This is a genomic window from Tannerella sp. (genome assembly GCF_052170195.1).
Taxonomy (GTDB): Bacteria; Bacteroidota; Bacteroidia; order Bacteroidales; family Tannerellaceae; genus Tannerella.
In genome coordinates, this window is the sequence record NZ_JBQNAZ010000023.1 from 1 (window position 1) to 46,272 (window position 46,272).

Below are 46,272 nucleotides of genomic sequence, written 5' to 3' on the forward strand. Positions count from 1 at the left end.
GAGAATACTACCTGCAATGAAATGGAAGTGTGGAGATTGTCGTCTAAATGGCTTGTCTCCCCGATCTTTTTTGTCCGTAGAAGCCCGAAACTACCTTTGTCACTGACAACGAACAACCGAGCCCGACATGATATACGGGCATAAGTGGAGGATGTGCAGGGAGAGAAGTAGGATAAAAACAAAAAACACAGTCTTTAAGGACTCATTTTATCATAGGAAGAGGAGAATACACGGAAAACAGAAAGCCGCCCCAACGGACGGCTTTACGAGAATAACTCGGAGAAAATTCTTTTTTCTCACGATATACCCTTATCTTTGCAACAAACAAAGTGGTTCTTTGAAATGGCAAAATAAGGTAGAGTATAGAAGATCACTGGTTTCCTTATCGTTACCTATCTTTATCGACAATCATTTTAATCTATTGATTATTTGATTTTTATGCAATTTCCGATATCTTGCCATGTGAAATGTCAAATCTTTGTTGATACCACATAGAGTTCCTATTTCTTTTAGATAGGCATTCATTTTCTGATTGCTCAAAACCGGCAATATCCTGTTGTCGGGCAATCTGCCCTCATACTTCTCCAATATTTTTCTGGGTATATCAAGTAACGGGATAGAAAACGACACATCTGTTTTTTCTCTCTTCCCGATTATCCATAAGTTGCCATCAAATGAAGTGCGGATATTCTCTTTTCTTAAATTTTTCACGTCAATATATGCTAAACCGCAGAAACAAGAGAAAATGAAGATATCACGTACCTGCTCCAAGCGCTTGGTAGAGAATTTTTTCATTGCTATGGCGGTAACCTCTTCCTGAGAGAGGTAACCTCTATCCACCTTTTTCAAGCGTATCTTATAGTTTGCGAAAGGATCTGCGTTAATCCATCCGTTGTTTTTGGCTATAATGATTATGCGTTTAAAAAACTGCATGAATTTGGCGGTAGTATTCGGATTACATCCGCAAGAAGTCAATAAATAGACCTCGAAATCCATCAGGAAAAGATGATTGATTTCTTTGAGGGCAATGTCATTCAAATGGTATTTCTCTTTGACGAAGTTGCTAAGATGTTTTCTTGTCACCTCATATTTCTGGTAAGTAGCCTTGGATTTGCTTATACCAACAAGCTTGGCTACATCTTCATTATGTTTCTTGAACATTTCCAGAAGCATTTGTTGCTTGAGTTCAACTCCAAAGAAAATGTTTTTAATACGATCCGGTGTAACGGAACTTTCACGCTCCCGAAGTTCTCGATAGATTTTTGTCATAGTAGCCTTAATGCTATCAAGGATGGCATTAAGTTCTATTACTTCTTGTGTTCTTCCGACAGCCTTGCCCGCTTTGGTATCCCAAATCTCGGGGGTGACCTCTACTTTTGCTCCGAACTGTACAGCTTGTCCATTGACTGTAATTCGTCCCATAATGGGCATTTTCCCATTTGCTTTAACAGCACTCCTTTTGCCATAGAAAAGGATGTTGAATGTACTTTTCCTCATAACTCAAAATTTAATTTCAAAATTAGTTTCAATAATCAAATTATGAGATATATAAGGGCTGCCTATTCCAGACACAACACGGCCAAATTCAGACAATTCGTAACCTATTTTGCTTTTTGAGGAGTAGGTTACGAATTGGTTACGGAATCATGTCCTTTTTTGGCTTATCAGTGACTTTAAGCGGAACCCTTGCTACATGAAAAAAGTCCCACAAATCAATGATTTGTAGGACTTGTCTTGCTTTTGACCTTTTTTGTCTAAGTCTTCCAGCGGAGAGAGAGGGATTCGAACCCCCGGAACCTCGCAGTTCAACGGTTTTCAAGACCGCCGCAATCGACCACTCTGCCATCTCTCCAAGTGGTTTGGATTTTCTAAAAGTCGTGCAAAGATAGTTGTTTTTCTGTAATTCCCTACAGACAAAATCATTTTTACACATTGAACGATTCAACCTGTATCCACAACTCTATCTTTGACAACGGAATAAAAACGTAGAAGAGACGATAAAATACCATCTTTTTCCAGATCGGCCAACCTAATATGGAGGTGGTACAAACGAAAAAAGTGACAACGACACAGATTTATGCGTCCTTTTGTGACCTTTTATCCCTTCTCATATTAAGAAATTCGAGCAACATACCGCAAATTCGGAGGGACGGAAGCGCAATTTTCAGCCAATTCGCGTTTATCGTCATCAGGTTCTACGGCAATGATTTGAAGTTTCTTTTTTACTAAAGCCAGTAAGAGAGCAAATTCTCCGTAGCCCGTATTTTCGATCGTCACTTCACCTTCGTCGGGCAGGGCGGCGATCTCTGCGACGTAATTATGGTGTTTTCGCAGGTTGGCACACACCTCACGCTCTACCGCGGGGCCTTTATAGATATAGTTATGCTTCACCAGATCGGCGTAATAATCCGGTGTTTCGTATTTACGGCAGACTGCCTCATATTCGCGTCGGTAAAATTGGCGTACTTCTTTCGCTCGCTGGGAGTAGTTAGGGCTGAACCGGACATCGTCGGGGGTTATGCGGGGCATGACCTGAATCCGTATCTCTCCTTTGCGAAGCATAAACTCCTGCTTGGGCAATACATGCCCCACGCCGTGAATCATCACCGGAATGATATCTATTTGCAACTGCTCGGCGAGGTAGAATGCTCCGCGATGAAAGCGGAGGATAGAGCAATCGGCCGATCGTGTGCCTTCGGGGAAGATCACGATGGAATAACCGCGGTCGACGGCGTCGCGCAAACGGTCGATCATCTGCTCGATACCGTTCGAGACGGGATAAAAGTCGGCATATCGGATCAATCGTCCGTAAAACGGCGAATTCCACACCCAATCGTTCGTCAGAATAATGAGTTTGGGCGTGAGCATCATGATACACATCAGATCAAGGTGTGATTGGTGGTTACAGATAATCACTCCCGGACGCTCGAACGTTTCGCCGGACAAGTTGCTAAACGTTGTTTTCACTTGCGGAATGCGATAAATCACAAAACGGGCGATGCGATGCAGCAACCGATGGTACGCCATCTTCTTCTTTTCCGTCGTGCGTCCGAAGGTTGCCATTCCCCACCCCGCCAGCGTGATAAAAGGACTGGCGACAAGAAAAACGAGGAAGGCGTATGCCGTACTGAGCAGGTTCTTCAGCGTTACGGGCATCAGACGCTTGCGTCCTTTTCGCATCGTCAGGAGCCCGAACAGGAACGGCGGAAAAACGTATGCCATCACTACGACCGAGAGCATCCCGACTACGGTTACTTCGCCCAGTGAACGCAATGCCGGGTGTTTGGCAAAGATCAGCATCCCCATCCCGACGAACATAATCGCAGCCGAAAGGGCAATACTGTTCTTGTACGACGATAACGTTTTGCGCCGGTACGTATATTCATACATCAGTCCTTCCGTCATGAAAATCGTATAGTCATCTCCTTGCCCGAAAATGAATGTAGCCAAAATGATATTGACAATATTAAATTTGATATCGAATAAACCCATCAGTCCGAGAATCCACACCCAGCTCAGCGCCAATGGCGTGAAGGCGATAAGCGTCAGTTCGAGGCGTCCCAGCGAAAAGAGGAGAAAGACGAAGACAATCAGTCCGCAGATATAGAGAACATAGTTAAAATTATCAGAAAGCGAGGCGATCATACGGCGAGTGATCGAGCCGGCATCGAAAGCGATGGACAACGACGCGTTTTTCTGTCCGTTCAGTTTTTCTTCGACCGACCGCGCTTTGTCCGCATCGAGGTAAAGTAGGTTTACGATCATCGTTTTACCGTCATTTTCGAGAACGTAGTTTCGCGCCAACGTTTCTTTGATCGGATCGAAGTGCGACAATGCCGTTTTTTCCCACGTGCGACCGATTATTTCCTCGAAGAGATGGAATGCGTCGGCACGAAAACCGAGTTTTTCTCCCTCTTCGGCGAGATAGGTCCGGACGCTGTCGCGATGTCGCTCCCAGAAATCGTTCCAACGCTTCACCTGTGCGGTTTGTCGCACGGGCGAAGGTAAAAAATGGCCGATGCCACCGATTTTCGATATCTCTCCTGCGGTCAGCAGCTCCTGTAATCCGGCCAAGCTCTCTTCGTTTACCGTCAGTGCAGCCTCGGGAGTATCTCCTTCGGTCACGTAATAAAGCACATGATGATGGTCGTTGAGTAAACCTCTCATCCGCTCGTATTCCTGCTGCTGCGTATCGGTCATGTAGTTGATTTTTCGCATATCGGCTTCGAAGTGCGATTCATCGCCCGAAAAGGCAAGCAAAACAGTAACGACGATGATCGTCGCGACAAGCCAGCGATTCTTTTCAAAGGGGCGGTCAACGAATTGTCCGAAAGGCGCATGCGAAGATGCCGGCTTCCGACCGCGATGAGATAACAGATGAGGCAAAAACAGCAACACGAACAGGATTGTACCGACAAGCAGCAGGGACGCGAACCAGCCGAGATCGCACATGGCATCCGAGCCGATGAATATAAGACTCATGAAAGCGCCTACGGTCGTGATGTTACCGATCGTGAGCGGTTGGATAATGTCTTTGATCACGAACCGCGAGTCGGGTACACTTCCATGATGACCGATGAAATGCAGCGGATAATTGATGGCTATACCGAACATGATGGAGCTGATGCCGACGGCGATAATGGAGACTTCGCCTCGGATAAGGTGCATCAGTCCGAGAGCAAACAGCCCGCCGAAGGTGACGGATGCGAAGATCAGCCCGATTTTCAGCCCGTCGCGAAAAGTAAAGATCAGGAGCGCGAGCACGATTACTACGGCGAAGAGGCTTGAAAGGAGCGTATCGCGCTGAATTTGTCCGGCATTGGTCAAGGCGATCTCTGCGGCGCCGAAACTGTGAAACGAGATGCCGTCGAAGGCTTTCTCCGTCTCCCTCATGCAAGCATTCAGCGTTTTGAGGAAATACTTGTTGGCCGATGTTTCACTGGCGGGGATCGCGCAGTCTACGACGATCAGCGCTTGGCTATCGTCCGAGAAGATATAATCCTGATACAGATCGAATCGTCCGCCGGCCTGAAAGTCACGGAGCTTACGCATGAGGTTCGCGGTCAGTTGGAGAGGGTCTACGAGGAGATGCTGACGCACCATCATGCCGGCCGACGAGGTCAGGATGTTTCGATCAATCTCTAATTGCCGCGCCAATGCCTCGCGTGTTACGAGCGTATCCATCCGGCGATAATCATCGTCGTCAAGGTAATAAGGCATGTTCTCTACGACGAACAGGGCGACGGACATCATCTCGGCCGGGTCTATTTTGTAGAGGATATGCTTCACTTGGGTGGTGTCGGTGGCCGTTTGCAGCCGTTCGACGAACGCATCGACGGCTCGCATCTGCTGTTCGCGGTCGGTCGAATCCGTCGCGGCGCAGTAAATCGTGATTTTGTTTGAAGAGGTGACATAACGGTAGGCTCGGTTGATACGTTCGTTCGTTTTATCCGCGGGCAGAAACCGCGAGATGTCTTCCGTAAAACGCACCTGCGAAGCCAGTCCCAGAAAGACCGCGATCAGCACGAGCAGAAGAGTAAAAAGTAAACTTTTGCGCGATGAAAAATAATCGTAGACGGAAAGAAAGAACCTTGTCATGGTTTCGGACTGCGTTTAAAGAGGTAATGATAGAGCATGGAAGGGTATCCGTAGACAATCGCGGCGATCACGAGGAGGGTATTAAGGATGCTGATGCGCAGAAAATCCCTTCCCGGCCGGAAATGCGTCACCCGCTCCTCTTCGGGCGCGTAATAGACGCGTGTGGGCACGGAAACGATGCGTATGCCTTTCCATCGGCAGCGTACAAGCAGTTCCAGCTCGGCCTCGTAGCGCGACGAGAAGGGTCGCATCCCCTTCATGGCACGCAGCGGATAGAGACGGAAGCCGTTTTGCGTATCGCGCAGGCGTCGGGCAGTCTGTACGGCGAACCAGAAGTTCGAGAACTTGTTGGCGAACGAGTTTTTGGGAGGCATATTTCCCTCGACGATGCGTTGGCCGATGATCAGCGCGTCGGGATAGCGATTCAGGGCATCCGTAAAACGCGCGATGTCGGTCGCGACGTGCTGTCCGTCCGAGTCCATCGTGATGGCACAGGAATAGCCGAGTTTTTCGGCGCGGTCGAATCCGTTTTTGAGCGCGTGCCCCTTGCCTCTGTTCGGTTGATACGAAATTATTTCGACGCGACCGGCGAAATCTTTCAGAACAGCGGCCGTTTCGTCGGTCGAACCGTCGTTTACGACAATCACCGGAAGGATTTGTTGCAACGCATCCTCCAATACTTCGCGCAACGTCTTGGCGTTGTTGTATGTCGGGATGATTATGCAGACGGATAATGCTTCCGTTCCCGGTCGTATGTCCGTATCGCAGTCCGGCATCATTTTACCTCTTCGAATATCAGGTTTATTTTTGAGAAAATGGTGTCGCCTTCGCCGACGATGCCCGAAACGACGGTCATCCCGTCGTCCTGCGTCGTTACGTTGAGCGCGAAGGTGAGCTCGCCGACGATTCGCGGGTCGATGACTTTCATGAATTTGACATTCTTTATCGTTCGGAGAAGAAACGTCGTGTCGCGGTATGCTTCGACGAGTTCTTTGATCATCTGGATGATGCATACGCCGGGCGTAACGGGATTGCCGGGGAAGTGAGCTTCGTAAATGACGTGCGAGGCGTTGAGCGACACACGGTAGTCGACGCCTCCTTCCGTATCGGTACGCTTACGGATGGTGTAAAATGTATTATTCAGCATATTGTATCGTATTATCCGTCTTCGTTTCCGTTAATTTCCGCAGTTCATACGTCAGATGATGCCGTCGGTTGACGAGCCGCAGCGTGCCGTCCGGTAAAACGGTCAATTCTTTTTTCCCATGGCTCACCACAAGCATGTTATTTTGTTCGTACCGTACGATTTTGCCGGCAAAGGGCGCTTGCGGATGATCGCACTCGATCAGGAAATGCAGATCCGACGCGATGGTGCGACGGATATACCATTTATCGAGCATCGACTGCACATCCTGCAATTCGCACCGGCTGTTTGTTGTCTGAAAATCGAACGCTTTAAAGCCGAATTCGTTCATCAGCGTGCCGCGCCATGTATCGCCGTTCTTCCGGAGGATACAAAGGCCCGACAGTTCGTTTTTCCGTGTCCGCAGCACGACCCGGTACGTGTTTCGTTCCGTTTCCGAACGTCGCGCAGGCGTCCAGACGAGAGCGTCGGAAGGTTGGGCATCGACCGGACGTCGTAGCGCCGGCACGGTAGCGCATCCGGCCAGCAGAAGCGACAGACTAATGAGCAAATACCGAATCATCGACAGGCGTGTTGAGTTGTATGTTTTTTAGTGTGATGATTGTCTTGTCGCCGCTTTTCTCGATCAGTTCCACACGACGGATACGGCTGTCCGAACGGTCTACGTAGAGCTGTATCGACGAGAATAAGTCTTTCACTTCTTTCTTTCGCGGCGTCAGCATGATTTTACAGTCGCTTTTACCGACCATAAACTGCGTCGTAAAGTCCGGCGAATCGATTAGCCCGGCTCCGCTGACGCCTCCTATCATCACCCGGCTGATTTCGGTAAAGAGTTTGCTCCCTTTCACCGGGATTTTGTTCGTTTTTCCGCCCGATGTCATACGCACATTATTCCCATCCATGGCAAAGACGTAAGCATAAGGCCGCGTATATTCCCAACGGATCTTATCGTCAGGCTTATAAAGCATTTTACCTTCCGATGTGACCTGATCTTTCATAAAAGAGAGCTCTTTGACCTGCGTAAAATCCGCTTTGAGCGTCTTTATTTCGCGCGCGACGCGTCTGATGTTGTCCGTAATCTCTTTTTTCTGTATCTCGGTTGCCTTTTGGTAGCTGTTTTGTGCCGAAAGGGTTACGATACACGGCAACAGAAGTAGCGATAGATATAGTTTATTCGTCGTTTTCATTTTTCTCTTAATGAATTGAGGGCAAAGATAGTCCACAAATCGCATAAAAGGAAGAAAACGGGAATGGATTTTTCAACCTTTCTTTTGATGATGCTCAATCTTTCATATCTCGATCATCGTTATTAATTCACGAAATAGCTATTGGACATTCATCTGTAATTGTTCCGCATCTAATATTACCTCTTATTTAAATCGCTATGATAGAACCGAAAACAATCATCCAATGATAAGCCGGGATATTTCGAACGGATATTTATCTTCTTGTAATCGGAATCGAGACTCCATTCCTCTGTATTAATGACATGGGTTATAAATGATAAATCAGATGTTGTATTTAATTTTCTGTTTACTCCCCGATAATTGGCAAATCGAACATAGAATCCTTTCATTTCAGCACGAGTTTTGCTGTCTCGGGTGCGATTCCAATCACCGCGACAGCTCCACTATTGAATTTTAAAAAGTCTGCTTCAATACCATCACTAAATATTACACCGTTCGTCGGCATAAGCGATTCTATGGTTAAGTTTTTTTGATTTTTAATTACTCCTGCCGTTATCCCTATCTGGGTTCTGATGCTTTTAAACGGCTCTCTAACGGCAAAAAGCAATTCATCGTCTTTCAATTTAGGCCTTTTAGGTTTCAAATTCTTCTCAAATAGGCTTGTTACTCCGTATGCCATATTGAAAATAGAGCTTAACCAACCGGTCGAACCTGCCGGAGTAGAAATAATCAGTCCACTGGACGAATGTTCTTCGGTTTTGCTATTGAACGTTATCTTATATCGAGCGGAGACATGAGAAGATACCCCGACAAACAGATCATTAAATGCTAAGAGTCTTTGCCCATCGTTTAATCTTGCTTCTGCGAACCGGACGATCTTTGCTTTATAACGATCTGTAATTACATGCTCAACACCTTGTGCGAAATTGGATATATCGAATGGAAGTAAAACTCCATCATATCTTTCTTTGTCGGGGTTTACAGCGATTATCGGACAATTGTTTGAATATTTGGCTGTGTTTGCAACGAGTCCATCTTGTCCGATTACAACAATCAAATTCTTCTCCGAAAAAATAAATGATGGTAGATACGTTCTCTCAACCATTTTATTTTTTATCTGCTTCGATAGCTGTGTTTGCAGAGATATTAATGCATTATGGAAGGTCTCATGTTCGATTTCGTAATCTTCAAAATTTCCTCCCAGTCGCTCAATATAAAATTTAGCTTGCGCCTTCGTATTAAAACGTTCAATCAAAGACTCAAGTCTCGTTTTGTTTTTTACAATAATGGCATATTCATATCTCATCTCTTTCCACTATGTTTATTTGGTAAGGATTGAATCCAAAAGATCTGGACTAATATTTAGATTTCCTATTTTATCGGCATTTTCCGCAAGTTGTCTGAAAGCAAGCGATATATTAAACTTCGGATCGGAATTGTTGTTAAGTGCAGTAAGAATTTTCCAATCTATTTCTTTGTAGGGTCTCAAAGTCGTTTCAATCACATAACCTTGTGTCTCCGCTTCTTTCTTGTCATTTTCCGTTTTCTGTTCGATAAACTGTTTTCTTTGGTTCTCTACAGCAATATCGGCAGCTAATTTCATTTCTCTGAGTTTCCGTTCATTCTCTGCCTTTTGAACTTCAGACTCCATCTTCTTCTCTGCGATCTGTTTTTGTTTTTCCTCAACAGCAATTTCTGTGTTTAATTCCGATTCTTTGATTTTTCTTTCTTGCTCTACTGCAAAATTTCTACGTTCGTAAATCGCTTGATCGGCCTCTTGTTGAAGTTTTTCTCTCGTTTCGGTTTCTAATGCTCTTGTCATTTCAGGTGTCGCTTGAATGGCTAAAATATTCGTGCCGAGAATTTCAATTCCAAGCATCCCCACTGTTTGAGAAGATTTCAAGCCGTCCAAAATTTTAGCCTCAATTGTTTTAGCGGAACGAATAGCATCTTTCAATTTGATTTCGTGAATGTATGACGAGGTCGCCGTTTGAGCTTCATTTATAATTCTCTGATTTAGCTTTTCCATGTCATTCTTTTTGTACTGCCTGTTATCGTCGACGGTGAAATCCAACACATCTGCGAGTATTTTAGGATTTGTAATTTTATAACTGATTTGACCTTGTATATGAACCGTCTGATAATCGTTTGTCGATTCCTGAAAAATAAAAGGGAGATCGTTACTTCCTATGGGAATAGCGACAATAGAACTGTTGGGTGAGAAATAGAAAAATGAAAGTCCCCGGCCTTCTCTTTTGATGTTCCCATTTTTATAATGAAAGATATAGGTCATCGAGTCGAATTTAATGTGTCTTACTCCAAACATAATTATCTAATTTATATAGTTTCAAATTTATCTGATGTATATCTTTAATTTATCTTGATTGATCATATTCTTTCTGTTTGAAAGAAAGATATTGTTTATGCTATAAATGTTTCGGATTGTCCGAATTCGCTATTGCTAAACAGCAACAAAGAAAAACATAAATTTTTTATTTGAACAGACATAAACGGTAAATTTTATGATTAATAACATGTTATTTCCACAATCAGCGGTTGACTTTCAATCGCCTGCCGTCGGATAAACTACAAGTCCCATAAGACTTTCACAAGTTTCATAAGTTTTCATTTGCGTTTATTCGCGTCGTTTGCGTCATTCGCGTTCGATTTATATCCGACAAACAACCAAACAAATAAAGCAAAAAACACTCTCGTGGAGTTTACAAGGGCTGAAAGCCCGTTCTATTTCAGCCCCATCCCGAAAGGGTGGGGTATTAATCCCCACCCTTGTTTTTTGAGGGCTGTAAGCCTGAATTAATTTGCTAGCATTCAGTTTTCAGACGTCAGCAATTAAATAAAGCAACTTTCATTCTTTACTATTTTGACTCCCCTGACTGCTTTACTACTTTAATTTGCGTTTTTTGCGTCTTTTTCGTTCGGATATACAACGAGCGTAATTCTTAATTTGTCATTCGTAATTGTTTTTATCCAACAATTCAACAAATCAACAACTCAACGAATCAACATTTAAACGCTCACAGGGCTTCACTTTCCGGTTTCCTCTTCCTCTTCTTCCGGCTCTTCTTCCTTCTGTTTGCGTCGTCCCAGATTCACGATGATGCGCGCATTCCGATACTCGGTATAAAGTTCGGACGGATCGAACAGCTTCATCAGACTGTCTAACAGATAAAATTGCTTGCGCAGTTCCCCTATCAGTTCGCCGAACAGTTCGTTTTTCGATTTCCGCTCCGCCGTCAACTCGCGAGGCTGCGTAATAATACCCGACAATTGTTCGACTAATGCTTTCGCTGCCTTCACATCTTCCTCCTTCACGCCATAATCGTTCAAATGACTCAAATACGGCTCTACTAACTGAATCAAATGCGTCAAACGCTGAACAAGTGACATGTCGCGTAGTTGAAGCAGCGACGCTTTACTTACGCTTAACTCATCGTGAAGCTTAATATCGTTCTTGTCGATCGCGTATACCGATACGGGCTTGCAAAGTTTAACCACCGAGGCTACGGCTTCCTGCACGATATCCGCTTTATTTTGCGTAGCACCCGTCGTTACGATCAACGCGCCTCGATACGCTTCATTCGCTTTATCGGTCGTCCCTTTAATGTCCGACATCACATTAACGATACGCGGAATATGGCTCCATTCCGCATTACGTCTGCTCATCACTTCCATGGTCGCATTCGCCATGGTCAAATAATTTTCATGATTTTTATTCATAACAACCTCCTCTGATAAATGTGATACTTTTTTTGCCAAAAATAATAATTTAAATTCGAAAGTCAAGGGTTTATATGTTAAAAAACAAGCTTCGGTATAAAATTATTTCGTGTCGTTATAAAGAGAAGTGTCTTGGCAAAGCTTAAAGTATTATACAACAATTGATTTATGCTTCTTTGATAAAATTCCGCACGCCTGAATCTTTAATCGCAACTTTTTCTGAAATAGCAAACTGTCTCTTTTTTGCCATTTTGAAGTCTGCGAAACGGTTTTAGTCATATCGTAAGTCAAAAATGATCCGAAGACAACGAGAAACGATGCATTTACACTTAAAAACGAAGTATTATCTATTCAATCCGTCATCTTTAAAACGAATTATGATATCTTCACAATGGATTAAGCTGTCTACGGAACGAATTATGCTGTCTTCAGAATCGATTTTTGCATCTTCAAAACGGTTTATTGCGCCTTCATAATTGATTATTGTGTCTTCAGAACGAATTAAGATGCCTTCGATATGAATTATTGTCAGTTCAAAGTGAATTACTGTCAGTCTCGCATGAATTATTGTCAGTTCAAAGTCAATTATGAGACCTTCAAAATGAATTATGATCCGTTCAAACTTAATTATGATGCCTCTTTAATCGAATATGGTATGTTGATGATAAAAAATGCTCCGTTTACCATCAAATATGATGCCTTCACAGTCAATTATGATACCTTTTGCATGAAATATTGTCAGTTCATAATGAAAAACGACATCTTCATCATCGAAAAAGTCATCTTCTACAAGTTTTCTTTGAGTTTCATCATGACAATGATCGGGTCGCTTTCGGCCGAGACCTCCCCTAACCCATCAACGTACACTTTTTCATCCGTATCATGAAAGTAAAGATCAGGAACGATAACATCGACTAAATAATCTTCATGCAAAACCTCGTGTACGCATCCGAAAAAATAAGAACTGATATAAAGCCGATCGGGAAAGGCAGAAAGATCGTTTTTTATTCTCTTCGCGTGATAGATTTTCTTGCTTTTCCCGAATTTTATGTATTGGCGAAAATCATTTTCTTTAAGCCATCGTTGCGTTTCGCTTTGTTTGAAATAGTATGAGAACGAAAAAATCCTGTCATCATAAATGTTCAATACCGGAAAAGCCGCCATACGATTCATATTTTGGATATATTCCATCTGTTCTTTCGTCGATTGCAGTCCTACGGACTCATTTATATGATATGTCCCGAAATCGATTTGGAACAGGGGAACGGCATCCCAGTTCTTTAGCTGATAAAATGTATTTCCGTACATGGGCGAGAAGAAAAGTTCTCCCTTGTTGTTTCTTGAGAAACATTCACTCGTCATAGAGAAGTAATGATGCTCCGTTTCGATCTTTTTATCAAACAAAACTTTGAAATTATCTTCATTATCGCAAACAATCAAGTCGCCATTGGTATCTTCACCGTTTATCTTGTTATCTATTTGTTGAGTTGCGAAATAGAATAAACCATTATGTCTCTTCACGGCATTCGCGCTGATATCCGGATAAGACGATGTGACACCCATAAAATCGAAAGACAGATTCTTATATCGTAAAATGGATTGTTTCCCGCCCGTATAATTCACAAATTCGATATACGATTCATCCTCGTCGATAAAAACAGGCCCTATACGTAAATATTCGCCTGGACCCTGTCCTTTTTTATTCAGTTTAGCTACCAGTCGGCCTTCCTTATCGAAAACAAATATTGCTTGGCTGCTGATATCTACGGCATAAATATGCTTTTTTTTGATGATAATCTCCCTTATTCGCCCCATTACGTCTCCCAAGTCGATTTGTAATTGGATGCATTTGATTGAGTCGGCGATTTCCGATAATGGAATAAACTCATCTGCTTCCATGGGATCGATTGGGATGATTTCCATCTCGGAAGCGTTCCGGTTATGGCGGTTATTGCATCCGTAAAACGGACAAATTAAGAGGAATAACGCGATTATTTTCTTTAATTTCATATTCATAGAAATAAAATGAAAAGTTTTTCAAACCCGCATGGATTTATTTATTCATTGAAACGCAATTATTTTACTTTTATTGTCAAAAAAAATCTTTGCGATTGCGATTATCATGCCTCTACAATCGAAACAGAACCGGTTTGAGCGAATTGCTATCCCGCTTATAACGAAAAGAATATTTGACATCCTGCCATTTCATACCGCCTATCCATATTCTTTCCACAAAAAATCTAAAAAAGAATATGGAGGTTAAACTATCCGGAAGGGGCTTCGTCTATCTCTCATATTAAAACGACAAACCAAGAAAAGAATTTTATGACACAACGAGGCAAACATTTTTTTCTGCTCGCCTTTCTTCTTTTTTCCATCTCCACCGCCGCTCAGGTCGACGTGAAAGGCACAATTATCGAAGAGCAGAGCAAAGAGGCCATCGAACAGGCGACTGTACGACTGCTCAACATGAAAGACAGTTCGATGGTAAACGGTACGGTGAGCAGCCGTAACGGAGCATTCATGCTCAGAAGCGTTAAAGAGGGGAATTATATCCTTCATGTCACTTTCGTGGGCTATGAACCCGTCTATCAACTGCTCAAAGTAACGAATCGAACGAATCCGATCGACGTCGGTACGATTACGATGCGCGACGAAAGCGTCATGCTCGGCGAAGCCGTCGTCACGGCCAAGGCCATTGAAGTTCAGGTCAAAAACGATACGATCGAATACAACGCCGATTCGTATAAAGTAGCCGAAGGCTCGATGCTGGAAGACCTGCTCAAGAAAATGCCCGGTGTCGAAATCAGTGCGGAAGGAAAGGTTACGATCAACGGAAAAGAGATCAAGAAAGTGCTTGTCGACGGAAAAGAATTTTTCTCGGACGACCCGAAAGTCGCCACCAAAAACCTGCCTGCCAAGATGGTCGATAAGGTACAAACTTACGAACGACGCAGCAACATGGCACAGATGACCGGTTTCGACGACGGCGACGAGGAAGCCGTCATCAACCTCACCGTTAAACCCGGCATGAAACAGGGATGGTTCGGCAATATCATCGGCGGCTACGGCACCCGGCAGCGTTACGATGGTAACATGATGATTAATCGCTTCGTCGAAAACGATCAGTTCTCCCTCATGGGCGGATTGAACAATACGAATAACATGGGATTTACCGATTTTGCCGCCGCCATGTTCAGCGGTATGGGTGGCGGAGGGCCACGCTTCCGGGGCTTCGGAGCGGGCAACGGAATCACCTCGTCGGGCAACATCGGGACGAACTTCAGCAAAGAATTTAACCCGCGTTTCACGATAGGAGGTAATGTGCGATATGCTCATTCCGACAACGACGCCCTTTCGAAAAGCAACCGGCAGAATATCTTGCCGGGCGACAGCTCATCATACGACTACAGCCAAAGTTCCGCCCGTACACGCAACGATAATCTTGGCGTTAACCTCCGCATGGAATGGAAGCCGGACTCTTTGACCCAATTCATCTTCCAACCCGAGCTCTCCTATTATAAAACGTATAATGAAGGGCACGAAGACTCCCATACGCTAAGCGGCCGGCGCGACTCGGTCAACACTTCGCGCTCCCATTCCCTTTCCGACGGCGAAGGCTACGACGCTTCGGCACGACTCGAATTCAGTCGCAAGCTCAACAGCAAAGGACGCACCCTCAGCGGATCGCTTTCCGGCGGCATCAGCAACTCATACGGAAACGGAGAAAACCATTCCGCCACCCGATATCTGCTTTTCCCCGACTCGACCGGTGTTATCGACCAGCGCGTACGGTATGACAACAACGGATACAACTATCGCGCCTTCGTCTCGTGGGTAGAACCCATCGGACACAACAATTTCATACAGGCTACGTACCGAATCGGGCAAAACAAACGCGAATTGCTTAAAGACGCATACGTCGACGACGGCAGCGGAAACTATACCCAGCTCGACACGGCCTACAGCAAAAGCACCCGCAATAATGCCGTCGAGCAGCGTGTCAGCTTCGCCTTCAAAGCCGTAAGAGAAAAATATAACGTCACGATCGGGTTCAACGTCGATCCGTCGTACACCCGTACCGAAACCTTCGTAGGCGATCGTACGCTCTATTCCATGTCGCGCAATGTGATTAATTATTCTCCCACCGCGCAATTGCGCTACCGCTTCGATAAACGTACCGACCTGCGCATCGATTACGACGGACGCACCGGACAACCCGAGATGATGCAACTGCAACCCGTGGCCGACGTCTCCGATCCGCTTAATACCGTCATCGGAAATCCGAATCTGAGTCCGACATACACAAACAATCTCCGCGTTCGCTTCGGCAAATTCATCCCCGAGACTCAAACGGCTTACATGTTGATGGCCGACGGGAACTATATCGTCAACGATATTGTCAATAAGACAACCACCGAACAACGTACCGGCAAACGCACTACGACTTACGAGAATGTGGATGGAAATTTTAATGCCAGTCTTCGCGCCATCGTCAACCTGCCACTCAAAAACAATAAGTTTTCCGTCTTCGGAATGACGTTCGCACGCTATGCCAACGCCGGCGGATACATCGACGGTGAGAAGAATACGAGCAAAGCCCTGACACTGTCCGACCATGTCGGCCTCAACTACCGTTCCAACCTCTTCGATTTCAGTCTCAACGGGAATTTCCGCTATAATCGCACGCGCAACACCCTTCAGGGACAAAACGACCTGCATACGTTCAACTACGGCGGCGGAGCCTCCACAACGCTCTACCTTCCGTACAACTTTCAGATCGAAAGCGATATCAATTACTCAGCTAACGCGGGATATTCCGCCGGATACGAACAGAAAGAATGGCTTTGGAACGCTTCTATCTCCAAAACGTTCCTGAAGAACAACGCGGGCATACTTCGACTCAAAGTTTACGACATCCTGCAACAACGAAGTAACATTTCTTACAGCGCAACGGCCAGCGCCATCCGTTATACGGAATACAACACCCTGAACAGCTATGGCATGCTGTATTTCATCTACCGCTTCAGCATTTTCAAAGGCGGCGGAAAGGCTTCAGACATGCGCATGCCCGGTATGTTCGGTCACGGACACGAAAGGCCGCCCCATTAACACGATTTACAAAACTTTGGGGGAATGTTTCGACAAGTTGCGTATCGAAACAGTCCCCCGAAGTATTCTTCTAACGGCACGCGCAGCCGTTTTTCTTCGCGGGATCGCCGTTCCGATGCCGCGAAGAACAGAAAAATCAGTGACGAATCTATTTTTCGTTCCTCAACAACTCGTCGAAGTAGGCGATTGTCTTCTTTAATCCTTCTTCGAGCTTGACGGTGGGCAGCCAACCGTCTAATTTCTCAAACGCGAGCGAAATATCGGGCTTTCGCTGCTTCGGATCGTCCTGCGGTAAGGGCTCGAAGACAATTTTCGACTTCGATCCGGTGAGACGAATCACTTCATGCGCCAGTTCGAGCATCGAAAACTCGCCCGGGTTACCCAAATTGACAGGTCCGTTGAAGTCGTCGCTCGTATTCATCATGCGCAACATCCCCTCTACGAGGTCATCGATATATTGAAAGCTGCGTGTTTGCGTTCCGCTTCCGTAAATGGTGATGTCTTTTCCCGTCAGGGCCTGCACGATGAAGTTCGACACCACGCGACCGTCGTTTTTATCCATTCGCGGGCCATACGTGTTAAAAATACGGATGATTTTGACGCGTATCCCGTGCTGCCGACGATAATCCATGCAGAGTGTTTCGGCCGCGCGCTTCCCTTCGTCGTAGCATGAGCGAATACCGATCGGGTTGACGTTGCCCCAGTACGATTCGACCTGAGGATGCACCGTCGGGTCGCCATATACTTCGCTCGTCGAGGCATGAAGGATCTTCGCCCCCACGCGTTTGGCCAGTCCGAGCATGTTCAGCGCGCCGTATATCGAAGTTTTCAGCGTCTTGATCGGATTATACTGGTAATACACGGGCGATGCGGGACAGGCGAGGTTATATACTTTGTCTACCTCGGCGTAATAGGGCGTAGTCACATCGTGCCGCACAGCCTCGAAGCGGTCGTTGCCCAGCAGATGACGGATATTGTTCTTGTTTCCCGTAAAATAATTGTCGAGGCAAATCACATCGTTACCTTCTCTTACCAGTCGCTCGCACAAATGCGAACCGATAAACCCGGCACCCCCGGTCACTAAGATTCGTTCCATCTCTTTTGTCTTTTCTTCTGTTTTATGCCTGCAAAAGTACGGTATATTTTTAACTTGACGAGAAAAATATCGGTCGGGCATTGTCCGTTCTCAATTAATTTTATACCTTTGCGCCGCAAAACCAGATTGCGGGATGTAGCTCAGTCCGGTTAGAGTACTCGTCTGGGGGGCGAGTGGTCGCTGGTTCGAATCCAGTCATCCCGACAAAACGATTTAAAGACACCGATTCCTTTTTTCAAAAGATCGGTGTCTTTTTTCGTTCATTAAGCAGGATAACCTGTTTTCCCAATCCGATCTTTTTACTGCGAAAAACCATCCTTTCCCGTTCGCTTTAGTTACCGGGATGAATGCCTCCGTCGATATTCGGCATGCAGGTCGCATTTTCACGCATCACTCGCTTCACGTCATCCGTGCTTGCGTCTACCGGTCCGGAACGTTCGATTTTTAAGGTCGAGAGAGCGGCTGCGAAGTTTCCCGCCTCGTCGATGGTCGCTCCCTTAGCGCGTCGGTAAAGATACCCGGCCATATAGGTGTCGCCACATCCGGTAGGATCGACCACTTGGCGAGGAATATAGGCCGGTATGCGATAAAACGTTTGTCCGTCGTAAATAAGCGAGCCCATGCTCCCGAATGTAAGCAGTACTTCTTTTATCCCCCATTCACAGAGTTTTTTTGCAGCCCGAGAAGCGTCTTTGTAGCCCGTCAGCACCTCCATCTCCTGCTCGTTGGCTTTGAGGAAGTGAATCGATCGAAATGCTTCGTGTTTGTTCGTCCAATCGACAGCGTACACATGCGTATCGCGCACTTCACGCAGATATCCTTGCGAATCGACCGAAATCAGGCCCTTTCCGGCCAAATATCGGAGTGTATCGAGCGGAAAATCGTCCGCCAGCAATGCTCCGAGATGAAAAATCCCGGCATCTACCTCATGCAACGGTTCTACGGTAAACGGAGCCGCCTTAGCCAGCACACGCTGCGTACGATCGTCCGGATTGTCACCGTAAATATTTTCAAAATACACGGAATATGGGCTCGGCAGAACGGTTGTACGGATGCCCAGCGCCGTCAGTTCGTCCGTAACACCTCGTTCCGATGCCCCGACAGCGGTAACCAGCGCATAGTCGAGATCGTCGAAGCGTTTGAGTGCGTGCGAGACGTAGAAAGACGTTCCTCCGGGCATATAGACCGTGTTTCCGGGAGTAACGACCTTATCAAGGGTGATATGGCCGATGCAGCAAAGTTCGTGTTTCATCTTAGGTATCTGTTTGAAAAAAGGGTTCTTTACAGATCCGGATAATTCGGGGAAAACGTATCGCCATCGTCCGGATTGCCTGTTTGAATTCCTTTCTTCAACCAGCGCATGCGTTGCGCGGACGTACCATGATTAAAGGCATCGGGCACAGTGTATCCCTGCGCTTCCATTTGCAGACGGTCGTCACCGATTTGAGACGCGGCATTCAGTCCGTCAGCGATGTCTTTATCTTCAATGGATTGAAAACGTTTATTTTCATGATTCGCCCAAACGCCGGCATAGAAATCGGCCTGTAATTCGAGCCGTACGTTCAGTCGATTCCTCTCCACCTGATTCATCCGGCTTTGTTGGCGGTGTACCTGATCGAGCTTACCAAGCAGATACTGCACGTGATGCCCTACTTCGTGAGCAATCACGTAAGCATACGCAAAATCACCCCCTGCTTTGAGCTGAGTTTCCATCTGACTGAAAAACGATAAGTCGATATAAACCGTCTGATCGGCCGAGCAGTAAAACGGCCCTGTCGCCGATGACGCATTCCCGCATCCGGATGTCGTCTTCGAATGAAAAATAACGAGTTTCGGACTTTTATACGTCAGCCCGCGTTGCGCAAAGAGGTCGGTCCAGACATCTTCGGTGCTGGCAAAGATAATTTTTGAGAAGGTAAACAGTCGTTGCTCTTCTTCGGTTGGTACATATTCCGTTTCGGCTCCGTCCGAAAGTCCCATTCCACCGACTTGCTGCAAAACATCGAACGGATTACCGCCCATTATCCACATCAACAGCCCGACAACAATCATTCCTCCGATTCCTAACGAAGCCTTACGTCCGCCGGACTTTCCGCGGCGATCTTCCACATTTGTACTTTCTCTTCTCCCTTGCAGTTTCATATACTTAAATATACTTACGTGTTTATTTTCGTCATTTTTCCAACAAAAGTAACGAAAAAATCTATCGTGTAAAACGAAACATGTATATTTGCGCATGAATCAAAAAATAAAAACATCATGATGAAAAAATGGATAACATGTAGTATGGTACTGTTCGCATCGTTTTCGGCGATGTATGGACAAGAGGGACAGAAAGAAGAGGGCTATCAGTTTACCCCCGTCAAAGAATTGAAGATTACACCGGTAAAAAACCAAAATCGCACGGGAACATGCTGGTCGTTCTCGGGTGTGGGGCTGATTGAGGCCGAACTGTTACGAACGGGAAAAGGCGAATATAACCTTTCCGAGATGTTCATCGCCAACCATTCGTATAAAGATAAGGCCGATAAATTCGTACGGCTGCATGGTAAGCTGAACTTTGCACAGGGAGGTTCCTTTGCCGATGTGATTTACGTGTTTAAACACTACGGTGCTGTCCCCGGAGAGCTTTACAAAGGTCTGGAATACGGACAGGACAACCATGTGCATGGTGAATTGGCCGAGGTAGCTACGGCCTATGTAAATGCAGTCATCAAGAATCGGGACAAAAAACTGTCGACAGCATGGAAAAAAGGATTCGACAGTGTCATCGACACGTATCTGGGTAAACTCCCCGAAACATTTACATATCAAGGCAAGCAATATACTCCCAAGAGTTTTGGCGAATCGCTGGGGTTGAATTTCGATGATTACGTTTCATTGACCTCTTATACGCATCATCCGTTTTATTCTCAGTTCCCGCTCGAGATCGAAGATAACTGGCGCTGGGCGCAAAGCTATAACCTCCCGATCAATGAACTGATGGAAGTATTCGACCATGCCATAAATAACGGTTATGCGATTGCGTGGGGATCGGACGTGAGCGAAAAAGGCTTTACCCGCAATGGGATTGCCGTAGCTGCCGATATCGAAGCACTGGAATCGTCGGGTTCGGATCAGGCGCGTTGGGTTGGACTGAGTCAAATGGAGAAAGACGCCGAGATTAAGAAGCTGGTAGAAAAGCCTTGCAAAGAAATAGAGGTGACACAGGAGCTTCGCCAGCAGGCATACGATAATTATCAAACGACCGACGATCACGGTATGCTGATCTACGGTATCGCGAAAGACCAGACCGGCAAGAAATTCTACATGGTGAAAAATTCGTGGGGAACGGAGAGCAAATACAAAGGGATCTGGTATGCGTCGGAAGCATTTGTCGCTTACAAAACCGTGAATATCGTTCTGCATAAAGACGCATTACCCAAAACCATCAAATCGAAACTGGGAATTAAATAATACAATATGGAATCGTTGGTAGATAAAGTAGAAAGAGTGGAGCAACGCCGGCGCAAATGGCGTAAAATACGTAATATCGCGTTGTTGATAATCGTAGCGGTTTTGCTGGCAGGTGGTTCGTTTTATTACTACTTTCCATTTGCCAAAGGTATCAAAACCGGTCGGTTGAATTACGTCGTTTACAAGGGAATTATATTTAAGACCTACGAAGGCCGACTGATTCAGCCGGGTATTCGCCCCGGTGCTGACGGAGGTATCCAGTCGAACGAGTTCATGTTCTCCGTTTCGGATGAAGCCGTGGCGGAAGAACTGATGAGCGCGGGAGGTCAGACAGTGGAGCTGCATTATATCGAGTATCTTGGTGCAGTTCCCTGGCGCGGTTACTCGCGTTATGTGGTCGATCGCATTGTGGATATCTCATCGGACAAAGAGGAAGCAAAAGAAATCGATATCCCATCGGAAGTGATGTAGGAGATATCGGAAAACACATCCGATTAAGGCGGAGGCTGCGTTGGCGGCTTCCGTCTTTTTTATGATTGTCAGACCATGGCGCTCGCGACAATTGTGTAGAGAATCTCAGAAGATACTAAAGTCTCTCGGCTTGATTACCACGCCGAGACGAACAACGCTTTTGAATCTGTCGTAATCCAACAGATTCTCACCGTATCCGTTATAATACTGGAGAAACAGATATTGGTTTTCGTTCTTATGTAATTTATAGCTAAGCTCCCATTGCGTATTGAAGCTAAAAGATCTGTTTCGCCACGTAGCAAGCATTCCGGCTTGAATTCGTCGGTTACTCGTACGGTAACTGAGTCCGAAGTGTCCCAAACCGTTATATCGGAGAATATCCCGGTTGTTCTCACCATCGATAATCGGTATCCAGGCTTTGAGTTGTAATTCCACATGCGGACTGACCATTAAACTTCCGCTAAGCGATACTTTGTTCCAGCTACGCGAGGCCTCCCCATCTTTTCCGTTCGATTCGTGTTCAAGCATCAGAAAAGCCTTTCCGACATACCTATTCTGATAAACAATCAGATGTCCGATTCCAATCCCCGGATTGAAGTTCATATCACGCATCGGCAGAGATTCTTCTAAGACATTCCAAACCGTCTTTTGCGTAAACTGAAGAAACAAATAGGTGTCGAACGGTAATTTGCTTTTTGTCAGACGCTGGATCACACTGATTTGAAATTTCACATTCGAGTTATCCGCTTTAATCTTCTGACCGACAGGGATACCACCGATAAAGTAATTATCCTTAAACACCCCGAAATACGGGCCATTTTCAATTATCGCACGCACACTGTCGGCATTATAATTCGTTCGTGTCGCCTCGATCCTTTCCCGGATGACCGTTCGGATGCTGTCGATACGGCTCAAAGCGTTCTCTCCCGCAGGCTGCTGCGCATAGAGAGAACAATAACTTAACGACAAAAAGACAAACGAATAAAAATATCTCATTTCCCAAACACTTTGTTCTTAGGAGTTGTTGCGATAAATTCTTTCAGGTAAAGCGGTTCAAAATATGCCGTGTCGACAAATCTCTTCTCAAGGAAAGCCGCCTCGGCCAGTGGTGCCATCGCAGTTGCCAACGGATAAATCCCGTCAAGAAAAACTGCATTCTCCGATGCGAAGACGGGCTGACACTTCGTCGCGCCATCGCCGAAGAAGCACACGCGTCGCGTCTCCAGCCATGAGGCGTAACTTTCGGGCGTAACGATCTCTGCCATTGTTTCACGCACGAGATGCAAACGGGCATCGTAAATCGCAGCATAGACTTCCATTCGTCGGGCGTCCATCATGGCACAATACAAACAATCGGAATCTCCGTGTTTCCGGACAGCTTCCGAAGCGAGCAACTCAAGCGTCGGCACGGCAATAAGCGGAACACCTGCTCCCACACATAATCCTTTGGCCAGCGAGACCCCAATGCGCAATCCGGTGTAAGAACCCGGGCCGGCACTGACGGCTACGGCATCAAGCGTTCCCTTTGCCACGGACATGGCTTCTTCGACAAACAGACCTGCCAAAGACGCATGCGAAGGCCCTTCAAACGATGCTTTCTCAAAAACAACGGTCCCTCCTTCGGATAAAGCGACGGAGCAAACCTTAGTCGATGTCTCGATATGTAATATTCTCATTGCTTGATCATGATTTTCGGACTACAAAGGTATCACAAAATCGAAGATTACACGCTTTAAAAAGAACATATACATACATGCTTAAAGAAAAAATGCCATTTTGTCACTATCCGCTTTATGGCATTTTATTTGTTGATTGTCTGAAAACGATGCATAGTCGAAAAATAATAGAAGGAGGACAAAGAAATGAACTTGAACAATTTTACAATCAAATCGCAGGAAGCGGTACAGAAGGCGGTCGAGCTGGTCAGGATGCAGAACCGGCAAAGTATCGAGGCCACAGACCTGCTAAAAGCCGTCATTCTGACAGGCGAAAGTATGATGCAGTTTCTGTTTCAGAAGCTGGGCATCCACGCCGCGGGCTTAAATCAGCTGTTAGATCGCAAACTCGAGTCGTATCCGAAAGTAACGGGAGGCGAGCCTTACCTGAGTCGTGAAGCCAACGCGGTACTGCAAAAAGCCATCGATTACTGCGGGAAGATGGGCGACCAGTATGTTTCGCTCGAACATATCGTATTGGCGCTGCTTACGGAACAAAGTGACGCATCGCAGATGCTCAAAGACGCCGGCATGACCGAGAAGGAGCTGCGTGTCGCTATCGAAGAGTTAAGGAAAGGCAACAAAGTGACGAGTCAATCGGCCGAAGACACCTACGATTCGCTGAGCAAATACGCCATCAACCTCAACGAACGGGCACGGTCGGGCAAGCTCGATCCGGTGATCGGGCGCGATGAAGAGATTCGCCGCGTGTTACAGATACTGAGTCGCCGAACGAAAAACAATCCGATCCTGATCGGTGAGCCGGGAGTCGGCAAGACGGCGATCGCCGAGGGATTGGCACACCGTATTGTGCGGGGCGACGTGCCGGAGAATCTGAAGAGCAAACAAATCTTTTCGCTCGACATGGGCGCTCTGATTGCAGGAGCGAAATACAAGGGAGAATTTGAAGAGCGTCTGAAAGCGGTAGTCAACGAAGTCAGCCGGTCGGACGGACAGATTATTCTGTTTATCGACGAGATTCACACGCTGGTCGGTGCCGGAAAAAGCGAAGGCGCGATGGACGCGGCCAATATCCTCAAACCGGCGTTGGCACGCGGAGAACTGCGTGCAATCGGTGCGACGACACTCGACGAGTACCAGAAATATTTCGAGAAAGACAAAGCGTTAGAACGTCGTTTCCAAACAGTGATGGTCGACGAGCCGGACGAGGCCGACACGATCTCAATCTTACGAGGCCTGAAGGAGAAATACGAGAATCATCATAAGATACGCATCAAGGACGATGCGATCATTGCTGCCGTGCAGCTTTCGAGCCGTTATATCACCGACCGTTTTCTGCCGGACAAGGCGATCGACCTGATGGACGAAGCGGCGGCACGTTTGCGGATGCAGGTCGATTCCGTACCCGAGTCGCTCGACGAAGTATCGCGTCGCATCGCTCAGCTCGAAATTGAGCGCGAAGCCATCAAACGCGAAGACGACAAAGCCAAGCTCGAGCAATTAAGCAAAGAAATCGCCGACCTGAAGGAAGACGAGAAAAAGCAACTGGCTCGCTGGCAAAGCGAAAAGAATCTGATCGACCGGATTCAGCAGAACAAGATCGACGTCGAGTCGCTGAAATATGAGGCCGAACGTGCCGAGCGTGAGGGCGATTACGGTAAGGTGGCCGAGATACGTTACGGAAAGATCAAAGCCAAGGAGGAGGAGAACGCAGCCATCCAGACTCAGCTCCATGAGATGCAGGGAAGCGCGGCAATGATTAAGGAGGAGGTCGACAGCGAGGATATCGCCGACGTTGTGTCGCGCTGGACGGGCATCCCCGTCAGCAAGATGATGCAGAGCGAGCGCGACAAACTGCTGCACCTCGAAGACGAGCTGCACCGGCGTGTCGTCGGGCAAGAGGAAGCGATCCGTGCCATTGCCGACGCCGTGCGTCGCAGCCGGGCAGGGCTGCAAGACCCGAAACGCCCCATCGGCTCGTTTATCTTTCTCGGTACCACAGGAGTCGGGAAAACCGAGTTAGCCAAAGCGCTGGCCGAGTATCTGTTCGACGACGAGAACATGATGACCCGCATCGACATGAGCGAATATCAGGAAAAATTCAGCGCCACCCGGCTGGTCGGAGCGCCTCCGGGATACGTCGGCTACGACGAAGGCGGACAACTGACCGAAGCCATCCGGCGCAAACCGTACTCGGTTGTGCTCTTCGACGAGATCGAGAAGGCGCACCCGGATGTGTTCAATGTGTTGCTTCAAGTACTCGACGATGGCCGACTGACCGACAACAAGGGACGAACCGTGAACTTCAAGAACACGATCATCATCATGACGAGCAATATGGGCTCGTCGCTGATACGTGAAAACTTCGAGCGGATGACGGCTGCCAACCGTCCGCAGGTAATTGCCGAAACAAAAACGCAGGTGCTCGACTTGCTGAAGAAAAGCATTCGTCCCGAGTTCTTGAACCGTATCGACGAGATCATTATGTTCACACCTCTGGACGAGTCGGAAATCCGTCAGATCGTCGATCTGCAACTGAAGAATGTGCAAGCGATGCTGGCCGCAAACGGCATCACCCTGCAATTTACCGACGAAGCTGTGACATATCTGGCCGAGAGAGGGTACGACCCGCAGTTCGGTGCGCGCCCCGTCAAACGGGTAATCCAAGACCTCGTGCTTAACGAGCTGTCGAAAGAAATCCTTGGCGGCAAGATCAATCGCGAGCGTCCGGTCGTAGTCGGATTCGACGGAAGTAAATTAAACTTTGAGAATTAGAAGTATCTCTGTCGTGGAAACTGATGTTTCAGTGATAGAAACTGAAGTTTCTGCGACAGAAACAAAAGTTTCCGCGGCAGAAACAAAAGTTTCCGTGATAGAAACAAACGTTTCCACGGCAGAAACAAAAGTTTCCGTGATAGAAACAAACGTTTCCGTGACAGAAACAAAAGTTTCCACGGCAGAAACAAAAGTTTCCACGGCGGAGATTGAAGTTTTGTTTCTTGTTACTCGAGACATTTAAATCCATCCCCAAACACGCGAAACCGTATATTTCGATTTTCCTACTGACTGCCCCATCCACGCTGCAACAATTGGGTTCTTCACAAAATTAAACATCTGCTAATTTAAGGAATCGTGCGAATGTACAACAGCCATAATCCTTTATCACGTATCGACTGAATAAGAACTATCGACAACAAACGATAAAAACATATTTCATTCCCGCTTTACACGGAACGGTTACCTTTGAGAATCTTTTACCATCCCCTTTTTTTAACATCTGAATATTGTTATTCTCTTAGAGATTGTTTATTTTTGACGCCGGTTTATTTTTTATAAAGAAATACCATGAATTAAGGTTATTAGGAAGAAAAAAATGACTTTACTTTTAACATATAACTAACAATTAAATCTTTTTGCCTATGTACATGGAATAATGAAATTCTCTTCGAACTCTGCCAGTCATGGCCGCAGAGAAAAAAACGGCCTGAAAACAGAACAATAATTATAACCTTATAAGAAGGAAAACATGAAACAGACTTTTAAGAAACAAACTAAATTTATTTATCGAAGCAACCGCTTCGCAGCTTTTTGGGCGATGTTACTCATCATGTTATGTTCGTCTACTGCTGTGTTTGCACAAGTTGCAATCAGAGGGACCGTGACGGATATCAATGGCGATCCGCTGATCGGTGTCAACGTCTCCATCAAGGGAACAACCATCGGAAATATCACGGACATGGAGGGTAACTATACGATGGAAGCTCCAAACAAGAATTCGGTTGTCGTATTCTCTTTTATCGGCTTCCGATCTCAGGAAATTACGATCGGGAATCAGTCCGTTATCAACGTTCAATTAATGGAAGATACGCAAAAGCTCGAAGAAGTTGTTGTCGTCGGGTACGGTACACAGAAAAAGGTGACGGTTACCGGTGCCGTAGCCAGTGTAACGGGCGAAGAGCTCCGGACTTCGCCGACAACCAACCTTTCCAACGGTATGCTCGGACGTATGCCCGGAGTTATCGGCTTTCAGCGATCCGATGAACCCGGAGGCGGGGCAACGACGATTCGCATCCGCGGAACCAATTCTATCGGAAACAAAGAACCGCTCGTCGTAATCGACGGTATCCCGGACCGTTCGGGAGGACTGAACCGCATCAATCCGGATGAGATCGAAAGCATGTCGGTATTGAAAGACGCCGCAGGAGCGATTTACGGTTCGCGGTCGGCCAACGGAGTCATTCTGATCACGACCAAACGAGGCAAAGAAGGAAAACCGATCGTGACATTCAACGGAAGCTACGGCTACTCCTCCCCTACGCAACTCCCCCAAATGTGTAACGCATTCGAATATGCTACGATGTTGAACGAAATTACGGCCGGTACGTATTCCGACGACGAACTGCGCAAATTTCAGGACGGAAGCGATCCGTGGGGATTCCCGAATACCGACTGGTACAAGACGGTGATCAAGTCCGCTTCACCGATTTACCGAAGCGACGTGGGCATCAGCGGTGGCACGGACAAGGTGAAGTATTATATCAACTTTGCCGCCAACGGCGAGGATGGCATTTATAAACACTCGGCCAACCGTTACGATCAGTTTAGCATCCGCGCCAACCTTGATTTCAAACTGAGTAAATACGTCTCCTTAACATACGGTAACACCTCGCGCTACGAATACACGCAATATCCCGCCAAATCGGCCGGGAGCATCTTCTCGGCTGTCCGCCGGAGCAAACCGACGCTGAACGCCTACTGGCCGAGCGGAGAGATTGGCCCCGATATCGAGTACGGTGACAACCCTGCCGCGACATCGACCGATGCAGCCGGATATAACCGACAGAAAAATTACTACATCCAGAACAATGCCACGCTGACCATTCAGTTTCCGTGGGTCGAAGGGCTGAAACTGACGGCTTCCGGCGCTTACGACAAACATTTCTACGGCGAAAAGAATTTCCGGAAGCCCGTACGCCTCTACTCATGGGACGGTGTGACCAGAAGCAGCGAAGGCCTCAAACCCTACAACGCATGGATCAGCGACCCGCAGCTCAATCAGATTCACAGGGATTACACCGACTGGCTGACGAACGCGGTGTTAAGTTACGACCGTATATTCGGTGATCATACGATCGGTCTGACCGTCGGTGTGGAAGGACAAAGCAAAGAGATGGATCAGTTACGGGCTTACCGGAGGTACTTCCTGTCTACAACGCTCGAAGAAATCAATGCCGGTAGTGTAAAGGATCAAGAAACGGAAGGCTATTCGTGGAAAGAGACCCGTCTGAATTATTTCGGACGTGTGTCGTATAATTATCTGGAACGTTACTTGTTTGAGTTCGTTTGGCGGTATGACGGCTCATATCGTTTCCCCAAAAACAAACGCTACGGATTCTTCCCCGGTGCCATGGTGGCATGGCGCATCTCCGAAGAGCCCTGGTGGAAAGAGCAGGTAACATTTATGAATTACCTCAAGCTCCGTGCTTCCGTTTCGCAAACAGGAAACGATGTCCTGACGGATAATGACGGTAATACCGACCGTTCCATCCAATACCTTAACTCGTTCGGATTTCAGACGAACGGTGTTATTTTCAATGGAAGCGAAGAGCGGCAGCTCTATCCTATCCGCACACCGAACAAAAACATCACCTGGGAGCGGGGGACGACGTGGGATATCGGAGCTGAAATGAAGTTCCTGAACAACCGTCTGAATATTGAGGGGGATTTATTCTACCACAAACGTACCGATATGTTGATTCCCCGTAACGCGTCACTGCCCGAAACGGCCGGCATCACCTTGCCGCTCGAGAATCTCGGTGAAATGGAGAACAAAGGATTCGACGCTTTGATCAGTTGGAACGATAAAATCGGTAAGGTAGAATACGAGCTGGGACTGAATATGTCGTATGCCCGCAATAAAATCCTTTTCTGGGACGAGACACCGGGTATCCCCGAATATCAGAAATCGACCGGAAAACCTGTACCCACAAGCGGAACATTAGCGAACCTGATCAATCGTGCCGGGTTGTATTACAAGACCGACGGCGTATTCAACACGCAAGAAGAACTGGATAATTATCCGCATTGGGCGGGAGCGCGACTGGGAGATATTAAATTCGTCGATTACAATAACGACGGTAAAATCAATGCCGACGACCGCGTCCGTTCCGATAAGAATCAGACGCCGCGCCTGGTGACAGGTTTCAACATCGGACTGAATTGGAACCATTTCGATCTGACGATGCTTTTCCAGGCTGCTTTCGGCGCCGAAACCTACGTACAAACATGGTCGGGAACGGTGGGGAACTTCCTCAAAGAATATTATGACCAACGATGGACTCCCCAAAACCCGACTTCCGAACATCCGCGTACCTACGAACGCGAACGGCAGTACTGGATTTCGAACGGCAACGATTATTTCCTTCGTTCGAGCGATTATCTGCGTCTGAAAAACATGGAAATCGGGTATACCATCCCCACGGACATGAGGCGTTACGGCATCTCGAAGATACGCATCTTCGCCAACGGACAAAATCTCTTTACCATCGACGGACTGCCCGGAGACCCGGAAAATACAAGGTCCAGTTTTGATTATTATCCGCAGCGGAAGTACTTCAACTGCGGCATTTCTGCAACTTTTTAAAACATGATTATTTATGAAGACAAGAAAGAATATCATCATTATCATGGCTGCATCTGCGTTATTCGCACTGCCCTCATGCTCCGATTTTATGGACCTCAAACCAACGACGGAGTATCTGGAAGAGCAGGTATTCGAAGATGCGGCAACGACACAGTCGCTGATCAATACGATTTATGACTACGTGATCGACGCAGCCAGAGAGCATACAACTAACGGTTTGACGGACGATGCTTATTTTACGCATAACTATGGGCAGATCGCTGTGAACGAGGCAACGTGCTCCGCCAGCGATTTGCAATGGTATGGCAGAGGCAACTGTCCGTTCAATTGGGCGCAGACGTACAAGGGCATTTATTACGCGAACCTCGTGTTGGAGAACATCGATAAGGTTCCGGAAAAGGCGGGTTTCGATCTGAAGCAAATGAAAGGCGAGACACGTTTTCTGCGCGCATACATGTATACGAACCTCGTGCGTGGTATCGGCGGAGTGCCGATTGTCGATAAAACCGTCGGCGATTATACGAAGACGGAAGAGATGCAGATAGCCCGCAGCAGCATCGGCGATTGCCTCGACTTTATCCTCAAAGATTTGGACGAAGCGATTGCGTCGTTACCGGCTACGGCTCCGCTCGGACGCGCCACGAAATGGGCGGCAGTAAGCCTCAAAGCACGGATCTGCCTCCATATCGCCAGCCCACTCTACGCCGACCGCATCATCAACAAGCTTGATGTGAACCAGTATCATGGCGATCGGGAAGCGCTCTACCGGAAAGCGCTGGAAGCGGCGAAGGAAGTGATCGACAGTAAGGCGTTCAAACTGATCGACTGTAACGCCCCGACTGTAGCCGAGATTGCAGACAAATATCACAAAATAACGACGACGAATAACGACGAGTTGATCTTTACCAAACAATTCGCTTCGTCGAAAATAACGAATCAGGTGAATCTGCAACACGGTCCTAACGGCTATCATAACTGGTCGGGAACAACACCGACGCAGGACTTCGTGATGCATTTCGAGATGGAAGACGGATCGCTTAATAACACCCTGACGAAGGTGGGCGACCATCAGGTAGGCAATCCGTACAACGGACGCGAACCGCGCTTTTATGCCTGCATCGGGTACGATGGCGCCGTCTGGGGGCGAAAGCGTGCGGCCGATGGATACGCCCTCGATCCCACGCCTCTGGGAAATCTGCAATGCGGAACCTATGAGCTGAACGACGGCACAGACGTTACGGTCAACCTGCCCGACGGAAAAGAAGTGAAATTCAAAGGGATTTACGGCTGTGACACACGTCAGGGACCGATCGAAGACTGGAACGGCTCATGGACGTCGTATTACGAAAAGAAGATGATCGATACCTCGATCGATGCCGCCAACTATCCGCAGCTCTGTCCTTATCCGTACATTCGTCTGGCAGAGATGTATCTCATTGCCGCCGAAGCCTGCACCGAGCTGAATCAACTGGATGAAGCGGCAGCCTTCCTCGACGTGCTCCGCGCCCGTACAGGTCGCCCCGACACCAAAGCGACGCTTAACGTACGTAAAAAAACCTTCGATCAAGCGGCGATGCGCGAGTTTGTCCGCCATGAACGACGCACGGAGCTTTTCATGGAAGATTCGCGGTACTATGACATACGCCGCTGGATGATCGGCGAAGAGTGCGGCAATAAAACACTGTGCGGTATGATCGTGTTCGCGCGTCTGAAGGACGGCAAAACGGCCAAACGCCCGTATATCTACAACGAAAGTACGTGGGATTACCATTATTACGTACGCGATCTTTCGTTCCGCGAGAAACGCAAATGGGATAACAAGATGTATTTTGCCCCCATCAAACGAGACGAAATAAACCGAAACGCCAAACTGGTACAAAACCCCGGACAAGGCTAATCCCCTGACCGAAACGCACGTTTTTTCCCTTTTGACATTGAGGAGAAAACGTGCGTTTCTCCCGTTAAACAATAAAAGAGAATTTCACAAGAAGCACGCGTGCTTTGTCAGAATCTTACAGCCGGGAAATGCAGGCTTGCATGGCAGTAAGGAAAACCGAATATACGGTTTCGCATATTCGGATATGGATTTAATTATCACGAGTAACAAAAAGCGAACCCCCTGTTTCCGTCATGGAAACCTCAGTTTCTGCCATGTTTAAGCAGAGCTGTACGCAAAAAATGATTGCACAGGAATCGGTAAAGACAAATTGGTAGTGAGTCGTGAATTGGAGCAGTAATGAGAAAAGGAAAATATTTGTATGATTACCAATTTTTATAAGGCTTTTTTATCCTGAACTTACATAGTCATTCTAAGAATCACATTAATATGCAATCTCCAGTCCGGCACGAAGGTTCATTACACCGTTTTCGCCGTAGACTTTTCTGATGGTACTTGCCCACGCTGGGTCGTGCCGGTCCATCTTTCGCCACGTGAAGTCATTCGTAAGCGTACGGCTCCAGGTTTGCTCCAAGGGAAAAGCGCCGGTACAGGATATTGTAGGACTTATCATACAATGCCGGTCGACAGGGAGTTGCGATGGGAGGATAAAGTCGATAACGATAAAAACACCCTCTGGCGGAAACGGTACCGGATGGAGTAGCACAACTGCCTCATGGCCAAGATAGCGCTTCTCAGTTGGATAGACGATCCGCTCTCCGAGCAGCGACACATCGCTAGGTCGGCCCTCTATATCAGGCAGCCTCAGGTCGAAACGAATCTTGCTTTTGACTACGGAATATGTATCGTTACCCTTTATATTATCGAGGTATGCAATAATGGAAGTGATGACGGGCAGCTGCTTCCATGCCGGATCATAGGGAATAAAGAGGGCGAAGTTGACATTCGGCGTCGGTATTACTCCGAAACTACCCTTCGGTTTTAACATCCCTACTTTTTTTCTCTTGGATGAGACATTCGAAACAACCACCTCAGCTAACTGATTGTGCGCAGGTGTCAGTAAGATGACGACAGGGTTACTTGCTTGATCTAGATCAACTTTTCGTGCATGATAAGCAATTTGCGAAACTAATACGCGACAGATTGAGTCAGGCAGCATAGCTTTTCCTTCTTCGTCGGCATAAAAGCCTCCACCTTGGTCGGTAAACTGTATCGCGGCAAAGGGCACCGGTTCGTGTGTAGCACTGTCTTTAATAAAAACGGTTTTATTCTGACCGGATGCAAGGAGCGCAATCATAAGAAGAACAAGAGTGACGAAAGCTTTCATATTTTCATCTTAAAAAGACGTTTTTAGAAAGACAAAAAAAGTGGTGTATCATCATCGGCAAACGGCTGTGTTGCTTGCGGAATGAAGATTGGAGTCCATCTGTTTATGTATTTTTTCTCGTTCCTCCTTAACAACTTGTATTTCATCCATTCTTACACCACTTAAAAGGGTGTACCAAAACATTTCGTTTAGATACACCCTTTTTGATCTGTTGCGGAGGCAAGATTCGAACTTACGACCTTTGGGTTATGAGCCCAACGAGCTACCACTGCTCCACTCCGCGATATATTATCTCAATTTGTCGTTTGAGACTGCAAAGATACAACTCTCTTTTGAAAAAACAAAATATTCCGTTTTTTTTCCCTGTGCATTGGTAAATCGCAACTTTTTTATCTATTTTTGCGCACAAATTAAACGAAAGTGTGCAGTTTATGTCCATAGCCGTCTCCAAAACGCGTGATACGTTAGTTGATGTCGCCCGTCAACTTTTTGCTCGCATGGGGTATCATCATACGACGATGAATGACATTGCACAGGCTTCGCAAAAGGGCAGACGTACACTATATACGTATTTCAAGAACAAAGATGATATCTTTTCGGCAGTCGTGGAAGCCGAGCTTAACAAGTTGCTTGAAATGCTACTCGAAGTCGCCGCGAAACAACTGCCGGCCGACGAGAAACTGATTTCCTTTATATATATACGTTTAGATGCCGTCAAAACGATTGTGTTCCGTAACGGTACATTACGGAATACGTTCTTCCGCGACATCTGGCGGGTCGAGAAAGCCCGCAAAAAGTTCGATCAGCGCGAAACGGAAATCATCTGCAATATTCTGGAAGATGGTGTCAAAGAAGACATCTTTCATGTTCCAGACATCCGGGTGACGGCGCTGATTATCCATCATGCACTGAAAGGACTGGAGGTTCCCTACATCCGCGGACATATCAGCGACTCGGAAAGAGACCGGATCATTGAGCGGCAGAACATGATGAATCTCATCTTCAATGGTATTAAAATCAAGAACAATGTATATTAACGCTACAGGATTTTATCTTCCTGAACTACGGATTCCCAATTCATTTTATACGGAAAAAGCAGGACTGACGGACGACTGGATCGTGCAGCGCACCGGCATAAAAACACGAGCGCGGGCGCAGGCCGACGAGAACATCAATACGATGGGGCTCGAAGCCGTACGAAACGCCTTGCCTTCGCTCCCATACGATATTAAAGATGTAGACCTCATCGTGGCTGCCACGTATTCACCGTACGACACCGTCGGCACAGCCGCTCATGTGGTACAGCACGCCTATGGAATTGAGGATGCCAAAGCATTCACCATCTCGTCGGCCTGCTCGTCGTTTGTGAACGCGCTTGAGATCGTCGAAGGATATTTTGCCTGTGGGAAGGCACGCAAAGCACTGATTATCGGAGGAGATAAAAACTCGGCATACAGCAATGACGACGATCCGAAAGCCGGCCACCTTTGGGGCGACACGGCCGTAGCTTTCTTTATTTCGAACGAACGCGTACATGAAATGGACTATGAAGTGCTGGAGATTTACACCGAGGCGCTCGGTACGCTCGGCAAAGGCCCTGAAGGCATCCAGCTGCGTCCGCGCGACGGAGGAATCCGTATGCCCGAAGGCAAAGACGTCTTCATACAAGCCTGCACGTACATGCCTAAAAATGCCAAACGCCTGCTGGAAAAGAGAGGTTATACGTTCGACGATCTCAGCTACTTCATCGGACATCAGGCTAACCTGCGCATCTTGAAAAACATCGCAAACAACCTCCGCATGCCCGACGAAAAAATCCTGAGTAACATCGAGGAACTGGGCAATACCGGCTCGGCCAGTTGTGCGCTCGTCTTCGCCCAGCATATCGACCGGTTCAAGAAGAATGACCTTGTGTGCATCAGCGTTTTCGGCGGCGGATATTCGGCCGGTGCCTGTCTCATCCGTATATAATTAATACACTATAAAGACTTTACGAATTATAAACCTTTAAAAATTCAATAAAAATGAAACTACTGGAAGGAAAGACAGCCTTGGTGACAGGTGCTGCACGAGGCATCGGGAAAGCGATTGCCCTGAAATTCGCTTCGGAAGGAGCAAACATTGCATTTACCGATCTGGTAATCGACGAAAACGCGCAGGCGACGGAAAAAGAAATCGCGGCCTTCGGCGTGAAAGTAAAAGGATATGCATCGAATGCGGCGAACTTTGACGAAACGCATCAGGTGGTCGAAGAGATTGTGAAGGACTTCGGCGGTGTGGATATCCTCGTCAACAACGCAGGCATCACGAAAGACGGCCTGATGTTGCGCATGAGCGAAGCACAATGGGATGCTGTCATCGCCGTCAACTTGAAATCGGCATTCAACTTCGTTCACGCTTGTCTGCCCGTCATGATGCGCCGGCGTAGCGGAAACATCATCAACATGGCTTCGGTCGTAGGTGTACACGGCAATGCCAGTCAGGCGAACTATGCTGCATCGAAGGCCGGCATGATTGCCATGGCCAAGTCCATCGCACAAGAGATGGGACCAAAAGGCATCCGCGCCAACGCCATCGCTCCGGGCTTTATCGAAACAGCCATGACGGCAGCGCTGCCCGAAAACATCCGCGAAGAATGGATCAAGAAAATTCCCTTACGCCGCGGAGGTACACCCGAAGATGTAGCCAACATCGCCGTGTTCCTTGCCTCTGACATGTCATCGTACGTTTCCGGACAGGTGCTTCAGGTCGATGGCGGAATGAATATGTAACGAGGGCGAAGCACACAAGCCTTCTCCCGAACAAAACCCGTATTATGAAACGGACAAACGATTTTCTTACGTGGTGGTTATGCCTTGCCCTGCTGTCTTTCTGCGTACCGATGAATGCGCGGTACTCCGCGCCCGCAGAAAGCAGCGGCATGGCTACCTCCGGTAAGTTCGAACACATTGATCCGTTGCCGCGTAACAAAGACGCCGCACGGAAGATGGACACCGTCATCGCGCGCTATCTGGAAGCCGTCCGTTCGGCCGGCCACGATTTGCACAGCGTTATGGTCGTGCAGCACGGCGAAGTAATTGCCGAACGTTGGTTAGGCGATCATGCTCCGAATCAGCTGCACATCCTTAACTCCGTCAGCAAAACGTTTACTTCGATGGCCGTAGGCTTTGCCGTAGCCGAAGAGCGTATCCGGACGACCGACAAAGTCGTCGATTTCTTCCCCGACAAACTACCCAAAAAGGTTAGTGAGAAGCTGAAAAAACTCGAAATACGCCATCTGCTCACCATGTCGTGCGGACACGACACCGATCCGACCTCCAACATCCGTCAGCATCACGACAAAGACTGGGTTGCCGAATTTCTGGCTGCTCCGCTCGCGCATGAACCGGGCCAGGTATTCGTTTACAACAGTCTGGCTACGTATATACTTGCAGCTATCGTGCAGAAAGTTACAGACGAGAAAACGGTCGATTACCTCCGCCCGCGTCTCTTCGATCCGCTCGGCATCGACACGGTGAGATGGGATGAAAGTCCGCAGGGCATCAACTGCGGCGGATGGGGGCTCTACGTCCGTACCGAGGATATGGCCAAGCTCGGACAACTCCTCCTGCAAAAAGGACAATGGAAAGGGCGCCAACTGCTTCCCGCCGCATGGATCGACGAAGCCAGCGCTTCGCACATTGCTTCGCTCCCCGCCGGAGCACGCCGTGAAACGCTCAAGACTCAGCCTGAGGACAGCGACTGGCTGCAAGGCTACGGCTATCAGATGTGGCGATGCCGACATAACGCCTTCCGTGCCGACGGCGCCAACGGACAGTTCATTGTCGTCTTGCCCGAGAAAGACGCTGTTATCGTCACTACGGCACACATCGGCGACATGCAAGCCGAACTGAACATGATTTGGGAACATCTGCTGCCCGCTCTGTAGTCGTGCAGCGGAACAAAGACACCTTTCTACGGATCAGAAACAAGATGCCACGGCATCTCCGACGACCACATGACGTCGGCCCGATGATCTGTATGAGACCCTAAAAAACAAAACGTATGGAAGTCATCTACGAAGACAATCATCTGATTGCGGTAAACAAAAACTGCCATGAGCTGGTGCAGGGCGACAAAACGGGCGATACCTCGCTGGCCGATCTGCTGAAGACGTGGCTGAAAGAGAAGTATGCCAAGCCCGGCAATGTGTTTGTGGGTGTCACGCATCGCCTTGACCGTCCGGTGACGGGCGTCGTCGTCTTTGCCAAAACGAGCAAAGCGCTTCCCCGAATGAACGAGTTATTTCGCACCGGGGAGATAAAGAAAACGTATTGGGCCATCGTACGCAATCGTCCTCCCGAAGTAGAGCAAGAGCTGACACACTGGCTCGTACGCAACGAGAAGCAGAACAAAAGCTACGTTTGTACTCCGTCACAAAAACGAGATGCGCGAAAAGCCGTATTACATTACCGCCTCCTCGCGCAATCCGAAAATTATTACCTCCTCGAAATCGACCTCCAAACGGGCCGGCATCATCAGATCCGCTGCCAGCTTGCGGCTATCGGTTGCCCCATCCGGGGAGATCTCAAATACGGCGCCGGTCGCTCCAATCCCGACGGGGGAATCAGCCTGCACGCCCGTCGCGTATCGTTTGTTCATCCGGTATCGAAACGACCGATTGATATCGTCGCGCCCGTACCGGACGAACCGCTTTGGAAAGCGCTGACGGAATAAGCTCGCGAAGCGCCCATCTCCGACGGCAGGAAAGGAGGAGCTATTCCTCCCTCCCATCCGATCTTATTTCTTAGCAAGCAGTTCTTCGAGTTTCTTATTTAACTCGTCACCCATCAGGTTGCGTGCCAGAATCGTGCCGTCCTTGTCGACGAGAACTGTGCACGGGATGCTGTTCACACCGTAAAGTGCCGCACCGCCGGACTTCCAGCCTTTCAAGTCGGAGAGATGAATCCAGTCCATCTTCTTCTCTTTGATCGTTTTCAGCCAAGCCTCTTCCTCCTTGTCGAGCGAAATGCCGACAATCTCGAAACCTTTCTTGCGATACGTCTTGTACGTTGCCGTCAGGTTCGGCATCTCATGCATGCACGGTCCACACCACGAGGCCCAGAAATCGATCAGCACGAACTTCTTACCTTGTCCGACGTAATCGGACAGCTTACGCATTTTTCCTTTCGGATCGGGCATCTCAAAGTCGACGAACGTCTTCCCCGGAGCAACACTTTTCAGCACTTCAAGGTGAGCAACCATCGGGCCGATACCGGGAAGACTCATAAACGTCGAATCGGCTTTGGCGAAGATGGCTTCCTGTTCTTCTTCATCGATATAGTAACGAAATTCGTGCAACAGCTTGGCTGCCGATAACTTCGTCGGATTCGCCTCGATATACGTTTTCACGGCATTCAACACATCCATATCAATCTGATACGCCTTCTTTTCCGCTTCCCGATCGCCTGCCCGGATGGCTTTCACCAAGTCGGCATATCCTTTGCGCGCACTTGCAATCGACTCGCGCACGGTCTTAAACGCATCGTTCTCCGGCGTCCCCGTCACATACGAAAACGTATCAAGCACGGCTTGCATTTTTCCGTCCTGCAAAACAAAAATGGTCGAGAATGCAGGAGATTCGCCCGGTCGTGCTGCCGCCTCTTCTTCAAAAGAAAGTTTGCAGAGCTCCCCCTGCGTTGCAGCACCCTCGAACGTAAACGCATTCTTCGAAATCAGTGCACTGTCAATCACCCCTCCTTCTTTTCCGAAAGAACTCAGATAAACGTATTTACCTTCCACATCCGTACGTGCCTCGGCAATCCGTCCCTCAATCACGTAACCGGCCTTTTGTCCGCCCTGGTTACAACCCGTTAATGCGGCTATTGAGACCGCAAGTACAAAAATCTTTTTCATAACAACGCTGTTTAATTTTCAATCGAATTTATCCATATTATTTTTATAACAATCACGGTGCACAATGGTTCGCTCCGATCTCTCCTTTTCTTTTCGGAAGTTCTCCTGCAAACGGAAGACAAAGATACGCAAATAAAAACCAAAATTTACAATTATCATCGGTTTTATATTATTCGTCCGATAAAAAAGTCTTTGTTTGAAATAGTCAATACCTGTTGATTGAATTATCTAAAACATTACGTAGCCATATACACATCTTTCATTTTTCTCTTTGTTTTTTTTATAAAAAAGACTTGTCATTCTAAAGAAATCATTTATTTTTGCACCGTAACTCAACCTATAACAGAAATGAGTCTATATCATCGGAATGAGACTACTCTTTCCTCGCTGAGTGTAACAGAGGCGAAAGATTCCCTACGTATTTTCCCGTCTCCGTTCCTCCCACAATCTGTGACGATCATACCGACAGACAAAACTTTTTCTATTATTAATCCTTAATGACAAAAAAATGAAACAAAAGTACAAATGGAATTATTCCCGTCATTTACCGGCTTTGCTCCGAGTACTCCTCATTTTCTTCTGCTTAGTCAGCACAATAGAGGCGGCACAGGCGCAAACGACTGTCAGAGTAGCTGACGGCTATCCGAAATTCACCGGCGGAAACCGATTGGTAGCCTACGGTGAACCGCTTACCATCGCCTATCGGTTTACTCCGCAAGGGGGACCCCTGACCGACGCCAAGGTACAGCTTCAATTGCCGAACGATGTCGAAGTAGAGAATCCTCAAGCGACCATAGGCGGCATCGGAATCACTAAAACGCAGGCCGGGCAGACAGTCACGCTGAGTTTTAACGGAGCCATACCGAAAGATCACGAAGTAGAAGTACAAGTCGATGTAAAAGCGACTGGCTGTATTACACCCGGTGTTGTCCAATTCACGGTAAAAGTGTTGAGCGGTACGGATTCCAAGGTGAGCGCTAATCTTACAGCCAATGCTGCACGGCCTGTTCTGCAGATCGGCTTGCCGGCAGGCGGCGACAATATCAATTTCAACGGTATCCCAACGACACCCAAGACTGTCACTACGTATTTGAGGACAGCATCAGCCGACAAAGCATCGTCGGCACAAGTGACATACACCGTCAGTACATCGGAAGTCACACTTTCCGAGTTTAAGCTCAACGGCAGCCCACTGACCCCCACCGAAACGAACCTGCCCGACGGGAAACGTACCTACACGCTTACTTTCGCTTCACCTGCAACTATGGGAGGCAGCATGATCGACAACACTAACAGCAAACAGATCACTTTCAAGGCTGTAGGTACGCCCGTCATCTGCGGCTACCAGAAGATTTCCGCCACGGCACGCTTTCCACATAACGGCGCCGCATGCCATACTTCGTCCGAGCAACAGATCATGCTTGCGATGGGCGGATCGGGCTCCACACCGGCATTTTCGGCTACCAGCTGTCAGTACGTAGCCGCAAACAACAGCAGCGCAGCACCTATAGCCCCTAAAGACGTCCCTAAAGACGGCTCGCTTACATGGGTCAGAACAGTGTTTACCAACAGCAGTACCGCCGCTATCCGCAAGTTCTCCGTGGATTGTAGAATTAATGGGGGCCTTAGTTATTACGGCTGCATCGACACATCCAAAATATTCGTCCAGAATGGCAACGGTCCTTTAAAAAAAATCTCTCCCCTTAAACGTTACACCTACGGCTTTAACGACAGAAAATTAAAATCGTCGTTTACGGGTATGATCGATAATTTCATCAACATGGAAGTCTATGAGATGATTCCGGCCGGTCAGACCGTGACCCTCTATGTAGCCACTCACAACGGCAATGTATTCGAGGAGCCGACAAACGAAAGGTTCCGGTGGACCGGTTACGGTACTCCAGACTGTCATAGCTTGGAAGTCTTCATACATTCCATAGAAGGCTTTTGTTCAAAGAATACAGGAAAGATAAAAACAGAAACGTTACCGAAAGTAATTCTCCCTATGTTTACCAATCAGGTAAGCATAAACAGTCAGACATGTAAAGGGGAACAAACCTTTAAACGAACGGTACCGATCACATTAGGCCAGATCGATGCAGCTCCTTCCGTGTTTACCGTAACAGCGCCGGCGTGGCTGAGTATCGAAGACTTAAAAATAACGCTCAATGAAAATGGGACAGGCTCTTTCCCTGCCACCGTAACTTTTACTCCGACCTCTCATTCGTCTAGCAAGCGTTCTTTCAAGATAACATCAAGCGCAAGCATTTCGGGCGCAACTCGAGGATATCTGCATGTTACCTTCAAGTCGCCTGCTTGTGTCGCACCATTAACGAATCGTTCGGATACTATTTATTATACGACCGACCAACTATGGGGCAGTACAACCCTGACGAAAGTAGGATACCTGAAGCAGGGGGTCAGTCATATCTGCAAGAGTGAGGGCATCGCCCTTGATACGTTCTACCTCAAGCGTCACGAGAATTCCGTTGGATATAAAGATACCGATAATGACGGTAACCCTGATAACGGCACTCAGAAACTGCCCGAGGCGGATGTCAACCACAAACGCTTTGCCAGCGAAGACGAAGGTTCATTCCATTGGAGGGGAAAAGTAGAAGGCTCGCCGGGAGATCCGGATCGTTACGAATACCTTTATCTGCCGATAGACGGTACGGCGGCCGTCGCGAGAAATACGGTATACGGATTTATCCCGAACCTTAGCAGCGGCCATGTCGAGATAAAAGTAAACGGTGCAAACAAGACCAATGATGCCACGGTTGACCACACGGTCATGACGGGGAATAAAAACTACTTCATGATCCGTTATCCGGACAAATTCAAACCTGGTGACAATATCGAAATCCGGATCGATTTTACCCCTGCTATCCGAGTGAATGGAATATATACAATTACGAATGCTACCTTGACAAGCTATTTCAAGGTGAGCGAAAACGCATTGACCAATCCGTTTACCGAAGGAAAAGGCAGCGACGATATACAGGTGAATGGCATAAATGCCCATTTAGTAAAGCCTTCATCAATATCGACATACGGCGGCAATCCTATTGTCGTATTCGAAAGCAGAATGCCCAAAACGAATCTGCTATTCGATTGGGAAGCGACCATGGTTTACCTTAATGGTAAGTTCGAAAATGAAGCGCGCTATTTTTATTACGTGAAAAAGGTAACCTACAAACTGCCGCCGGGTTATACGATGGAAGATCAGATCACCGTAAGCAAAAGAAACGATCCATCGCTCGGTACCAAAACACTGACTTCCGAACCGGGTTCTACGCCAAGCGAGAGAACCTACGACTTCTCCAAACTATTCCAAACCGACAATCCTGCCGGCACGCTAACCGGAGGCAAGTGGCGGCTCTGGAAAGACCAGTGGTACTTGGATCCGAAAGTAACATTGAAGATCAATCCGTCGTTGGTTCAGCACGACACTTCCAAAGTGGTTATTACACGCACTTTTCATAATCTCCGCACCGGACAGGACGAAGAATTGCATTCAACGTATTGGCCGCTCTTGATTTGGAATTCCAAAGCAAACTTCACCATCGATCAGCCGAATACCGATATCGTTTCCTATGGCCCTTATACCACCGGGCCACGACTGAAGTTGAGCAACAAGACCTCCGCTGCCTTGAATAACATATGGTTCTACTTCAAAGGAAAAGTAAAAGACGTTAAACTGATCGCCAACGGTATAGAGCATACGGGCATTAATGTCACCGGCACTGACGGCGGCTGCTGGGTAAACGTACCCAACCTGCCCGCAAATAACGACATGATCTATAACCCTGTTTATACCAGTTTAGTCACGGAATGCCCCCACAGCGAGGTAGCAGTATATGCCTGCTCGGCCTTCGGTTCGACATGGACTCCTACGACTACCGCTCCGCTGGATATCGACGACGAACATATCATTGATAAAAAAATCTTCCGTATCATACTTTCTTCTTCAGCGAAAATTGACGGCACGATTACCAGCAACCTCAATACCGTCAAAGCCAGCCCTAACGATGCATCCAACGCTTATACAGTCACGGCTGAACTAAGCTCCAACGCATCCGAAGGGATGGTGAAAAATGTGGAGATGGAATTCAAGGTACCCATAGGACAAGTCTATGTGCCAGGCAGTGCCGAAATCGAATACCCTATAGGCACAACGAATCCGTTACCGAGCGGTTCGACGTTAGAAAGCGTGTTAACTAACACGTTTGGACCCGCATCCGACGACAGCACTGCGCGTTCCGCACGCCTGAAACTGAATGATACCGGTCTTCCCGCATTGGGAAATAACGTAATTCTGCCCGGTGCATCAGGCAATCCGCCCGCTGTAGATACGGTAAAGCGCACGGCACGCATCCGAATGAAATTCAGAGCCTTGTGTTCAACTCAAATATTCGATCCCATCAAATATTCCGGCATTGTATATGGCAAAAATATCTGTGGAGGCAATGCAAACGGGGATGGAGTCTCGATTGTATCGCAGAATATCAAACCGGATATAAACTACGATTACGATTTCGAGATGCAAATAGCCCCCCAATCAGCGACATCCGACCATACATCCTTTGCCTTTAACGAAGGTTATACTCGAGACACGCTGAAGCTCACTATTAAGAGACACTACGGTTCGGCTCAAGATATGAAATCCGGAGACTATCTCGCCGTAGAACTGCCCAAGGAACTCGACATCGATAGTTTTTATATCCATTATAAAGGAGTATCGGGAAGCCTGAGTGGGCTAAATAAACGCGACTCCATTGTCGGCAATACCATTGTTGCAGGCGTACGTACACTCAAGCTGCCTTTCCCGATCAGCGAATATAACATAGACGCAACCAAGGGATACAACTCCGTAATCCATTGCTTCATCCCTGTTATCTATACACCTGACGGACAGACACGGGCAGGAAATCCCATCGATTCGATACGCAGTTCCATACGCAGTACGGTGACATTTAAAGGAGGCTGTCCCGATCTACCGATGAAACTTGGCCTTAAAACACAGAAAGTCGCTCTCTTCACGGCTGTCGAGTATCCTCATATCGCATGGATTGGTGACACGGCACGGTTCCAGATCACCAGCCACGGGTTCGACGGCAAATGGTACAAAGAAAAAACCGGTGGAATAGTTGCAAACACCGAGAATCCGTGGATCAATATTCCCACCGATACGGCGATGGTAGGCGATACGGTCTTCTATTTCACCCCTGTAATAAACAATACGGAATACGGGAATGGTAACCTCCGTCTGCCTTATCGTGTCCGGATATGGCTTCGTCCATGGTTTATCAAGAATCTGGATACGATGAAGTATATCTGTACCGATCACGATACGCTTCGTGTCAAGGCCGGCGGTATGGATGTAAGTTACAGATGGTACAAGGACGGCGATTCCATCGCCGGAGCAACCGATACGTTCTTCGTAGTTACTCAGCCGGGCAAGTATCATGTGATGGTCAAGGATACCGTTACACCGCCCAATATCATCAGTTCGGATACAATGAACGTATACTTCCGTGAGTTTCCCGTTATCACCAAAGACCTCAAAGCCCCCCGTCGAGACTGTGACAGGCTCAGCTACGTTTTGGAAGTGGGCACCCAAGGGCATCATCTGCTCTACCAATGGTACAGAAACGGATTGCCCATACCCGGAGCCCATCAAAGGAGTTATCGCGCTTTAGCCAAAGACTCTTCGGGATTCTATCGCGTTACGGTCAAAAACATCTGCGGCGACAGTATATCCAGCCGGCAATGTTACATCAGTTTCTGTGATGAGAAGATAAGCGGGATAGGAAGACGCATCGAACTGATCGTACCCAATACGGCCGAAACGACCCCTCCGGCAAACGGTTTGATCTATGTAAACAGTCGGCAGGATTTCGTATTCACCATAAAAGCCAGAAAAGGATACAGCGTAAAATATATGACAATCACCACCGACAGCCCGATATGGACAGAATTCAGTGGAGGTATTCAGCGAACAATGCTTTCCGACAGTGTAGTGCAAGTGCGCATACAAACGGTCACAAGAGACCTGAAAGTAACCGTATCGGGTATTACTCCGTTAGCCAATACGAACATCACGGAGCAACCTCAAAAGGCATGGGCGCATAAAGGCAAACTGTACGTAGAGACGGAGCGCAATGAAACGGTCTATATTTACACTGTGACGGGACAACTGTACAAACGCGAAGACGCACAGGCCGGTTTGAGTGTTTTTGACCTCGAAAGCGGATACTATATCATTCGATTTGCCGGCGGATATTCCGGTAAAGTCTTTATCGAATAAGTTTACCGTCCATTCAAAATAACGTTTATTCAAAAGGGTATCTGTCAAATCATATCGAAAGGATTACAGATACCCTTTGTACTTTTTTCTTATCGAATCATTTTTCCTAAGAATGCCATCCTACCGCTTTCTCCGAAGGCATCTGTACAACAAGTGACCCGTCATGATCGGATCAACCCAGATTACGCGATGGAAGAAATAAGAATGAGTTTAATTCAGGCCTTCAGCCCTCCGAACAAGGTCCGGATGTCGATACCCCACCCTTGCGGGATGGGGCTGAAATAATTCGGGCTTTCAGCCCTTTCGGACAATGGTTAATGGTTATGCGTGGTACACGCCGAATCATGTACCCGGCAAATAACCACTAATCATTGACAATTAACCATTGAAAAACAGCCCTGAAAGGGCGAGATAATTCAGCCCAATGCGAAGCGTTGGGGAAAAAGCAATATCCCCGTTGGGAGGGCTGTAAGCCTGACGTAACCATTGTCGTACATTCGCACATCCATTATTAATGGTAAACGCCGAACAATCTATCGCGTAATTTGGGATAAACCGTAGGGATAGGAACATAAAAAAGAGGCTGCGTTGCAAAAAAATGTTGACGCAGCCTCTTTTTTTTGTATTATTGCTGTCCGGTAAAACTCAAAAAGACAAAATCATCTTGCTCGAAGCCCTTTATAATAGGACTTCGGGGGTTCATTTTCAAAAAGCAAGCCCCC

The 46,272-nt window shown here is 47.5% G+C and carries 29 protein-coding genes, 3 tRNA genes and 1 pseudogene; 14 read left to right on the forward strand and 19 right to left on the reverse strand.

Annotation, left to right across the window (positions count from 1 at the left end; all coding sequences use genetic code 11):
- Nucleotides 1-408 precede the first annotated feature (408 nt).
- The 11 genes from ACTTKA_RS07505 to ACTTKA_RS07555 all read right to left on the reverse strand — a co-directional run bounded on the left by ACTTKA_RS07505 (nucleotide 409) and on the right by ACTTKA_RS07555 (nucleotide 13,683).
- Complete coding sequence (locus ACTTKA_RS07505) at nucleotides 409-1,497, reverse strand: site-specific integrase (RefSeq protein WP_442724553.1); 1,089 nt, start codon at nucleotides 1,495-1,497, stop codon at nucleotides 409-411.
- 270 nt (nucleotides 1,498-1,767) lie between these two features.
- Nucleotides 1,768-1,852 (reverse strand) — tRNA-Ser (locus tag ACTTKA_RS07510).
- Between the two features lie 260 nt (nucleotides 1,853-2,112).
- Nucleotides 2,113-5,598: a 1-acyl-sn-glycerol-3-phosphate acyltransferase gene (locus ACTTKA_RS07515; protein ID WP_442724554.1), complete on the reverse strand. Its 3,486-nt coding sequence runs from the start codon at nucleotides 5,596-5,598 to the stop codon at nucleotides 2,113-2,115.
- Nucleotides 5,595-6,377 carry a glycosyltransferase family 2 protein gene (locus ACTTKA_RS07520; RefSeq protein WP_442724555.1) on the reverse strand — a complete coding sequence of 261 codons (783 nt, stop codon included), beginning with the start codon at nucleotides 6,375-6,377 and terminating at the stop codon, nucleotides 5,595-5,597. Before ACTTKA_RS07520 ends, ACTTKA_RS07515 begins: the two co-directional genes overlap by 4 nt.
- On the reverse strand, nucleotides 6,374-6,745 hold the full coding sequence (locus ACTTKA_RS07525) for a hypothetical protein (protein WP_074452079.1): 372 nt from the start codon (nucleotides 6,743-6,745) through the stop codon (nucleotides 6,374-6,376). The genes ACTTKA_RS07520 and ACTTKA_RS07525 overlap by 4 nt, the downstream gene beginning before the upstream one ends.
- Nucleotides 6,735-7,304, reverse strand: a complete 570-nt coding sequence (locus ACTTKA_RS07530) for a hypothetical protein (RefSeq protein WP_442724556.1) — start codon at nucleotides 7,302-7,304, stop codon at nucleotides 6,735-6,737. Before ACTTKA_RS07530 ends, ACTTKA_RS07525 begins: the two co-directional genes overlap by 11 nt.
- The gene (locus tag ACTTKA_RS07535; RefSeq protein WP_060828146.1) at nucleotides 7,282-7,929 is read right to left on the reverse strand and encodes a LolA family protein; all 648 of its coding nucleotides are present in this window, start codon (nucleotides 7,927-7,929) and stop codon (nucleotides 7,282-7,284) included. The genes ACTTKA_RS07530 and ACTTKA_RS07535 overlap by 23 nt, the downstream gene beginning before the upstream one ends.
- A gap of 385 nt (nucleotides 7,930-8,314) precedes the next feature.
- Nucleotides 8,315-9,235: an NAD(+)/NADH kinase gene (locus ACTTKA_RS07540; RefSeq protein ID WP_124751137.1), complete on the reverse strand. Its 921-nt coding sequence runs from the start codon at nucleotides 9,233-9,235 to the stop codon at nucleotides 8,315-8,317.
- A gap of 15 nt (nucleotides 9,236-9,250) precedes the next feature.
- Nucleotides 9,251-10,222: an SPFH domain-containing protein gene (locus ACTTKA_RS07545; RefSeq protein WP_221620571.1), complete on the reverse strand. Its 972-nt coding sequence runs from the start codon at nucleotides 10,220-10,222 to the stop codon at nucleotides 9,251-9,253.
- Nucleotides 10,223-10,974: 752 nt separating this feature from the next.
- On the reverse strand, nucleotides 10,975-11,667 hold the full coding sequence (locus tag ACTTKA_RS07550; RefSeq protein WP_442714555.1) for a hypothetical protein: 693 nt from the start codon (nucleotides 11,665-11,667) through the stop codon (nucleotides 10,975-10,977).
- A 786-nt stretch (nucleotides 11,668-12,453) separates the two neighbouring features.
- Nucleotides 12,454-13,683, reverse strand: a complete 1,230-nt coding sequence (locus ACTTKA_RS07555) for a 6-bladed beta-propeller (protein WP_442724557.1) — start codon at nucleotides 13,681-13,683, stop codon at nucleotides 12,454-12,456.
- Between the two features lie 309 nt (nucleotides 13,684-13,992).
- Here ACTTKA_RS07555 and ACTTKA_RS07560 point away from each other — a divergent pair, with 309 nt between their 5' ends.
- Entirely contained in the window at nucleotides 13,993-16,779 is a 2,787-nt protein-coding gene (locus ACTTKA_RS07560) for an outer membrane beta-barrel protein (RefSeq protein WP_442724558.1), read from the forward strand.
- A gap of 148 nt (nucleotides 16,780-16,927) precedes the next feature.
- Here the strand turns inward: ACTTKA_RS07560 and ACTTKA_RS07565 are convergent, their stop codons facing one another.
- Nucleotides 16,928-17,875 carry a UDP-glucuronic acid decarboxylase family protein gene (locus tag ACTTKA_RS07565; RefSeq protein ID WP_442724559.1) on the reverse strand — a complete coding sequence of 316 codons (948 nt, stop codon included), beginning with the start codon at nucleotides 17,873-17,875 and terminating at the stop codon, nucleotides 16,928-16,930.
- A 129-nt stretch (nucleotides 17,876-18,004) separates the two neighbouring features.
- Between ACTTKA_RS07565 and ACTTKA_RS07570 the strand changes: the two genes are divergently transcribed.
- Nucleotides 18,005-18,079, forward strand: a tRNA-Pro gene (locus ACTTKA_RS07570).
- 127 nt (nucleotides 18,080-18,206) lie between these two features.
- Here the strand turns inward: ACTTKA_RS07570 and ACTTKA_RS07575 are convergent.
- Nucleotides 18,207-19,127, reverse strand: a complete 921-nt coding sequence (locus tag ACTTKA_RS07575) for a carbohydrate kinase family protein (protein ID WP_442724560.1) — start codon at nucleotides 19,125-19,127, stop codon at nucleotides 18,207-18,209.
- 29 nt (nucleotides 19,128-19,156) lie between these two features.
- Entirely contained in the window at nucleotides 19,157-20,017 is an 861-nt protein-coding gene (ypfJ, locus tag ACTTKA_RS07580; protein ID WP_442724561.1) for a KPN_02809 family neutral zinc metallopeptidase, read from the reverse strand.
- 117 nt (nucleotides 20,018-20,134) lie between these two features.
- On the opposite strand from ypfJ, the gene ACTTKA_RS07585 reads away from it, so the two are divergent.
- Both ACTTKA_RS07585 and ACTTKA_RS07590 read left to right on the forward strand, forming a co-directional pair.
- Nucleotides 20,135-21,331 carry an aminopeptidase C gene (locus ACTTKA_RS07585; protein WP_442724562.1) on the forward strand — a complete coding sequence of 399 codons (1,197 nt, stop codon included), beginning with the start codon at nucleotides 20,135-20,137 and terminating at the stop codon, nucleotides 21,329-21,331.
- Between the two features lie 6 nt (nucleotides 21,332-21,337).
- Complete coding sequence (locus ACTTKA_RS07590; protein WP_442724563.1) at nucleotides 21,338-21,802, forward strand: hypothetical protein; 465 nt, start codon at nucleotides 21,338-21,340, stop codon at nucleotides 21,800-21,802.
- Nucleotides 21,803-21,907: 105 nt separating this feature from the next.
- Here ACTTKA_RS07590 and ACTTKA_RS07595 read toward each other — a convergent pair whose 3' ends face one another.
- Both ACTTKA_RS07595 and tsaB read right to left on the reverse strand, forming a co-directional pair.
- Nucleotides 21,908-22,798 carry a phospholipase A gene (locus ACTTKA_RS07595; RefSeq protein ID WP_442724564.1) on the reverse strand — a complete coding sequence of 297 codons (891 nt, stop codon included), beginning with the start codon at nucleotides 22,796-22,798 and terminating at the stop codon, nucleotides 21,908-21,910.
- Nucleotides 22,795-23,478, reverse strand: a complete 684-nt coding sequence (tsaB, locus tag ACTTKA_RS07600; protein ID WP_442724565.1) for a tRNA (adenosine(37)-N6)-threonylcarbamoyltransferase complex dimerization subunit type 1 TsaB — start codon at nucleotides 23,476-23,478, stop codon at nucleotides 22,795-22,797. The genes ACTTKA_RS07595 and tsaB overlap by 4 nt, the downstream gene beginning before the upstream one ends.
- 186 nt (nucleotides 23,479-23,664) lie before the next feature.
- Between tsaB and clpB the strand changes: the two genes are divergently transcribed.
- From clpB to ACTTKA_RS07620, 4 genes are all read left to right on the forward strand, one after another.
- Nucleotides 23,665-26,253, forward strand: coding sequence for an ATP-dependent chaperone ClpB (gene clpB, locus ACTTKA_RS07605; protein ID WP_442724566.1), 2,589 nt, complete (start codon nucleotides 23,665-23,667; stop codon nucleotides 26,251-26,253).
- 13 nt (nucleotides 26,254-26,266) lie between these two features.
- Complete coding sequence (locus tag ACTTKA_RS07610) at nucleotides 26,267-26,497, forward strand: hypothetical protein (protein ID WP_442724567.1); 231 nt, start codon at nucleotides 26,267-26,269, stop codon at nucleotides 26,495-26,497.
- A 507-nt stretch (nucleotides 26,498-27,004) separates the two neighbouring features.
- Nucleotides 27,005-30,121, forward strand: a complete 3,117-nt coding sequence (locus tag ACTTKA_RS07615) for a SusC/RagA family TonB-linked outer membrane protein (RefSeq protein WP_442724568.1) — start codon at nucleotides 27,005-27,007, stop codon at nucleotides 30,119-30,121.
- 13 nt (nucleotides 30,122-30,134) lie between these two features.
- On the forward strand, nucleotides 30,135-32,018 hold the full coding sequence (locus ACTTKA_RS07620; RefSeq protein ID WP_442724569.1) for a RagB/SusD family nutrient uptake outer membrane protein: 1,884 nt from the start codon (nucleotides 30,135-30,137) through the stop codon (nucleotides 32,016-32,018).
- A 424-nt stretch (nucleotides 32,019-32,442) separates the two neighbouring features.
- Here the strand turns inward: ACTTKA_RS07620 and ACTTKA_RS07625 are convergent, their stop codons facing one another.
- Together ACTTKA_RS07625 and ACTTKA_RS07630 are read right to left on the reverse strand one after the other, a co-directional pair.
- Entirely contained in the window at nucleotides 32,443-33,345 is a 903-nt protein-coding gene (locus tag ACTTKA_RS07625) for a hypothetical protein (RefSeq protein ID WP_442724570.1), read from the reverse strand.
- A 211-nt stretch (nucleotides 33,346-33,556) separates the two neighbouring features.
- Nucleotides 33,557-33,628 (reverse strand) — tRNA-Met (locus ACTTKA_RS07630).
- A gap of 148 nt (nucleotides 33,629-33,776) precedes the next feature.
- Between ACTTKA_RS07630 and ACTTKA_RS07635 the strand changes: the two genes are divergently transcribed.
- From ACTTKA_RS07635 to ACTTKA_RS07655, 5 genes and pseudogenes are all read left to right on the forward strand, one after another.
- Nucleotides 33,777-34,382: a TetR/AcrR family transcriptional regulator gene (locus ACTTKA_RS07635; protein WP_442714716.1), complete on the forward strand. Its 606-nt coding sequence runs from the start codon at nucleotides 33,777-33,779 to the stop codon at nucleotides 34,380-34,382.
- Nucleotides 34,372-35,316 carry a 3-oxoacyl-ACP synthase III family protein gene (locus tag ACTTKA_RS07640; RefSeq protein ID WP_442724571.1) on the forward strand — a complete coding sequence of 315 codons (945 nt, stop codon included), beginning with the start codon at nucleotides 34,372-34,374 and terminating at the stop codon, nucleotides 35,314-35,316. Before ACTTKA_RS07635 ends, ACTTKA_RS07640 begins: the two co-directional genes overlap by 11 nt.
- Before the next feature lie 53 nt (nucleotides 35,317-35,369).
- On the forward strand, nucleotides 35,370-36,116 hold the full coding sequence (fabG, locus tag ACTTKA_RS07645) for a 3-oxoacyl-[acyl-carrier-protein] reductase (protein ID WP_442714714.1): 747 nt from the start codon (nucleotides 35,370-35,372) through the stop codon (nucleotides 36,114-36,116).
- Between the two features lie 185 nt (nucleotides 36,117-36,301).
- Nucleotides 36,302-37,273, forward strand: a pseudogene (locus ACTTKA_RS07650) (serine hydrolase domain-containing protein); the annotation flags it as partial.
- Between the two features lie 116 nt (nucleotides 37,274-37,389).
- A complete protein-coding gene (locus ACTTKA_RS07655; RefSeq protein WP_442724572.1) occupies nucleotides 37,390-38,061 on the forward strand; it encodes an RluA family pseudouridine synthase in 672 nt (223 codons plus the stop codon).
- 63 nt (nucleotides 38,062-38,124) lie between these two features.
- Here ACTTKA_RS07655 and ACTTKA_RS07660 read toward each other — a convergent pair whose 3' ends face one another.
- Complete coding sequence (locus ACTTKA_RS07660) at nucleotides 38,125-39,240, reverse strand: thioredoxin-like domain-containing protein (RefSeq protein WP_442724573.1); 1,116 nt, start codon at nucleotides 39,238-39,240, stop codon at nucleotides 38,125-38,127.
- A 508-nt stretch (nucleotides 39,241-39,748) separates the two neighbouring features.
- On the opposite strand from ACTTKA_RS07660, the gene ACTTKA_RS07665 reads away from it, so the two are divergent.
- Entirely contained in the window at nucleotides 39,749-45,550 is a 5,802-nt protein-coding gene (locus tag ACTTKA_RS07665) for a hypothetical protein (protein WP_442724574.1), read from the forward strand.
- The last annotated feature ends 722 nt before the right edge of the window (nucleotides 45,551-46,272 follow it).

Excerpts from the sequence above, each read along its gene's own strand:
- ACTTKA_RS07505 (WP_442724553.1), bottom strand. The coding sequence starts at position 1,497 with ATGAGGAAAAGTACATTCAACATCCTTTTCTATGGCAAAAGGAGTGCT.
- ACTTKA_RS07515 (WP_442724554.1), bottom strand. The coding sequence starts at position 5,598 with ATGACAAGGTTCTTTCTTTCCGTCTACGATTATTTTTCATCGCGCAAA.
- ACTTKA_RS07520 (WP_442724555.1), bottom strand. The coding sequence starts at position 6,377 with ATGATGCCGGACTGCGATACGGACATACGACCGGGAACGGAAGCATTA.
- ACTTKA_RS07525 (WP_074452079.1), bottom strand. The coding sequence starts at position 6,745 with ATGCTGAATAATACATTTTACACCATCCGTAAGCGTACCGATACGGAA.
- ACTTKA_RS07530 (WP_442724556.1), bottom strand. The coding sequence starts at position 7,304 with ATGATTCGGTATTTGCTCATTAGTCTGTCGCTTCTGCTGGCCGGATGC.
- ACTTKA_RS07535 (WP_060828146.1), bottom strand. The coding sequence starts at position 7,929 with ATGAAAACGACGAATAAACTATATCTATCGCTACTTCTGTTGCCGTGT.
- ACTTKA_RS07540 (WP_124751137.1), bottom strand. The coding sequence starts at position 9,235 with ATGAGATATGAATATGCCATTATTGTAAAAAACAAAACGAGACTTGAG.
- ACTTKA_RS07545 (WP_221620571.1), bottom strand. The coding sequence starts at position 10,222 with ATGACCTATATCTTTCATTATAAAAATGGGAACATCAAAAGAGAAGGC.
- ACTTKA_RS07550 (WP_442714555.1), bottom strand. The coding sequence starts at position 11,667 with ATGAATAAAAATCATGAAAATTATTTGACCATGGCGAATGCGACCATG.
- ACTTKA_RS07555 (WP_442724557.1), bottom strand. The coding sequence starts at position 13,683 with ATGAATATGAAATTAAAGAAAATAATCGCGTTATTCCTCTTAATTTGT.
- ACTTKA_RS07560 (WP_442724558.1), top strand. The coding sequence starts at position 13,993 with ATGACACAACGAGGCAAACATTTTTTTCTGCTCGCCTTTCTTCTTTTT.
- ACTTKA_RS07565 (WP_442724559.1), bottom strand. The coding sequence starts at position 17,875 with ATGGAACGAATCTTAGTGACCGGGGGTGCCGGGTTTATCGGTTCGCAT.
- ACTTKA_RS07575 (WP_442724560.1), bottom strand. The coding sequence starts at position 19,127 with ATGAAACACGAACTTTGCTGCATCGGCCATATCACCCTTGATAAGGTC.
- ypfJ (WP_442724561.1), bottom strand. The coding sequence starts at position 20,017 with ATGAAACTGCAAGGGAGAAGAGAAAGTACAAATGTGGAAGATCGCCGC.
- ACTTKA_RS07585 (WP_442724562.1), top strand. The coding sequence starts at position 20,135 with ATGATGAAAAAATGGATAACATGTAGTATGGTACTGTTCGCATCGTTT.
- ACTTKA_RS07590 (WP_442724563.1), top strand. The coding sequence starts at position 21,338 with ATGGAATCGTTGGTAGATAAAGTAGAAAGAGTGGAGCAACGCCGGCGC.
- ACTTKA_RS07595 (WP_442724564.1), bottom strand. The coding sequence starts at position 22,798 with ATGAGATATTTTTATTCGTTTGTCTTTTTGTCGTTAAGTTATTGTTCT.
- tsaB (WP_442724565.1), bottom strand. The coding sequence starts at position 23,478 with ATGAGAATATTACATATCGAGACATCGACTAAGGTTTGCTCCGTCGCT.
- clpB (WP_442724566.1), top strand. The coding sequence starts at position 23,665 with ATGAACTTGAACAATTTTACAATCAAATCGCAGGAAGCGGTACAGAAG.
- ACTTKA_RS07615 (WP_442724568.1), top strand. The coding sequence starts at position 27,005 with ATGAAACAGACTTTTAAGAAACAAACTAAATTTATTTATCGAAGCAAC.
- ACTTKA_RS07620 (WP_442724569.1), top strand. The coding sequence starts at position 30,135 with ATGAAGACAAGAAAGAATATCATCATTATCATGGCTGCATCTGCGTTA.
- ACTTKA_RS07625 (WP_442724570.1), bottom strand. The coding sequence starts at position 33,345 with ATGAAAGCTTTCGTCACTCTTGTTCTTCTTATGATTGCGCTCCTTGCA.
- ACTTKA_RS07635 (WP_442714716.1), top strand. The coding sequence starts at position 33,777 with ATGTCCATAGCCGTCTCCAAAACGCGTGATACGTTAGTTGATGTCGCC.
- ACTTKA_RS07640 (WP_442724571.1), top strand. The coding sequence starts at position 34,372 with ATGTATATTAACGCTACAGGATTTTATCTTCCTGAACTACGGATTCCC.
- fabG (WP_442714714.1), top strand. The coding sequence starts at position 35,370 with ATGAAACTACTGGAAGGAAAGACAGCCTTGGTGACAGGTGCTGCACGA.
- ACTTKA_RS07655 (WP_442724572.1), top strand. The coding sequence starts at position 37,390 with ATGGAAGTCATCTACGAAGACAATCATCTGATTGCGGTAAACAAAAAC.
- ACTTKA_RS07660 (WP_442724573.1), bottom strand. The coding sequence starts at position 39,240 with ATGAAAAAGATTTTTGTACTTGCGGTCTCAATAGCCGCATTAACGGGT.
- ACTTKA_RS07665 (WP_442724574.1), top strand. The coding sequence starts at position 39,749 with ATGAAACAAAAGTACAAATGGAATTATTCCCGTCATTTACCGGCTTTG.